The 54,755-nt window shown below is 68.7% G+C and carries 59 protein-coding genes and 1 pseudogene (2 of these 60 only partly in view); 31 read left to right on the forward strand and 29 right to left on the reverse strand.

All coding sequences use genetic code 11. The annotated features are described in order from the left end of the window. Positions 1-713, forward strand: the 3' portion of a protein-coding gene (locus tag ACS5Q7_RS08165; protein WP_478338827.1) for a MotA/TolQ/ExbB proton channel family protein. It extends 277 nt beyond the left edge of the window; the window shows 713 of its 990 coding nt (coding positions 278-990); its start codon lies beyond the left edge, outside the window; it ends in the stop codon at positions 711-713. After that, positions 713-1,726, forward strand: coding sequence for a peptidoglycan -binding protein (locus ACS5Q7_RS08170; RefSeq protein ID WP_478338828.1), 1,014 nt, complete (start codon positions 713-715; stop codon positions 1,724-1,726). Before ACS5Q7_RS08165 ends, ACS5Q7_RS08170 begins: the two co-directional genes overlap by 1 nt. 8 nt (positions 1,727-1,734) lie before the next feature. Here ACS5Q7_RS08170 and ACS5Q7_RS08175 read toward each other — a convergent pair whose 3' ends face one another. Continuing rightward, positions 1,735-3,594, reverse strand: coding sequence for an ABC transporter transmembrane domain-containing protein (locus ACS5Q7_RS08175; protein ID WP_478338829.1), 1,860 nt, complete (start codon positions 3,592-3,594; stop codon positions 1,735-1,737). A gap of 300 nt (positions 3,595-3,894) precedes the next feature. On the opposite strand from ACS5Q7_RS08175, the gene rpmE reads away from it, so the two are divergent. The 6 genes and pseudogenes from rpmE (at position 3,895) to ACS5Q7_RS08205 (ending at position 9,877) form a co-directional block, all read left to right on the forward strand. Continuing rightward, positions 3,895-4,134, forward strand: a complete 240-nt coding sequence (rpmE, locus tag ACS5Q7_RS08180; protein WP_478338968.1) for a 50S ribosomal protein L31 — start codon at positions 3,895-3,897, stop codon at positions 4,132-4,134. A 121-nt stretch (positions 4,135-4,255) separates the two neighbouring features. After that, a complete protein-coding gene (locus tag ACS5Q7_RS08185; RefSeq protein WP_478338830.1) occupies positions 4,256-4,471 on the forward strand; it encodes an AbrB/MazE/SpoVT family DNA-binding domain-containing protein in 216 nt (71 codons plus the stop codon). 36 nt (positions 4,472-4,507) lie between these two features. Beyond that, positions 4,508-4,603, forward strand: a pseudogene (locus ACS5Q7_RS08190) (type II toxin-antitoxin system death-on-curing family toxin); the annotation flags it as partial. Between the two features lie 86 nt (positions 4,604-4,689). Next, a complete protein-coding gene (locus ACS5Q7_RS08195) occupies positions 4,690-6,057 on the forward strand; it encodes an ABC1 kinase family protein (RefSeq protein WP_478338831.1) in 1,368 nt (455 codons plus the stop codon). Between the two features lie 261 nt (positions 6,058-6,318). Then, complete coding sequence (locus ACS5Q7_RS08200) at positions 6,319-8,280, forward strand: L,D-transpeptidase family protein (RefSeq protein ID WP_478338832.1); 1,962 nt, start codon at positions 6,319-6,321, stop codon at positions 8,278-8,280. A gap of 160 nt (positions 8,281-8,440) precedes the next feature. Then, the gene (locus tag ACS5Q7_RS08205; protein ID WP_478338833.1) at positions 8,441-9,877 is read left to right on the forward strand and encodes a peptidoglycan L,D-endopeptidase MepK; all 1,437 of its coding nucleotides are present in this window, start codon (positions 8,441-8,443) and stop codon (positions 9,875-9,877) included. 10 nt (positions 9,878-9,887) lie between these two features. Here ACS5Q7_RS08205 and ACS5Q7_RS08210 read toward each other — a convergent pair whose 3' ends face one another. Next, complete coding sequence (locus tag ACS5Q7_RS08210; RefSeq protein WP_478338834.1) at positions 9,888-10,403, reverse strand: hypothetical protein; 516 nt, start codon at positions 10,401-10,403, stop codon at positions 9,888-9,890. Between the two features lie 275 nt (positions 10,404-10,678). Between ACS5Q7_RS08210 and ACS5Q7_RS08215 the strand changes: the two genes are divergently transcribed. The 3 genes from ACS5Q7_RS08215 to ACS5Q7_RS08225 are packed head-to-tail and all read left to right on the forward strand — an operon-like array spanning position 10,679 to position 13,469. Then, positions 10,679-10,909, forward strand: a complete 231-nt coding sequence (locus tag ACS5Q7_RS08215; RefSeq protein ID WP_478338835.1) for a ferredoxin — start codon at positions 10,679-10,681, stop codon at positions 10,907-10,909. A 1-nt stretch (position 10,910) separates the two neighbouring features. Continuing rightward, complete coding sequence (locus ACS5Q7_RS08220; RefSeq protein ID WP_478338836.1) at positions 10,911-12,191, forward strand: NAD(P)/FAD-dependent oxidoreductase; 1,281 nt, start codon at positions 10,911-10,913, stop codon at positions 12,189-12,191. A gap of 24 nt (positions 12,192-12,215) precedes the next feature. Next, complete coding sequence (locus ACS5Q7_RS08225) at positions 12,216-13,469, forward strand: cytochrome P450 (protein WP_478338837.1); 1,254 nt, start codon at positions 12,216-12,218, stop codon at positions 13,467-13,469. 1 nt (position 13,470) lies between these two features. Here ACS5Q7_RS08225 and rcdA read toward each other — a convergent pair whose 3' ends face one another. Beyond that, positions 13,471-14,001 (reverse strand): protease adaptor protein RcdA, encoded by a 531-nt coding sequence (gene rcdA / locus ACS5Q7_RS08230; protein WP_478338838.1) that lies wholly within the window; start codon positions 13,999-14,001, stop codon positions 13,471-13,473. 517 nt (positions 14,002-14,518) lie between these two features. On the opposite strand from rcdA, the gene ACS5Q7_RS08235 reads away from it, so the two are divergent. Then, positions 14,519-15,757: a L,D-transpeptidase family protein gene (locus tag ACS5Q7_RS08235; RefSeq protein ID WP_478338969.1), complete on the forward strand. Its 1,239-nt coding sequence runs from the start codon at positions 14,519-14,521 to the stop codon at positions 15,755-15,757. A gap of 128 nt (positions 15,758-15,885) precedes the next feature. After that, positions 15,886-17,508, forward strand: coding sequence for a calcineurin-like phosphoesterase C-terminal domain-containing protein (locus ACS5Q7_RS08240; protein WP_478338839.1), 1,623 nt, complete (start codon positions 15,886-15,888; stop codon positions 17,506-17,508). Between the two features lie 6 nt (positions 17,509-17,514). Here ACS5Q7_RS08240 and ACS5Q7_RS08245 read toward each other — a convergent pair whose 3' ends face one another. Then, positions 17,515-18,093 carry a type 1 glutamine amidotransferase domain-containing protein gene (locus ACS5Q7_RS08245; protein ID WP_478338840.1) on the reverse strand — a complete coding sequence of 193 codons (579 nt, stop codon included), beginning with the start codon at positions 18,091-18,093 and terminating at the stop codon, positions 17,515-17,517. Between the two features lie 167 nt (positions 18,094-18,260). On the opposite strand from ACS5Q7_RS08245, the gene ACS5Q7_RS08250 reads away from it, so the two are divergent. Beyond that, the gene (locus ACS5Q7_RS08250) at positions 18,261-18,464 is read left to right on the forward strand and encodes a hypothetical protein (RefSeq protein ID WP_478338841.1); all 204 of its coding nucleotides are present in this window, start codon (positions 18,261-18,263) and stop codon (positions 18,462-18,464) included. A 14-nt stretch (positions 18,465-18,478) separates the two neighbouring features. On the opposite strand, the gene ACS5Q7_RS08255 is transcribed toward ACS5Q7_RS08250, so the two are convergent. Beyond that, positions 18,479-18,874, reverse strand: a complete 396-nt coding sequence (locus tag ACS5Q7_RS08255; protein ID WP_478338842.1) for a hypothetical protein — start codon at positions 18,872-18,874, stop codon at positions 18,479-18,481. A gap of 362 nt (positions 18,875-19,236) precedes the next feature. Here ACS5Q7_RS08255 and ACS5Q7_RS08260 point away from each other — a divergent pair, with 362 nt between their 5' ends. Beyond that, positions 19,237-19,446 carry a cold-shock protein gene (locus ACS5Q7_RS08260; RefSeq protein WP_243958359.1) on the forward strand — a complete coding sequence of 70 codons (210 nt, stop codon included), beginning with the start codon at positions 19,237-19,239 and terminating at the stop codon, positions 19,444-19,446. 151 nt (positions 19,447-19,597) lie between these two features. Then, on the forward strand, positions 19,598-19,825 hold the full coding sequence (locus ACS5Q7_RS08265; protein ID WP_478338843.1) for an AsnC family transcriptional regulator: 228 nt from the start codon (positions 19,598-19,600) through the stop codon (positions 19,823-19,825). A gap of 13 nt (positions 19,826-19,838) precedes the next feature. Here the strand turns inward: ACS5Q7_RS08265 and ACS5Q7_RS08270 are convergent, their stop codons facing one another. Further along, on the reverse strand, positions 19,839-20,654 hold the full coding sequence (locus ACS5Q7_RS08270; protein WP_478338844.1) for a 3'(2'),5'-bisphosphate nucleotidase CysQ: 816 nt from the start codon (positions 20,652-20,654) through the stop codon (positions 19,839-19,841). Between the two features lie 389 nt (positions 20,655-21,043). On the opposite strand from ACS5Q7_RS08270, the gene ACS5Q7_RS08275 reads away from it, so the two are divergent. After that, positions 21,044-21,520, forward strand: coding sequence for a DUF6101 family protein (locus tag ACS5Q7_RS08275; protein WP_478338845.1), 477 nt, complete (start codon positions 21,044-21,046; stop codon positions 21,518-21,520). Between the two features lie 12 nt (positions 21,521-21,532). Here the strand turns inward: ACS5Q7_RS08275 and ubiA are convergent, their stop codons facing one another. Next, entirely contained in the window at positions 21,533-22,498 is a 966-nt protein-coding gene (gene ubiA, locus ACS5Q7_RS08280; RefSeq protein WP_478338970.1) for a 4-hydroxybenzoate octaprenyltransferase, read from the reverse strand. After that, complete coding sequence (locus ACS5Q7_RS08285; protein WP_478338846.1) at positions 22,495-23,031, reverse strand: hypothetical protein; 537 nt, start codon at positions 23,029-23,031, stop codon at positions 22,495-22,497. Before ACS5Q7_RS08285 ends, ubiA begins: the two co-directional genes overlap by 4 nt. A gap of 244 nt (positions 23,032-23,275) precedes the next feature. Here ACS5Q7_RS08285 and ACS5Q7_RS08290 point away from each other — a divergent pair, with 244 nt between their 5' ends. From ACS5Q7_RS08290 to ACS5Q7_RS08310, 5 genes are all read left to right on the forward strand, one after another. Next, positions 23,276-24,028, forward strand: coding sequence for a 16S rRNA (uracil(1498)-N(3))-methyltransferase (locus ACS5Q7_RS08290; protein WP_478338847.1), 753 nt, complete (start codon positions 23,276-23,278; stop codon positions 24,026-24,028). Positions 24,029-24,308: 280 nt separating this feature from the next. Continuing rightward, positions 24,309-25,676, forward strand: a complete 1,368-nt coding sequence (locus ACS5Q7_RS08295; RefSeq protein ID WP_478338848.1) for a glutamate--cysteine ligase — start codon at positions 24,309-24,311, stop codon at positions 25,674-25,676. 102 nt (positions 25,677-25,778) lie between these two features. Beyond that, positions 25,779-26,201, forward strand: a complete 423-nt coding sequence (locus tag ACS5Q7_RS08300) for a hypothetical protein (RefSeq protein ID WP_478338849.1) — start codon at positions 25,779-25,781, stop codon at positions 26,199-26,201. A gap of 60 nt (positions 26,202-26,261) precedes the next feature. Beyond that, complete coding sequence (locus tag ACS5Q7_RS08305) at positions 26,262-26,513, forward strand: sulfurtransferase TusA family protein (RefSeq protein ID WP_478338850.1); 252 nt, start codon at positions 26,262-26,264, stop codon at positions 26,511-26,513. A gap of 43 nt (positions 26,514-26,556) precedes the next feature. Beyond that, positions 26,557-27,132, forward strand: coding sequence for an NUDIX domain-containing protein (locus tag ACS5Q7_RS08310; RefSeq protein ID WP_478338851.1), 576 nt, complete (start codon positions 26,557-26,559; stop codon positions 27,130-27,132). A gap of 40 nt (positions 27,133-27,172) precedes the next feature. On the opposite strand, the gene ACS5Q7_RS08315 is transcribed toward ACS5Q7_RS08310, so the two are convergent. The 4 genes from ACS5Q7_RS08315 to selD all read right to left on the reverse strand — a co-directional run bounded on the left by ACS5Q7_RS08315 (position 27,173) and on the right by selD (position 33,052). Next, entirely contained in the window at positions 27,173-28,648 is a 1,476-nt protein-coding gene (locus ACS5Q7_RS08315; protein ID WP_478338852.1) for a GumC family protein, read from the reverse strand. Positions 28,649-28,852: 204 nt separating this feature from the next. Then, positions 28,853-29,938, reverse strand: coding sequence for a glycosyltransferase (locus ACS5Q7_RS08320; protein ID WP_478338853.1), 1,086 nt, complete (start codon positions 29,936-29,938; stop codon positions 28,853-28,855). After that, complete coding sequence (locus ACS5Q7_RS08325) at positions 29,938-31,698, reverse strand: glycosyltransferase (protein WP_478338854.1); 1,761 nt, start codon at positions 31,696-31,698, stop codon at positions 29,938-29,940. The genes ACS5Q7_RS08320 and ACS5Q7_RS08325 overlap by 1 nt, the downstream gene beginning before the upstream one ends. A 307-nt stretch (positions 31,699-32,005) precedes the next feature. Beyond that, positions 32,006-33,052 (reverse strand): selenide, water dikinase SelD, encoded by a 1,047-nt coding sequence (gene selD / locus ACS5Q7_RS08330; protein ID WP_478338855.1) that lies wholly within the window; start codon positions 33,050-33,052, stop codon positions 32,006-32,008. Positions 33,053-33,168: 116 nt separating this feature from the next. Between selD and ACS5Q7_RS08335 the strand changes: the two genes are divergently transcribed. From ACS5Q7_RS08335 to ACS5Q7_RS08345, 3 genes are all read left to right on the forward strand, one after another. Further along, on the forward strand, positions 33,169-33,687 hold the full coding sequence (locus ACS5Q7_RS08335) for a metallophosphoesterase family protein (RefSeq protein WP_478338856.1): 519 nt from the start codon (positions 33,169-33,171) through the stop codon (positions 33,685-33,687). A gap of 112 nt (positions 33,688-33,799) precedes the next feature. After that, entirely contained in the window at positions 33,800-34,123 is a 324-nt protein-coding gene (locus tag ACS5Q7_RS08340; protein WP_478338857.1) for a hypothetical protein, read from the forward strand. Between the two features lie 110 nt (positions 34,124-34,233). Next, on the forward strand, positions 34,234-34,362 hold the full coding sequence (locus ACS5Q7_RS08345) for a hypothetical protein (RefSeq protein ID WP_478338858.1): 129 nt from the start codon (positions 34,234-34,236) through the stop codon (positions 34,360-34,362). Positions 34,363-34,401: 39 nt separating this feature from the next. Here ACS5Q7_RS08345 and ACS5Q7_RS08350 read toward each other — a convergent pair whose 3' ends face one another. Then, positions 34,402-34,653: a hypothetical protein gene (locus ACS5Q7_RS08350; protein ID WP_478338859.1), complete on the reverse strand. Its 252-nt coding sequence runs from the start codon at positions 34,651-34,653 to the stop codon at positions 34,402-34,404. A 409-nt stretch (positions 34,654-35,062) separates the two neighbouring features. Between ACS5Q7_RS08350 and flaF the strand changes: the two genes are divergently transcribed. Beyond that, positions 35,063-35,425: a flagellar biosynthesis regulator FlaF gene (flaF, locus tag ACS5Q7_RS08355; RefSeq protein ID WP_478338860.1), complete on the forward strand. Its 363-nt coding sequence runs from the start codon at positions 35,063-35,065 to the stop codon at positions 35,423-35,425. Between the two features lie 160 nt (positions 35,426-35,585). Here flaF and ACS5Q7_RS08360 read toward each other — a convergent pair whose 3' ends face one another. Further along, the gene (locus tag ACS5Q7_RS08360) at positions 35,586-35,999 is read right to left on the reverse strand and encodes a flagellar biosynthesis repressor FlbT (protein WP_478338861.1); all 414 of its coding nucleotides are present in this window, start codon (positions 35,997-35,999) and stop codon (positions 35,586-35,588) included. Between the two features lie 232 nt (positions 36,000-36,231). Between ACS5Q7_RS08360 and ACS5Q7_RS08365 the strand changes: the two genes are divergently transcribed. Then, a complete protein-coding gene (locus ACS5Q7_RS08365) occupies positions 36,232-37,416 on the forward strand; it encodes a flagellin N-terminal helical domain-containing protein (protein ID WP_478338862.1) in 1,185 nt (394 codons plus the stop codon). A 198-nt stretch (positions 37,417-37,614) separates the two neighbouring features. Then, complete coding sequence (locus ACS5Q7_RS08370) at positions 37,615-38,811, forward strand: flagellin N-terminal helical domain-containing protein (protein ID WP_478338863.1); 1,197 nt, start codon at positions 37,615-37,617, stop codon at positions 38,809-38,811. 5 nt (positions 38,812-38,816) lie between these two features. On the opposite strand, the gene senA is transcribed toward ACS5Q7_RS08370, so the two are convergent. Further along, entirely contained in the window at positions 38,817-40,106 is a 1,290-nt protein-coding gene (gene senA, locus ACS5Q7_RS08375) for a selenoneine synthase SenA (protein WP_478338864.1), read from the reverse strand. Positions 40,107-40,143: 37 nt separating this feature from the next. Between senA and senB the strand changes: the two genes are divergently transcribed. Next, positions 40,144-41,094 (forward strand): selenoneine biosynthesis selenosugar synthase SenB, encoded by a 951-nt coding sequence (gene senB, locus ACS5Q7_RS08380; protein WP_478338865.1) that lies wholly within the window; start codon positions 40,144-40,146, stop codon positions 41,092-41,094. A 2-nt stretch (positions 41,095-41,096) separates the two neighbouring features. Here senB and ACS5Q7_RS08385 read toward each other — a convergent pair whose 3' ends face one another. The 5 genes from ACS5Q7_RS08385 to ACS5Q7_RS08405 form a co-directional block, all read right to left on the reverse strand. Further along, positions 41,097-41,795, reverse strand: a complete 699-nt coding sequence (locus ACS5Q7_RS08385; protein ID WP_478338866.1) for a ribonuclease activity regulator RraA — start codon at positions 41,793-41,795, stop codon at positions 41,097-41,099. A gap of 34 nt (positions 41,796-41,829) precedes the next feature. After that, positions 41,830-42,081, reverse strand: a complete 252-nt coding sequence (gene moaD / locus ACS5Q7_RS08390) for a molybdopterin converting factor subunit 1 (RefSeq protein WP_478338867.1) — start codon at positions 42,079-42,081, stop codon at positions 41,830-41,832. A gap of 6 nt (positions 42,082-42,087) precedes the next feature. After that, positions 42,088-42,687 (reverse strand): CDP-diacylglycerol--glycerol-3-phosphate 3-phosphatidyltransferase, encoded by a 600-nt coding sequence (pgsA, locus tag ACS5Q7_RS08395; protein ID WP_478338868.1) that lies wholly within the window; start codon positions 42,685-42,687, stop codon positions 42,088-42,090. 64 nt (positions 42,688-42,751) lie between these two features. Beyond that, a complete protein-coding gene (gene uvrC, locus ACS5Q7_RS08400; RefSeq protein WP_478338869.1) occupies positions 42,752-44,818 on the reverse strand; it encodes an excinuclease ABC subunit UvrC in 2,067 nt (688 codons plus the stop codon). A gap of 49 nt (positions 44,819-44,867) precedes the next feature. Beyond that, positions 44,868-45,572 (reverse strand): protein phosphatase CheZ, encoded by a 705-nt coding sequence (locus ACS5Q7_RS08405; RefSeq protein WP_478338870.1) that lies wholly within the window; start codon positions 45,570-45,572, stop codon positions 44,868-44,870. A gap of 299 nt (positions 45,573-45,871) precedes the next feature. Between ACS5Q7_RS08405 and ACS5Q7_RS08410 the strand changes: the two genes are divergently transcribed. After that, the gene (locus ACS5Q7_RS08410) at positions 45,872-46,666 is read left to right on the forward strand and encodes a L,D-transpeptidase (RefSeq protein WP_478338871.1); all 795 of its coding nucleotides are present in this window, start codon (positions 45,872-45,874) and stop codon (positions 46,664-46,666) included. 64 nt (positions 46,667-46,730) lie between these two features. Here the strand turns inward: ACS5Q7_RS08410 and ACS5Q7_RS08415 are convergent, their stop codons facing one another. The 3 genes from ACS5Q7_RS08415 to pgeF form a co-directional block, all read right to left on the reverse strand. Beyond that, complete coding sequence (locus ACS5Q7_RS08415) at positions 46,731-47,513, reverse strand: DUF2076 domain-containing protein (protein WP_478338872.1); 783 nt, start codon at positions 47,511-47,513, stop codon at positions 46,731-46,733. Positions 47,514-47,714: 201 nt separating this feature from the next. Beyond that, complete coding sequence (locus tag ACS5Q7_RS08420) at positions 47,715-48,617, reverse strand: outer membrane protein (RefSeq protein WP_478338873.1); 903 nt, start codon at positions 48,615-48,617, stop codon at positions 47,715-47,717. Between the two features lie 239 nt (positions 48,618-48,856). Next, the gene (pgeF, locus tag ACS5Q7_RS08425) at positions 48,857-49,639 is read right to left on the reverse strand and encodes a peptidoglycan editing factor PgeF (protein ID WP_478338874.1); all 783 of its coding nucleotides are present in this window, start codon (positions 49,637-49,639) and stop codon (positions 48,857-48,859) included. Between the two features lie 135 nt (positions 49,640-49,774). On the opposite strand from pgeF, the gene ACS5Q7_RS08430 reads away from it, so the two are divergent. After that, positions 49,775-49,954, forward strand: a complete 180-nt coding sequence (locus ACS5Q7_RS08430) for a hypothetical protein (protein WP_478338875.1) — start codon at positions 49,775-49,777, stop codon at positions 49,952-49,954. A 45-nt stretch (positions 49,955-49,999) separates the two neighbouring features. Here the strand turns inward: ACS5Q7_RS08430 and ACS5Q7_RS08435 are convergent, their stop codons facing one another. The 6 genes from ACS5Q7_RS08435 to ACS5Q7_RS08460 form a co-directional block, all read right to left on the reverse strand. After that, positions 50,000-51,070 (reverse strand): class I SAM-dependent methyltransferase, encoded by a 1,071-nt coding sequence (locus ACS5Q7_RS08435; protein WP_478338876.1) that lies wholly within the window; start codon positions 51,068-51,070, stop codon positions 50,000-50,002. Further along, positions 51,067-51,969: a prolipoprotein diacylglyceryl transferase gene (lgt, locus tag ACS5Q7_RS08440; RefSeq protein WP_478338877.1), complete on the reverse strand. Its 903-nt coding sequence runs from the start codon at positions 51,967-51,969 to the stop codon at positions 51,067-51,069. The genes ACS5Q7_RS08435 and lgt overlap by 4 nt, the downstream gene beginning before the upstream one ends. Positions 51,970-52,013: 44 nt before the next feature. Next, a complete protein-coding gene (locus tag ACS5Q7_RS08445) occupies positions 52,014-52,883 on the reverse strand; it encodes a VOC family protein (RefSeq protein ID WP_478338878.1) in 870 nt (289 codons plus the stop codon). Further along, a complete protein-coding gene (locus ACS5Q7_RS08450) occupies positions 52,880-53,782 on the reverse strand; it encodes an SMP-30/gluconolactonase/LRE family protein (protein ID WP_478338879.1) in 903 nt (300 codons plus the stop codon). Before ACS5Q7_RS08450 ends, ACS5Q7_RS08445 begins: the two co-directional genes overlap by 4 nt. A 10-nt stretch (positions 53,783-53,792) precedes the next feature. After that, positions 53,793-54,242 (reverse strand): cupin domain-containing protein, encoded by a 450-nt coding sequence (locus tag ACS5Q7_RS08455; RefSeq protein ID WP_478338880.1) that lies wholly within the window; start codon positions 54,240-54,242, stop codon positions 53,793-53,795. 270 nt (positions 54,243-54,512) lie between these two features. Further along, on the reverse strand, positions 54,513-54,755 hold the 3' portion of the coding sequence (locus ACS5Q7_RS08460; RefSeq protein WP_478338881.1) for a replicative DNA helicase. Its footprint extends 1,245 nt past the window's final position; only the last 243 of its 1,488 coding nucleotides appear in the window; its start codon lies off the right edge, out of view — the gene reads right to left on this strand; the stop codon is at positions 54,513-54,515.

The following is a 54,755-nucleotide window of genomic DNA, read 5'->3' on the forward strand; positions in this document are numbered from 1 at the left end:
CCGCGCTTTTGCTCAAGCCGCTCTCCCGCGCCATCGCCGCCCGCACCGGCGGCAACCCCGTCCCCGGCACGGGAATGGTGCTCGATACCATCGCCGCCCGCCTCGACGAGGGCCGCGAGATGCTGCGCTACATCGCGGGCATCCTGATCCTGCTCGGCCTCCTCGGCACCTTCTGGGGCCTCATCGACACGCTGTCGGCGGTGGGCGGCGTCATCAAGGGCATGCGCGGCGGCGGTGATGCCGGCGTGATGTTCGATGAACTGAAATCGGGCCTCGCCGTGCCGCTCTCCGGCATCGGCCTCGCCTTCTCCGCGTCGCTGTTCGGTCTCGCCTCGTCCCTGATCACCGGCTTCCTGGAGTTGCAAGCGGGGCAGGCGCATGCACGTTTCCACAACGAATTGCAGGATTGGCTGATGGCCGTGGGCGTCGCCACCGAGCCGACCCTGATGGCGGCGGCCCCCGCGCCCGCCCGCACCGGACCCTCGACCCAGGAACTGAAGGACGCGGTCGATCACCTGGCGGCGATCATGGCCGAGAGCGGCGGCAACCGCGCGACGACGCTCGCCATGACGAACCTCGCCGAGGGCATCCAGGGTCTCGTCCAGCACATGCGGGCCGAGCAGCAGATGATCCGCGATTGGGTGGAGGCGCAGGCAAGCCGTGAGCGCGAACTGAAGCAGGTGCTCGATCGGCTGGGCCGGGAGCGCGTCTGATGGCGTCCACCGTCGCGCGGAACCGGCGCAGCCTGAACGTGTGGCCGGGCTACGTCGATGCCCTGGCGACCCTGCTGCTGTCGGTGGTGTTCCTGCTCACCGTCTTCGTGGTGGGCCAGTTCTTTCTGTCGCAGGAATTGACGGGGCGCGACGCGACGCTCGCACGCCTCAACCGGCAGCTCGCCGACCTCACCGACCTCCTGGCCCTCGAACGCTCGAAGAAGCAGGGCGACGAGGCCGAGTTGCGCGATCTGCGCTCGACGCTCGCCGCCGTCCAGGCCGAGCGCGATCAGGCGAAGACCCAGGCCGAAGCCGCGACGGTGAGCCAGGGCGCGGCCGGCACGCTCGACAAGCAACTGGAAACCGAGCGCGGCGCCACCAAGCGGGCGCTGACGCAGGTCGACCTCCTCAACGAGCAGATCGCCGCCATGCGGCGGCAACTCGCGGCGCTGGAGGATGCGCTCGCTGCCTCGGAAACCCGCGACCGGGAGAGCCAGGCGCGCATCGCCGAACTCGGCAGCCGCCTGAACGTCGCCCTTGCCCAGAAGGTTCAGGAGCTCGCCCGCTACCGCTCCGACTTCTTCGGCCGCCTGCGGCAGATCCTCGGAAGCCGCCCCGATATCCGCGTGGTGGGTGATCGCTTCGTGCTGCAATCCGAGGTGCTGTTCCCCGGTGGCTCGGCCACGCTGAAGCCCGAGGCGGGGCCGGAACTCGACCGGATCGCCACCGCCATCGCCGATCTCGCCAAGCAGATCCCGGCGGACCTGCCCTGGGTGTTGCGCGTGGATGGCCACACGGATGCGCGGCCCATCGCGACATCGCAATTCCCGTCGAATTGGGCGCTCTCGGCGTCGCGCGCCATCGCGGTGGTGCAGTACCTCGCCGGCAAGGGCATCCCGCCGCAACATCTGCTGGCCGGTGCCTTCGGCGAGTTCCAACCCCTCGACCAGGGGACGACGGACGAGGCCTATGCCCGCAACCGCCGGATCGAACTGAAGCTCACCGAGCGGTAGGCGGCGCGTTACTGCGCCGCCTCGGACGGGACGGTCCGGTTACGGCCCGATTCCATCCCCCGCGCCGTCTCGTCGAGGGCGTCGGTGAATTGCAGGCTCGCCAGCTGAGCGTAGAGCGCGCCGTAGGCGAGCAGGCTCTCGTGCGTTCCCGATTCCACGATCCGCCCGTCATCGATGACGAGGATGCGGTCGGCCGCGCGGATCGTCGCGAGGCGGTGGGCGATCACGATGGTCGTGCGCCCGCGCATCAGCGTGCCCAGCGCCGCCTGGACGGCCCGCTCCGATTCGGCATCCAGCGCCGAGGTCGCCTCGTCGAGGAGCAGGATCGGCGCGTCCTTCAGGATCGCGCGGGCGATGGCGACGCGCTGCCGCTGGCCGCCGGAAAGGGTCACGCCGCGCTCGCCCACCTGCGTGTCGTAGCCCTGCGGCAGGGCTTCGATGAAGGCGTGGGCGTTGGCGAGTTCCGCCGCGCGGCGCACGTCCGCGTCGGTGGCCTTGGCGCGGCCGTAGCGGATGTTCTCCGCCACGGTGCCCGAGAACACCACCGGGTCCTGCGGCACCAGGGCGATGCGGGCGCGCAGGGTCTCCGGATCGACCGCCGTGATGTCGAGCCCATCGACCCGAACCTGTCCGCCCTGCGGATCGTAGAAGCGCAGGAGCAGCTGCAGCACCGTCGACTTGCCGGCCCCGGACGGACCGACGAGGGCGATCCGCTCCCCCGGCGCCGCGACGAAGCTCAACCCGTCGAGGGCGAGGTGGCCCGGCCGCGTCGGGTAGGCGAAGCGCACCGCGTCGAACTCTACCGCGCCGCGCGCCGGATCCGGCAGCGGCAGGGCAGATACGGGGGCCTTCACCGCCGGTTCCGCGGCGAGGATTTCGGTGAGCCGCTCGGCGGCGCCCGCGGACATGGCGAGGTCGCCATACACCTCGGAGAGCTGGCCGAGCGCCCCGGCGCCGAACACCGCGTAGAGCACGAATTGCGAGAGCTGGCCGCCTGTCATCGTATGGGCCAGCACTCCTTGGGCGCCGTACCACATCACGCCGACGACGGAGGCCGAGATCAGGAAGATCGCAACGCCGGTCAGGATGGCCCGCGCGCGGATCGACGCCTGCGCCGCACCGTAGGCTTCCTCGGAGGCCGCTCGGAAGCGCGCCGCCGTCTCGGCCGAGCGCCCGAAGGCCTGCATGGTGCGCACGGCGCCGACGGCCTCCGCCGCATAGGCCGAGGCATCGGCCAGCCGGTCCTGCGCGGCGCGGGAGCGCCGCCGCACGCCACGCCCCGAGAAGATGAGCGGGAAGACGATCACCGGGATCGCCGCGAGCACCATCACCGACAGGCTCGGGCTCGTGATGACCATCATCGTGATGGCGCCGACGAACAGGAACAGGTTGCGCAACAGGATCGAGATCGACACGCCGAAGGCCGATTTGATCTGCGTCGCGTCGGCGGTGAGCCGCGAGACGATCTCGCCGGATTGCGCCTTGTCGAAGAAGGCGGGGTCGAGAATCGTCAGCCGGGCGAAGACCGCCGAGCGCAGGTCGGCCACCACCCGTTCGCCCAGCGTGACGACCGTGTAGACCCGCGCCGCGCTCGACAGGGCGAAGCACAGCACCACGCCGAGCAAGGCGAGGAAGTAGGCATTGATGACGCCGCTGCCGTCTTCCGTGAAGCCGTGATCGATCACCCGCCGCATGGCGATGGGCACGACGAGCGTGGACGCGGAGGCGCAGGCGAGCGCCACGAGGCCCAGCGCGATGCGGGCGCGGTAGCGCAGAGCGAACGGAATGAGCGGGCGCAGCGCCGTGATCGGCGCCTTCGGCCGCGCCGGACCGGCGGTGCCTTCGGCGGCTCTACCTTTGCGGGCCATCACGCCTCATCGTTCGCTCCCTGACGCTTGTTCCGGCAGGACGGCTGGGGTATACGCCGCGCCTTATCCGATTGCGTGTGTTCAATGGCCGCGGGCCGTCACCCGGTCGGCTTCCGACGCGCGGTTGCCATGAACTCCCCGTTCGACGCAACTGCGTAGACCCGTTTTAAAGTGGCATCCGGGTCGGGCGGCGCCCTTCGTGCCTCCCGCCGGCTGCGAGAACAATAGGGATCACGAGTCATGGCGAAGGCACCGGTGAACAAGGCCCCGGCGATTGCCCCGGGCAAGAGCGTCGAGAAGGTGAAGCGCTCTTCGGCGCCGACGGAGCACCCCGATTACCATTTCATCAAGGTGGTGATGACGGACGGCACCGAATACCAGACCCGCTCGACCTGGGGCGCGGCCGGCGACACCCTGAACCTCGACATCGACCCGCTGACCCACCCGGCCTGGACCGGCGGCGAGCAGAAGATGCTCGATCGCGGCGGCCGCGTCTCGCGCTTCACCTCGCGCTTCGGCAACCTCGGCGCGCGCCGCTAAGGCGCCTTCGACATACGATTGTTCTGCGAGCGGGCGGTCCTTCGGGGCCGCCCGTTTTCGTTGCTAGAACGGCTTTGACCAAACGTTGTACTCTGTGACAATGCGAATCACGGAGTGTGTCGTGAAGGCCGAGTTAAGAAAGATCGAAAGCTCGCTCGCTTTGATATTGCCGGACGAGCTCGTGAATCGCCTGAATGTATCGCATGGCGATCATGTGTACGTCGGCCTGAACGTCGATGGGTCGCTACAACTATCGCTTCACGATCCAGTTTCGAAAAACAGAGCGCAAGTTGCCTTGAAGGCAACAGGATTGCAAAGCGCTCCTGCCGCAGATTAGGCCACTCGTCAGTCTGATCCTTGTACGCCATCAGCGGCGGAGGTTGTTGCAGGAATTCATAGCCTCGCCGCGGGCGAAATCGACGAAGCGGGCCTCACGCGCTGGATCCGGGACAACTGGCCGAAAGACTAGCGCCCGCGTTACGGCGTCCCGGTGCCTTTCTGCGGGTGGGCGCGAGGCTTATCTCGTCGTCAAACGCAGACGAGATCCGCCAGCCGATGCCGAGTTCCTACAGAGACCGCGAAGCCAATCGCTTCACCGCCCGCGCCGGGCGCTACGCCAGCGTCGGCGCCAATGTCGGCGGCGTCGCCGCGCGCATGGCCATGTCGCGCCTGTTCGGGAAGGAAGGCTCCACCAACGCCGCCGCCCTCGCGGAGGCCCTGGGCGGCCTGAAGGGGCCGATCATGAAGGTGGCGCAGCTTCTCGCCACCGTGCCCGATCTGCTGCCGCCGGAATACGCGGCCGAGTTGCAGAAGCTCCAGGCCGATGCGCCCCCAATGGGCGCGGCCTTCGTGAAGCGCCGGATGCAGGCCGAACTCGGGCCGGATTGGTCCAACCGCTTCGGCAGCTTCGACCTGAAGCCCGCCGCCGCCGCGTCGCTGGGGCAGGTCCACCGCGCCACCACAAAGGATGGCCAGAAACTCGCCTGCAAGCTGCAATACCCGGATATGCAATCGGCCGTGGAAGCGGACCTCAAGCAACTCGAGGTCGCCTTCGCCCTGCATCGCCGGATGAATTCGTGGCTCGACACCCGCGAGATCGCCAAGGAGATCGGCGAGCGGGTGCGCGAGGAACTGGATTACGAGCGCGAGGCCAAGCACGCGACGCTCTACGGCGCCGTGCTCAAGGATATCGACGCCGTGCGTGTACCAGCGGTGTTCCCGGAGCTCTCGACTGGACGACTGCTCAGCCTCGGCTGGCTCGACGGCGAGAAGATCCTCGGCTTTACCGAGGGTTCGGTGGAGATCCGCAACCGCATCGCCCAGGCGATGTTCAAGGCGTGGTGGCACCCGTTCAGCCGCGCGGCGGTGATCCACGGCGATCCCCACCTCGGCAACTACACCATCTTCCGCGACGGCGACGAGCCGGCGGGCATCAACCTGCTCGATTATGGCTGCGTGCGCATCTTCCATCCGCGCTTCGTCGGCGGCGTGGTCGATCTGTATCGCGGTCTGCTCGAGAACGACGAGGCGCGCATCGTCCATGCCTACGAGGTCTGGGGCTTCCGCGATCTCGATCGCGAGAAGATCGAGATTCTCAATATCTGGGCGCGCTTCATCTATGGGCCGCTGCTGGAGGATCGGGTCCGCACCGTTGCCGACGGGGTGAAGCCCGGCGAATATGGGCGGCGACAGGCCTTCCAGGTTCATCAGGCGCTGAAGGAGCGCGGGCCCGTGACGGTGCCGCAGGAATTCGTCTTCATGGACCGGGCGGCGGTGGGCCTCGGCGCGGTGTTCCTGCACCTGCGGTCCGAGCTGAACTATCACCAGCTGTTCGAGGCCGAGATCGAGCATTTCTCGACCGAGGCGCTGATGGAGCGTCAGGGGAAGGCCCTGGACGCCGCCGGGCTCGCCCGTCCGGTCTGAGCCGCGACGGCGTGCGCAATCGCACGCCGCTGCCCGAACAGTATCTTCGCGCCGGCCGCAGACTTCACCGCTGTCGCCGACGCGGTGGCCCCGATCTTCGCCGCATTCCGGTAGCAAGTTTCATCGGATCCCGGCATGTGGCCGGACCCCGACAACCTCAAGCTGGATGCTTTTCGCGCGGGCGCCGTTGCTTAAAGCTTGGCTTAAGGGGATACAGCTACCCGTTGGGTTGCGGCAGTTCGGCCGCCGGTGGAGAATCCGATGCGCGTCCCGCGCTCCAACCCGGTCGCGCTGGCCGCCCTCCTCGCCGGGCTGATGGCCGCTGGGCCGGGCCGTGCCGCCTCGCCGGAGCCGAGCCCCACCTCGGTCGATGCGGCGGCCAAGCCCGCCGTGGCGGCCACCCCCGAGCCGAAGGCCGAGGAGGGCAAGGACGCGCCGGCCAATCCGGTCTCCGACTACAAGCCGCCGGAGCCCACCCCCGAGAGCATGCCCGCTCCGGCGCCCACGGCCGCCGCCCCCACCGCGCCGACCGAACCGCTTCCGGCCGCCGTTTTCGCGCGGCTGAACGAATCCGCCCCGCTCCTCGCCCGGCTGGGGGTGAAGGAACGCGCGGCGATCAAGACCTTCTACGACGCCCGCGCCGACAAGCCCGTCTGGATCGCGGACGGCGCCTGGACGCCGGCCGGCAAGGCCCTCGCCGCGCGTCTCGGCGCGGCCGACGAGGATGGGCTCGATCCGCGCGCCTATCCCGTCCCGACCCTGGGTGAAAAGCCCGACGACAAGGCCGTCGCGGAGGCCGACCTGCGCCTCTCGGCGGCGGCTGTCCTCTATGCGCGGGACGCGCGGGGCGGGCGGATCAACCCGTCCTCGATCTCGCGCCTGATCACGCCGACCCTCGACCTGCCGGCCGCCGACGCGGTGCTGACCAAGCTCTCCGAGGCCGGAACGCAGGCCGACAATGGACTCGCCGCCTTCAACCCGGCCACCGAGGGCTACCGCGCCCTCAAGGCGCAGCTCGCGAGCCTGCGCGGCCCGAAGGGGCCGGAGGCGAAGCCGCTCACCCTGCCGCCGGGGCCAACCCTGAGAACGGGAATGCGCGACCCGCGCGTGCCCGCCCTGCGGACCCATTTCGGCCTGGACAGCCGAGTAGGCGAGCCCGACCTCTACGATTCCACCGTCGCGGACGCGGTGGCGAAGTTCCAGCGCGAGCGTGGCCTGCCGGGGGACGGCGTGCTGAACAAGCGCACGCTCCTGGCCCTCGCCAATGCCGGCCGTCCGGCCAGGGGCGGGGACGAGGCCGAGCTTCTGGTGAACATGGAGCGGTGGCGTTGGCTGCCGCCGACCCTCGGGCCGGATTACGTTCTGGTGAACGTGCCGGAATTCCGCCTGCGCATCTTTCGCGACGGCAAGCTGCGCGACGAGACCCGCGTGATCGTCGGCAAGCCGGAATCGCCCACCCCGATCTTCTCGGGGATGATGGAATACGCCGTCGTCAATCCGTCCTGGTACGTGCCGCCCTCGATCCTGAAGACCATGGCGCCCAAGCTCGCGAGCTACGGCGGCAAGACCTGGGGCGGGTATGAGATCGTGCGCCGGGGCGGCCACATCTCCCTGCGGCAGCCGCCGGGGGAGAAGAATGCCCTCGGCTTCATCAAGTTCATGTTCCCGAACCAGCACGCGGTGTACCTGCACGACACGCCGAACCGCTCCCTGTTCTCGGCCTCGACGCGGGCCTTCAGCCATGGCTGCGTGCGCGTGGACGATCCGTTCCGCTTCGCCGACACCGTGCTGCCGGATTGGAGCGAGGAGCGCCTGAAGAAGCTCATCGGCAAGGGCGAGCGGACGCTCCGCCTGCCGCAGAAGCTGCCGGTCCACATCGCCTATTTCACCACCTGGGTGGACGAATTGGGCTCCCTGCGCCACGCGCCCGATCTTTACGGCTACGACGCGCCGATGCGCGCCGCCCTCGGCCTTCCGGGAGGCGGTGGCCCGGCCATCGCGAAGCTGCCGAAGGAGCCGGCGCGCAAGGTGGCCGAGAGCGTGTCCCGCCAAGCGCCGCCGACGCGCCACGTCTCGCACAGCCGCCCGCATCCGCGCCGCTACGCTCAGCCGGAGATGGATGCCTTCGACTCGCCCCGCGCCGGTCGCGGCGGGCGTCCGGACTACGGCGAGCCGGGTCTCTGGACCCCGGCCCCCGCGCCGGTCTCGCGCTCTTTCTGGTAGGCGAGGGCGGTTCTCCCCAGCGGGGCGTGCGGCCCCGCACGGCAGGGCACGATTTCGCCATTGTCCAGGCTTAGCCGTACGGCTGTGATGGCCGCGCGGACCCGCTTCAGGCACGGCCACGGATCGTCCCGCTCTGGGCGGGCTCCGGGAGGAGAGTGCCGTGCCGACCAGTCGCGTCTCCACCCGTGTCATCCGCCGATGGCTCGTCGCCGCGTCGAGTGTCGTCGCGGCGATGGTCGCCGGCACGGTGGAGACGGAGAACGCGGTCGCGAACGGCGATACCCGCACGCTGACGATCTACCACACGCACACGCAAGAGAGCCTGACCGTCACCTTCAAGCGGGACGGGCGCTATGATCGCGCGGCCCTCGACCAGTTGAACTGGCTGCTGCGCGATTGGCGCATCAACGAACCCACCAAGATGGACCCGCGCCTGTTCGACACGGTGTGGGAGGCCTACCGGCAGGTCGGCTCCAGCCAACCGATCAACATCGTCTCGGCCTATCGCTCGCCCGGCACCAACGCCATGCTCCGGCGGCGCTCGAAGTCCGTCGCCGAGTACAGCCAGCACATGCTCGGCAAGGCGATGGATTTCTACCTGCCCGACGTGCCGATCGACCGGATCCGCGAGGTCGGATTCCTGATGTCGCGCGGAGGCGTGGGCTGGTATCCGCGCGCCAACACACCCTTCATTCACATGGATGTCGGCTCGGTGCGGTCCTGGCCGCGCATGACGCATGACCAGCTGGCCCGCCTGTTCCCGGACGGGAAGACCGTCCACCTGCCCGCCGACGGCCACCCAATGGCCCGCTACGAGGAGGCGAAGGCCGAGATCCTGGCGCGCGGTGGCACGGTGGCCGGCATCACCACGCAGCTTGCCAGCGGCGAGGACGAGGACGGCCCGAGCCTGATGAGCTTCCTGGCCGGCCTGTTCGGCGGCGCGAAGCCGGAGCCGGTCGCACCGCCCGTGCCGGCGATCGCGTCGCGCCGCGGCAAGGCGGCTCCGGTCGTGGCCGTCGCCAGCGCCGATGCCGACGATACGAGCGCGGCAAAGGCGGTCCTGGCCTACGCGGCGCCTGCCGTCACGCCGAAAGCCGACGCGAAATCCATGCTGACCGCCGAGCGCACCGTGCCCGTGGCTGAGGCCGGGCTTCCCGCCGTCACGGCGCCGCTGCCGCCGCGCCGGCCGAGCGAGTCCGCCATCATCGCCGCCGCCGCGATCACCATGCCGCTGCCGCCGCCGCGCCCGGTGCAACTCGCCTCCCTCGATGGCGGCATGGCGGTGCGGTTGCGCGCCGCGATCCCCGCGGCACCCGCACCGACCCCGCACGCGACCCTCGTCGGGCCGGATGCGGATGCAAAGGCGCAGCTTCGTTCGCTGTTCGAGGCTGTCGCGATGGGGCCGGTGGCCGCTCCCGCCAAGCGCGATGTGCCTGTGCGCGTGGCGACCGCGAAGCCGCAGGCCGTCGCGCCGGCCCTGGCGGTGGAGGGACCCTCCCGCGTCACCACCCGCTTCGCGCGGGAGGTGCCCGATGGCGCTCTGCTCGGCGACCGCTTCACCGGCCCCTCGGCGGTGACGCTCCGCACCTCACAGTGAGGCTTGTGCCTCACTCCATCCCGTCTTCCTCGACGGGCCGGTAGAAGCGGATCACCCGCCCGTCCGGGTATTCGACGGTGCGCCTGCGCATCACGAGGTAGCCCGAACCCACGGCCGTGCTGAGCCGGTCGAGGCGCTGGTCCTCGTACGAGGGCGGAAAACCGGCCTCGCTGTAGGTGCGGTACATGGTCGGGCGGGACACCGGGCGCGGCGGCTCCATCGCGACGATCCGGGGGCCGCGCCGGTATGCGACGCGCGGCGGTTCTGCGTGCACGACGCGGACGTGACGGTGCCGCACGGCGACCCTGCGGGGGGCCTCGGCCTTTCGGTGCTTGACCCGCGCTTCCTTCCGTTCCGGCTGCGACGCGGCGGCTGGCGTCGCAGGCACGGCGGCCTGGGGCGCGGGCTTGGCCGCCTCCGGCTGTCGGGCCGGCGGATCGGTCCAGGTCGAGCCGCCGGCCGCGTGAGCGGCGAAACCGGTGCAGAGAAGAGCGGCGACGAGGCTGCTACGCACGCCGTGCGGCATGGGGACCTCCCGAAACGGTGCTGCCGCGAACGCGGTGCAGGATTGCCAATGACTATACAGCAACCACACGATTCGAGATATGGCGCGGCGCAATGAGCGACAAACTTCTACAACACAAAACGCTATCGAAGATGGAAATGAGTTAATTCAGCCGATTGGCGATTATTGCGCTGTTTCGGCGCACTCTCGGTGGCGGCACCGGGTGTTCGGGTTTTTTCGATGCGTTGCGAAGAGCTTCCACGGAACCCCGACCCGCGAGCGTGGTTTGCGAGCCGATGCCATCGGACACTTCCCGCAACGCGTCCCCTCTGCGGGTCAGCGTCGATCTCAATCTCTGCCAGGCCTATGCGCAGTGCTGCTACGCGGCGCCGCGACACTTCCGCATCGACGGGCGGGAAGCCCTGTTCTACGACCCGGCCCCCTCGGCGGCCGACCGGCTCGACATCGAGCGTGCCCGCCTGGCCTGTCCGGTCCAGGCGATCCGCGTCGAAGACAGCCAGTCCTGACATGACCGACCTCCCTCCGCCGGAACGCATCGTCGTGGTCGGGGCCGGGCTCGCGGGCCTGCGCGGGGCCGAAGCGTTGCGCGCGTCGGGCTATCGCGGCCAGCTCACCATCGTCGGCGACGAGCCGCACCAACCCTATGACCGGCCGCCCCTGTCGAAGCATGTCCTGCTCGGGCAGGTGGCGGCGGATGCGAGCCGGTTGCCCTCCGACCTTGGGGAGGACGTGACGTGGCGTCTCGGCGTCGGCGCCCGTTCGCTCGATAGGAACGCGCGCAGGATCCACCTCACGGACGGCGACAGCCTTCCGTACGACCGGCTACTCATCGCCACCGGCACGCGGGCTCGACCCTGGGTGCATGAGGACGAGGCTCGGCTCGACAACGTCTTCACCATCCGCACCCGCGATGATTCCGCCGCGCTGCGCGAGGTTCTGGCCGCGCGGCCGAAGCGCGTCGTCGTGATCGGCGCCGGCTTCATCGGCTGCGAGGTCGCCGCCGTCTGCCGCGAACTCGACCTGAATGTCAGCCTCGTCGATCCCGCCGCCACCACGCTCTCGCGGGCGCTCGGCACCACCGTGGGTGGGATGATCGGCGAGGTGCATCGCAAGGCGGGCGTCGAGATGCGCTTCGGCAGCAAGGTCGATCATCTCGAACACAAGGACGGCCGCGTCACCGGCGCGCGCCTCGCCGACGGCAAGCGTCTGAAGGCGGACGTGGTGGTCGTCGCCCTCGGGGCTGTGCGCAACATCGAATGGCTCGAGGGGTCCGGCCTGTCGGCCGATCCCGGCGGGCTCGATTGCGACGAGCACGGCTATGTCCTCGACGATCAGAGCCGCCCCGACCGCGCCATCACGGCGGCGGGCGATGTCGCGCGCTTTCCCCACCCGCTCTACGGCGGGCGGCGGGTCGCGCTGGAGCATTGGGGCCATGCGGTCGCACAGGCCGAATATGCCGGGCGGCTGCTCGCGGGGCTCGAACCCGCCGCACCCTACGCGGCGGTGCCGAACTTCTGGTCGACGCAGGGCGACATGGTGGTGAAGTCGGCGGGTCTCACGGACGGCGCCGACGCGGTCGCCATCGTCCAAGGCGACCCAGCCGAGCGCCGCTTCGTGGCCGTCTACGGGCGGGCCGGGCGCTGCATCGCGGCGCTCGCCGTCGACAGCGCCCGCTGGCTCCCGATCTATGCCGAGAAGGTCGCCACCGCCGCGCCCTTTCCCCCGACCGAGACGGCCACCGACCGTCCCCTGCGCGCGCTCGAGATCCAGGATCCGGGTTTCGCCTGACAGACCGGCAACGGAGCCGACAGAATGGCCGACGACACTCTCCTCAAGCAGGTGAAGGATTTCGCCAACAGGGCGAATCCGTACCCGATCTACGCCAAGCTGCGGCAGAACCCGGTCTCGCACCAGGATGATGGCTCGGCCGAGGGCACCTGGGTGGCCTCCACCCACGGCGCCATCGCGAGCCTTCTCGGCGATCCGAGGGTGAGTTCCGAGACCCTGCCGCCGGCCGACCGGCCGAAGACCGGCAATCCGGTCAAGGACTACCTGATCAAGCCGATACGGGACCGGATCACCGACCAGCACCGGCCCTTCATCTTCCGCGACCCGCCCGACCACGACGCTCTGCGCGCGGCGGTGATGCACCAGTTCACGCGCAAGCGGGTGCAGGGGATGCGCGCGCGCTCCGACCGGCTGGTCGAGGAGTTGCTGGACGCCAAGCGCGACGCGCACCGCTTCGACGCGGTGGACGACCTCGCCTATCCCCTGCCGGTGACGGTGATCTGCGAATTGTTCGGCGTGCCCCGCGAGGACGAGGCGCAATTCCATTCCTGGGCGACGCAGCTCGCGACAGCCCTGGAGCCCGACAGCCTCGCGGACGACGAGAACCGCGCGGAGAACAGCCGGACCTTCGACGCCATCGCCGATTACATGGCCGGTCTCATCAAGGACAAGCGCCGCCACCCGAAGGACGACATGCTCTCCGGGCTCGCCAACGAGGTGACGCCCGAAGGCGTGAAGATGGGCGATTACGACCTGATCGCCACCTCGGTGCTGATGCTGGTGGCCGGGCACGAGACCACGGTGAATCTCATCACCAACGGCCTCCTCACCCTGCTGCGCCACCCGGACGAGTTCGAGAAGCTGAAGGCCGACCCGTCGCGGGCGCCGCGCGTGATCGAGGAATTGCTGCGCTACGAGCCCCCGGTGCAATTCCGGACCCGCACGACGCTGAGCCCCATCGACATCGCCGGGGTCACGATCCCCGAGGGCGCGGACCTCGTGCTGCTGCTCGCCGCCGGCAACCGGGACGCGTCGGTGTTTCCCGATCCCGACAGGTTCGACCCGGATCGCGTCGGCACCCGCCATCTCGGCTTCGGCGGGTCGCTGCATTACTGCGTCGGCGCACCGCTCGCGCGGTTCGAGGCCGAATCGGCTCTGACCGCGCTGACGCGGCGGCTGAAGAGCCCGCGCCTCGTGGAGGACCCGCCGCCATACTGGTCCGGTGCGGCCCTGCGCGGGCCGCAACATTTGCATGTCGCCATCGAGGGGATGGCTTAGCTCAGCCCTCCCGCCGGCCGAACACGGCGTGGAGCAGCCCCTGCTGCGCGGCGACCGGGCTGGCCACCGGGCGGGGCGTCGGCCGGTCCTCGGTGATCAGCGCGTCGAGGTGCAGGATCCGCGAGTGCAGGCGCCGCGTGCGCAGGATCAGCTGCTGCAGGCGCATCGGCAGGAGCGCGAACGCCTCGGCCTTCGGCGGCTCCGTCACGCCGAGCTTCACCCGGTGTTTCTCTTCCGTCGCCTGGGCGGGGGTCATCTCGCCCTCGGCCACGGCGCGCTGAACGAGGAGCCACGAGGCGATCTGCATCAGAAGCGTCGTCAGCCGCATGCTCTCGGCGGCGTAGCTCAGGGTCGCGTCCCGGGAGACGAGGCGCGATTCGTCCCGCCCATCGCCGTCGAGATAGCCCGCCGTCTCCTCCACGAGAGCCATGCCATCGCGGAACAGGGCCTTGAACGCGTCCGAGTGAACGTAGCTGGCGCCGAACTCCACCCAGTCCCGGTTGTCCCGAAACGTGACGTCGTAACCGTTCATCCTGCCTCCTGTGCCGCAGAGCGGCCCCGTCTGTCCCAGGCCGGACCATCGCCCAGCGGATTCTGCGGTGGCGGGGCAATCCTAGCGCCTCGGGCGCGGCGTTGCGAAGTTGACCTCTGGTTAACCTTAAACCGCCAGAACCGCCGATCGCCGATTCCGCCGACAAATTTGAACGATCCCCGATCCGGCACGCATCTCTCCGGGGCGCCGCCCCTGTGGACTGTCTTCCGGGGGGAGAATTGGCGCAATCGACTGTGGCGCGCAGGCCGCAGGCGGCTTCAAGCGTCGCCTCACGTGCGGCGGCGCACGGCGATGCCACATTCCGGCCCCTTCGATAGGGAGTGTTAAACGCCATCACGACACGGTGCGGCCTATTCCTTCCGGGGCCGCCCGGGCCAAACGACATCCGGACCAGAGCCAGCGACACATGCGCAGACAGGCACATCACCGGTACACCAGCGTCCGCACCACGGCCGTGCTCGGCCTCGCGCTGAGCACGAGTTTCGTCGGCGCTGCGATGGCGGCTTCGGCGCGCGACCAGGCCGGCTACGCCCAGGCCGAATGGGCGCAGGATTACGCGGCCCCGGCCGCCATGCAGGTCCAGCGCGAGACGGTGCCGATCCTCTCGCCGCAGACCGTCGCGGCCACCGAGCAGATGGCCGAGAAGTACCGCGAGATCGTCTCGCGCGGCGGCTGGCGCCCGGTGAACGGCGCCGAGCGCCTGCGCATCGGCTCGAAGGGCCCGGCCGTGGCCGCCGTCCGCCAGCGCCTGATCGTCACCGGCGATCTCGACCCGGCCTCCGCCAACACCGGCGTGTACGATTCCTACGTCGCGGCCGGCGTGAAGCGCTTCCAGGCCCGCCATGGCCTGAGCCAGACCGGCGCGATGAGCGCGGCGACCGAGCAGGCCATGAACGTGCCCGCCGAGATCCGCCTGCGCCAGCTCGAGACCAACGTGCTGCGCCTGCGCTCCTACTCGGGCGACCTCGGCCGCCGCTTCGTCATCACCAACATCCCGGCGGCTCTGGTGCAGACCGTCGAGGACGGCCGCATCGTCACCCTGCACGCGGCCGGCGTCGGCAAGATCGACCGGCAATCGCCGATCATGAACACCAAGGCGACGCAGATCAATTTCAACCCGACCTGGACGGTCCCGGCTTCCATCGTGAAGAAGGACCTGATCCCGAAGATGCAGAAGGATCCGAACTACCTCACGGACAACCGGATCCGCATCCTGTCGAACGGCCAGGAGATCTCGCCGAAGGCGGTGAACTGGAACTCCGACGAGGGCACCCGCTACACCTACCGGCAGGATTCGGGCGCCGACTTCAACTCGATGGGCATCGTCCGCATCAACATCCCGAACCCCTACGGCGTGTTCATGCACGACACGAACACCAAGGGCGTGTTCGGCGACGATTTCCGCTTCATCTCCTCAGGCTGCGTGCGCGTTCAGAACGTGCGCGAGTACATCACGTGGCTCCTGAAGGACACGCCCGGCTGGGGCCGCGAGCAGGTCGAGCAGGCCATCGAAAGCGGCAAGCGCGTCGATGCCACCCTCACGCAGCCGGTGCCGGTCTACTGGACCTACATCACCGCCTGGGCGACCCCGGACGGCGTGGTGCAGTTCCGCGACGACATCTACAAGCGTGACGGCGTGAACGTGCCCTCGACGATCACCGCCCCGACCCCGGTGGCGAGCGCCGAGTCGACCATGCCGCAGACCTTCGAGCCGGGCGACGAAGACGCCAACTGAGTCCGATCCCACACCGTGATCCGAAGGCCCGCGCTTCCCGAGGCGCGGGCCTTTTTCGTAGGGCGCGCCGCTGTCATGCGCCGGTCGCTGAAATCTGTTGCATCGGCCGGGCTTGAATGGAGCCGCCCATGCCGCCGCTGACCCGCCGCGAGACCCTTGCGGGCGCCGCTGCCCTGACGATCGCAGCCGGAAGCGCCGCAGCCGCCGAGGCGAAGGACGCCACCGGCACGGTGTTCGGCCTCGACGGCAGCGCCCGCGCGCCGCTGCCGAACGTTCTCGTCTCCAACGGGCAGGAGGTGGTGCGCACCGATGCCCAAGGCCGCTACCGGCTGCCGATGCCGGGCGACGGCGCGGTCTTCGTCATCAAGCCGCCGGGCTACGTCCTGCCGCGCGATGGCGACAACGTCGTCCGCCACAGCTATCTCCACCAGCCCGAGGGCACGCCGAAGGAGATCGGCCTGCGCTACCGGGGCGTCGATCCGACCGGGCCGCTCCCCGCCGCCATCGACTTTACCCTGACGAAGCAGGACGAGCCGGAGGATTTCGACGTCCTGCTCTTCACCGATCCGCAGCCGGAGACGCGGCGCGAGCTGGATCACGTCCGCGACACGGCGGTCGCGCGGGCGATGTCGATCCCGGCGGCGTTCGGCATCACCACCGGCGACGTGCTGTTCGACGACCTGTCCCTCTACGGGCGGTCGAATTCCATCGTCGGGCGCATCGGCATTCCCTGGTACAATCTGCCGGGCAATCACGACCTCAACATGCAGGCGCCCGATGCCCGCTACAGCCGCGAGACGTGGAAGCGCGTGTTCGGCGCCCCGTCCTTCGCGTTCCAGCACGGGCGGGCGCTGTTCGTGCTGCTCGACAACGTGGTCTGGCTCGGGCCGCCGGTCCCGATCGGCGCCAACACCTATGAGGGGCGGATCGGCGAGCGAAACCTCGCCCTGCTGCGCAACCTCCTGGCGGAGGTGCCGGCGGACACGCTCATCGTGCTCGCGACTCATATCCCGCTGCACACGGACGCGCCGCCCGGCGGCAAGCAGAACGAGACCGCCGACCGCGCGGCGCTGCTCGACATCCTGCGCGGGCGCAAGGTCCTGGCGATCTGCGGCCACACCCACACGACGGAGCACCATTACCTCGCGGAGGGGCTGCATCATCACGTGATGACCGCCGTCTCGGGCTCGTGGTGGAGCGGGCCGGACACCCGCACCGGCATTCCCTCGGCCGACAGCCGCGACGGTACGCCGAACGGGTTTCACGTGCTCTCGGTGCGCGGCACCGACTACACGACGCGTTACGTCCCGGCGCAGGGCGAGCCGGACGGCGCCATGCGCATCGCCTTCGAGAGCCAGATCCGCGTGGGCGCGCCGGAGGTCGTGCGCGCGACGCGGCCGATGGAAGCCCTGCGGCCGCCGATCCTCCAGGACGCCCTCGCCGACAGCACCCTGGTGGTGAACGTCTTCGACGGCGGGCCGAAGACCGTGCTCTCCTACCGGATCGGCACCCAGGAGCCGCAGCCGATGGTGCGCACCCGCCGGCCGGACCCGTTCGTGACCGAACTCTTCGCACGCTACCCCGACACCAAGAAGTCCTGGGTCCAGGCGATTCCGTCGAGCCATATCTGGACGGCGCGGCTCCCGGCGGATCTGCCGCCGGGCGCGCACCGGATCACCATCGAAGGGAGCGACGAGTACGGCCGCCCCCTCCGATCCGCCGCCGTGCTCGAAGTCACGCGCGGCACATGAGGCGGATCAGGCGGCGAGCTGGCGCTGGCCGTGGTTGCCCTCGCCGATTTCCTCGATGATCTTCTTGCAGAAGGCATCGAGGTCGTCGGGCTTGCGGCTGGTGATGATGCCCTGATCGGTCACGACCTCCTTGTCGTGCCAGTTGCCGCCCGCGTTGATCACGTCGGTCTTGATCGACGGGAACGAGGTCAGGTCGCGGCCCTTCACCGCCCCGGCCTCGATCAGCAGCCACGGGCCATGGCAGATCGCGGCCACGACCTTTCCGCTCGTCAGGAAGCCCTTGATGATCTCCAGGGCCTTCGGCTCGAGGCGCAGCTTGTCGGGGTTGATCTGGCCGCCCGGCAGGACGAGGGCGTCGAAGCCGGAGGCGTCGAGGCTCTCGATGTCGGCATCGACCTTCACGTCCTTGCCCCAGTCGGTCTTGTCCCAACTACGGATGGTGCCCTCGCTCTGGCGCGACTTCGGCGCGGCGATGGTGACCTGAGCGCCGGCCTCGGAGAGTTTGGCCTGCGGCACGGTGAGTTCGGTCTCCTCGAAACCGTCCGTGGCGATGATGAGGATCTTGGCTTGCTTGATGTCGGTCATGGGGCATCTCCCAATCGTGGAGCTGCCCGCCCAACCGCCTGACCGCTTGCCTGTTCCCTCACCGATTGGGGCAGTTCGCCCCATTGGCGAGCGGGGATTCCGCCCGGAACAAGCCCGTGCCGGACCCGTTGGCCCCGTGAACCCGGACGCGTCAGGAGACACCGATCATGGCCAATCCAGGCATCCCCGATCCGACCCCCGGCGATCTGCCGCCGCCCCCGCCGACGCCCGAACAGGAGCCGGATATCGGCCCGACCGGCCCGCGCACGCCCTACCCGGTCAATGACCCCGGCATCGGCGAGCCCGGCGGACCCGGCTCCGAGCCGGACGTCTTCCCGGGGACACCGACCGATCCCGGCACGCGGATGTAGAAGGCGACGGGGCGTCAGTGCCCGCCATGCGAGGCGCGGACGTCCCGGGGAGCGTTGAGGATCTCGGAGAGGCTCGTCGCCACGTGACGGGCCTCTTCGTCCGTCAGGCGCAGCTGGAACGGGGGCAGGGCGCCCGCCTGGAACGCCACGACCGCCTGCCCGTCCTCGTCGGTGCCGACCTCGATCGCCGCCGAGGTCACGTCGAGCATCGCGATGTCGTCTCCCATCGGATCGGTGGATTCGGGGTCGTCGCCTTCGTCGGTTTCGTCGATGGCCGTCAGCAATTGGCCCACGGCGCGCATCAAGGCGCGGGCGGCGCGGGCGTCCATCACCACGGCCGTGGCTTGATCGTCCTTCTGGAAGGAAAGTTGGATGTTCGCGCCATCCAGCGAGACCGAGATGCCTGCCATATACCGCCCGGAAGCCATTTTGCTGCGCCCAGTGCGCCCGACGACGCCGGTGCGAAACTGGGCCATGTCTCAGCCGTAAGAGGCTGTTCCCTCTGTTCTATATGCACCGCCAGATCGGGAAATCACAGGGGCCGCCGGGGGCGCGGAGCCTGCGGCCTGCCCTTGCGACGATGGTGATGCCTTGTTGCCGCCGCAGGGTCAGCCTATCTACGTACCTGGGGGGCACTTCTGTCGAGACCGACGCTCACGCGAAAGGTTCAGCGTCTCGCGCCCCGCCGCTCTGGAAAACACCAGACAGACCGTCGTGCAACTCGTGGCCATGCGGCCGCGCGCACGATCTATGGACGAACGAGGTACACTACGTGAATACCGGCACTGTAAAGTGGTTCAACGAGACCAAGGGTTATGGTTTCATCCAGCCCGATGATGGCGGCAAGGACATCTTCGTCCACATTTCCGCAGTCGAGCGCGCCGGAATGCGCAACCTGGTCGAGGGCCAACGGATTTCTTACGAGATCCTGCAAGACAAGCGCAGCGGCAAGGACGCCGCCAGCAACCTTCAGGCCGCGTGATCCGAGGCCAGACTGACGGGGCACCCTGAACGGCCCCAATCGACAGCCGTCCCGGGCGCAGAGGCGTCCGGGACAGCGCAACACCCATAATGAGAAACGACGCCGGATGCGCAGGGACGCGCCGGTCCAGATAAGAAAAGCAGATACGAGAATGCAGTTCGAGTTCACGCGGCGCCGCAGCGTCCGCTCCCCCGTCACCGATGCGCCCACCTTCAAGGTCGGCCGCCTCGCCGATGCCGGCAAGACCGGCCGTGACATGAGCCACCTGATCGACCGCTCCTACAACTACCATTCCTCCCGCGAGCTGCACTGGCATCTCGCCGACCGTCTCGGCCTCGCGCCGACCGCGGTTTCGCTGCGGGAGATGATCGCCGCCTGACGGTGGGGGCGCCTCAGGCGCCCCAGGCCGCGATCACCGGATCGCGCAAGGCGTTGGGAAGGGCGACAAGTTCGCCGTGGACGGGATCGGCGCGGTTATAGACCGCGCCCTCGCCCCGCAGGCTGCACACGCTGCCGCCGGCCTCCCGCAAGACGAGATCGGCTGCCGCGAGATCCCAATCCCGCGCGTCCGACGAGATCATCCCCACATCGACCGAGCCTTCGGCCACCCGTACCAGCCGCAAGGCCAGGGACGGGATGCGGTCGATGCGCACGAAGTCGGAGTCCGCTCCGGCGCCCCGCGTCAGCCGATCGAGCATCGGCTTCGGACCGGTGATGCGCGCGGCGCGCAGGCTCTCGCGCGGGTCGACGACGATCTTCTGCTCATCGCGAAACGCGCCCTGGCCGCGCACCGCCTCGTAGGCGACGCCGAGCGCCGGCGCATGGACGAAGCCGATCACCGGCTCGCCCGCATGAAGCAGCGCCACCGCGATCGACCAGTCGGGATGTCCCGACAGGAACGCGCGGGTGCCGTCGATGGGGTCGACGATCCAGACTAGGTCCCGCCCAAGCCGGGCGGGATCGTCCGCCGTCTCCTCGGAGAGCCATGCCGCCTGCGGCACCATCTCGCTGAGGCGAATCTTCAGGAAGGTATCGACGGCGACGTCGGCCTCCGTGACCGGTGAGCCGCCCGACTTCGACCAGATCCGCGCCGTCGTCTGCTGCCCCTTGCGGAAGTACGGCTTGGCGATGGACGCCGCCTCGCGCATCACCGTGCGCAGTTCGGGCATCAGCTCTGCCACGCTCGCGTCGGTAAAGGGCTTCGACATTCTGGTCCTGCGTAGGACGTGCCGGCGACAGCGCGGATAAAGTCGCGCGGATGGCGACGGACGCCGAATTCTTCGATCGGGGAAAGATCAAGGACGATCCTTCTCTCCGTTCTAGACTTCATGCCCCACCGCCACAAGCGCGGCCATGCCGCCCCCAGCGCGGGGAGGTGGTCAGTATGATGAATCGATGTTGAAGCGTCGAAGCAAGAAAACATTGAGCATTCAAGGAAGCATTGAGCATTCTACCAGTGAAGTCCTCGTCCAGAATCGCTTAACTGAAGCTCTTAAGGCGTATCGAGGGGTGTCGATGCGATTTTGCTGCGCATAACGGACGGACCGGCTCGGTTCGCCACTTGCTCGAATCGCCCTGAGGCGCTGAGGCTCGAACGATGGATATGCGTGACCACAGCCACGACCCGATCCAGGCGATGCCCGCCTTCGCGGCCTCGCCTCTGCCGCTGATCGGTCGCGTGCCGTGCGCCCGTGCCGCATTCGGCGCGGCGCTCGCCTATGCCGAGGACGAGTCCGAGATCAGCGGCGAGGATTGCTTCCACCTCATCCTCGTGGATGCCGATGGCAAGACGCTCCAGCGCCTCGGCCCCTTCGCGGAAGAAGATGTCGTGGCCACTTGGCGCGACCTCTGCACGCGGGCGGGTCTGGTGCGCATGATCGTCCGCGAGGACGGGGTGCTGGTGCCGGTGTCGCAGCAGGTCGGCCGGGTGATGCTCGGCAAGATCCGCATCCGCCGTCGCCATGCCGGGCTCGGCGCCCGCCGCCCGCGCTTCCTCGCCCGCCGCAAGACCGGGCGCCTGCCGGCCCGGCCGCAGATCTTCCGCGGCGAGGCCGAGATCATCGCCCGCTCGTAAGAGGGAATCGGCCTAGGACAGGCCTCGGATCAGCGCGTCGGCCGTGAGCCCCGCGAAGAGGATCAGCCCCGCATCCCGGTTCGACCGGAACAGCCGGAGTGCCCCGGCTCCGTCCCGCTCCTGTAGACGCCCGACCTGCCACGCGAGATGCCCGGCAAACGCGGCGACGCCCAGGAAGCCGACCGGCCCCGCGCCCGCCCGCCACGCGGCCAGCGCCACGAAGATCGCAGCCAGCCCGTAGCACAGCCCCACCGCGCCCTTCAGCCGCCGGCCGAACAGCCGCGCCGACGAGCGGATGCCGGCGATCTCGTCGTCCTCGATGTCCTGCACCGCGTAGATCGTGTCGTAGCCGACGATCCACGCCACGGAGCCGGCATAGAGCAGCAGCGGCGTGGCATCGAGCCACGCGAACACGGCGGCCCAGCCCATCAGCGCGCCCCACCCGAAGGCGAAGCCGAGGATGAGCTGGGGCAGGGACATGATCCGCTTCATGAACGGATAGATCGCCACTGGCAGCAGCGAGCACAGCCCGACGATGATCGCCGTGCCGTTGAATTGCACCAGCACCGCGAATCCCACCAGTGCCTGCGCCAGCAGGAACAGGGCCGCTTGTCGGACGCGGATCTGGCCCGAGGGGAGGGGGCGCAGGCGTGTCCGCTCGACCTTCGCATCGAGGTCGCGGTCGGCGATGTCGTTGTAGGTCGAGCCGGCCCCGCGCATCGCGATGGCGCCGATCAGGAAGAGCACGCAATCGACCGGATCGGGGAAGGTCCAATCGGCGGCGATGGCCGCCAGCGCGGCCGACCACCAGCAGGGGAGCAGAAGGAGCCACCAGCCGATGGGCCGGTCGATCCGGGCGAGGCGCAGGTAGGGGCGCCACGCGAGGGGAGCGTGACGATCCACCCAATGCCCCGCGACCGCATCGGCGGGGCGCCCGTCTCGGAAGGTGGCCCCTTTGGCCGGAGGCGGCGTGCTCAGAGGGCGCCCTGCGGAAGCTTGAACGAGCCGCTGAGGCCCGGCCCGCCGAGGAGCCCGCCGCCACCGCCGTTCTGGGCCTGGGCGCGGGCCTGCGCTTCCATCTTCGCCGCCTGAGCGGCCACACCGCAGATCTGAGTGCGGATGCCCGTGACCTTGGTGTGATCGGCCTTGAAGCCCTCAGCGAACGATTCGGGGATCGAGCACCATTCCTTGTTGGCGGCGATCCACTTCAATCCCTCATTGCCGTTCGAGACGAGCCGGCCGAACAGGCTGCATGCCTCACCGGGGGTCATCTTCTTCTTCGAGGTCGAGGCGGCATTCGCCCGGCCGACGAGCGCCTTGCGCTCGGCCAGGGTCTTCTGGATGCCGCTGCAATCGGTCGCGACGGCCGGCGCCGGCGCCGGGGCAGCGGACGGGGCCGGTTGTGTCGACATCGGCATGGGCTGGGTCATGCTCTGGGCATGGGCCTGGCCGGAAACCAGGAAGCCGGCCATCAGCGACGCCGCTCCCAGCACGAAGCTCCTGTAGGTCATTTTCGAGACTCCCCTCGACTCGCAGCCTCGTCCCGCAAAGCGTTTCGAGATCGTTACCACCGCCTTCGCCATAGGAATGTGGCGTCAATCGAGCGGCAGGGTGCTTCTCCCATGAGGCGTAGGGGGAGACCTTGGGGAAGAATGCGAAATCATCCACCTGTCGCAAGCCCGCAACACCGGCCTGACGCCATGGCCGAGGCGCCCCTGCGTTGACTCCCGCGCGAGCCCGCGCGACCACCCGGCCATGCCGGCCTACGACTTCAAAGCACCCCGCCTGTTCGTGGAGAAGCCCCTCGCAACGGGCACCGTCCTGCCGCTCGAACGGGCGCAGGCGAATTACCTCATCAACGTGCTGCGGCGCGGGGAGGACGACCCCGTCCTGGTCTTCAATGGGCGCGATGGCGAGTGGCACGCCCGCCTCGTCGCCACGGGGCGCAAGGACGGGGACCTCCATTGCGTGGCGCAGACGCGCCCGCAGGGTCCCCCCGCCGACCTGCATTATCTCTTCGCGCCGCTGAAGAGCGCCCGGCTCGACTATCTGGCCCAGAAGGCGGTGGAGATGGGGGCGGGGCTCATCCGCCCGGTCATCACCCGCTTCACCCAGGGCGACCGCGTGAACGTCGACAGGCTTCGGGCCAACGCCATCGAGGCCGCCGAGCAATGCGGCATCCTGGCGATTCCCGAACTCGCCCCGCCGCTCAGGCTGAACGAGGCCCTGGCCGGACTGGACACAGGGCGGCTCCTCGTCTTCTGCGACGAGGATGCGCCCATCTCCGACCCTGTGGAGGCGTTGTCGAAGGCCGCTGATGCGGCGAAGCCGCCGCCGCTCGCCGTGCTGGTCGGGCCGGAGGGCGGCTTCTCGGACGAGGAACGAGCGGCGATCCGTGCCCGGCCCAACACCGTGGCGTTGTCCCTCGGGCCGCGCATCCTGCGGGCGGATACGGCGGCGGTGGCGGTTCTGGCGCTGGTCCAGGCGGTTCTGGGCGATTGCCGGTGAGCTTCGGAACGGCGTGTGCGGGCGCACATGCCGCGACGCTGGCGCAGGGATAGGCCCGTTGCCGCCCAAAGCCGCGCTTGGGATGCAGGTTTCGCCGCGTTGTCCCTCCGTCCGCTCTCGACTATGTGCGTGCAAGGACGCCGGCCGCGCGGAACATCCGTGCGGACGGCGGGAGCCCGTCCAAAGTCCCGTTCTCGGGACGGGGTTTTAACCGGGCGGGACGACCGGGCGACCGGCGCGCCGCCATCCGAACGGATCACGATTCCTGGGTGGGCAGCGCATGGCGCGCGACTCCGATGACACCACGCCGCTGACGACGCGCGCCGAACTGATCGAGTGGTTCGCCGCCGGCGAGAAACCGCGCGAGCGATTCGCCATCGGCACCGAGCACGAGAAGATACCCTTCTACACGGCCGACCACCGCCCCGTGCCCTACGACGGCGAGACGGGGATCGGCGCGCTGCTCGTCGGGCTCGGCCGCGACACCGGCTGGGAGCCGATCACGGACCGGGGCGCCGTCATCGGGCTCGCCGCCAGCGAGGGCGGGGCGATCTCCATCGAGCCCGGCGGTCAGTTCGAACTCTCCGGCGCGGCCCTGCCGGACGTGCACGCCACGGCGGCGGAACTCGCCACCCATCTCGATGCGGTGAAGCGGGTCGCCGAACCCCTGGGCATCGGCTTTCTCACCCTCGGCATGAGCCCGAAATGGCGACGGGACGAAACGCCCGTCATGCCGAAGAGCCGCTACAAGATCATGGCCGGCTATATGCCGAAGGTCGGCAGCCTCGGCCTCGACATGATGCTGCGCACGGCCACCGTGCAGGTGAATCTCGATTTCAGTTCCGAGGCCGACATGGCGCGCAAGATGCGCGCCTCCCTCGCGCTCCAGCCGGTGGCGACGGCGCTGTTCGCCAACTCGCCCTTCACCGACGGGCGGCCGAACGGCTTCCTCTCCCGCCGCTCCGAGATCTGGCGCGACACGGATGCCGACCGCACCGGAATGCTGCCCTTCGCCTTCGAGCAGGGCTTCGGCTACGAGGCCTATGCCGACTGGCTCCTCGACATGCCGATGTATTTCGTGAAGCGCGGCGACACCTATCACGACGTGTCCGGCGCCTCGTTCCGCGACCTGATGGAGGGCCGCCTGCCGCATCTGCCGGGCGAGCGCGCCACGGTTTCGGATTGGGCGAACCACGCCTCCACCGCCTTCCCGGAGGTGCGCCTGAAACGCTTCCTCGAAATGCGCGGCGCCGATGTGGGCGATGCGGGCATGATCGCCGCGCAGGCCGCGTTCTGGACCGGCCTCCTCTACGACGAAGGCGCCCTCGACGCCGCCCTCGACCTCGTGAAGGGCTGGACCGCCTCGCAGCGGGAAGCGGCCCGGGCCACCGCGCCCCGCCTCGGGCTCGCGACCCCGGTCGGCACCCGGACCCTCGGGGAGGTCGCCGCCGAGGCCTTGGCCATCGCCCGCGCCGGCCTCAAGGCCCGCGCCAGGCGCGATGCCGGTGGCAACGACGAGACAGGCTATCTCCAGCCTTTGGAGATGATCGTCGCTGCCGGACGCACGCGCGCACAAGATCTCCTGGACGCTTACGAATCCCGCTGGGAATCGTCAGTCGATCCGTCCTTTATGGAGTGCGTTTTCTAATCCAGATCACGAGCCTCGCGCCTCCCCGCGTCATTTCAGGTGGAACGACTTGGCGGTGAACGCTGTTCTGGGTGCGGACACGTTCAACTGAAGGATCCAGCCATGTCCCGCATCGCTACCTTCGCCGTCGGCTCCGTCACGTCGCTGGCGCTGGTCGCCGGCTCGCTTACCGCTGCCGAGGCGGCCCCGCTCCCGGCTCAGACCGCCGTCAAGGTCGCCGGCGAGAATGCCACTGTCGATCACGTGCGCTACCGCGGTTACGGCTACGGCTACGGCCGTGGCTACCGTCGCGGCTATGGCGGTCGCGCCGCCGGCGCCCTCGCGGCCGGCGCCGCCCTCGGCCTGATCGGCGGCGCCATCGCCGCCAGCGCCGCCCCGCGCTACGGCTATGGCTACGATTACGGCTACGCCCCGGCCTATGGCTACGGCTACGCCCCCGTCCGCTCCTACGGCTATGCGCCCGCCTACGGCTACGCTCCGGCCTATGGCTACGGCGGCGGCTATGGCGGCTACTACGGCTGGTAAGCCATCCGGCGGTTGAGTAGGACTCCCCGCTCCGGTTCGCTCCGGGGCGGGGAGTTTCGTTTGAGCGGACCCGAAGAGACGATCCTCGACCTCGCCGGGCTGAAATGCCCCCTGCCGGTCCTGCGCACCCGCAAGGCGCTGCAAACCCTCCCGGCCGGTGCGACGCTGGTGGTGCTCTGCACCGACCCGATGGCGGCGATCGACATCCCGAACCTCGTCCGTGAGGAGGGCTGGCAACTCGCCGGCGCCGAGCGGGACGGCGCCGAATTGCGCTTCACCATCACCGCCTTCGCGATACCGCCGCATTCTTGATCGATCCGCTTGCTCCTCGACGGACACGGAGCGGACAGACAGAATGCCAGCACACATCGGCGGCGTGCGCGTCGTCCACGACGGTTGGGCGCGGTTTCTCGTGGCGGAAGTGATCCAGTCCGACGGGACGCGCATCAGCCGCGAGGTCGAGGATCACGGCAGGGCCGTCTCCGTGCTTCCCTACGATCCCGAACGACGGGTCGCGACCCTGGTCTCGCAGTTGCGGGCACCGTTGCTTTGCGCGGGCGGTCCCGAGAGCATCATGGAAAGCCCCGCCGGCCTACTCGAGGACGAGGCGCCCGACGAAGCGGCGAGGCGGGAAGCGAGTGAGGAAACCGGGCTGCGCCTCGGTGCGCTCGATCTCGTGGCGAGCGCATGGTCGATGCCGGGCATCTCAACGGAGCGGATCGACCTGTTCCTGGCGGCCTATTCCGAGGCGGACCGGATCGGTCCCGGGGGCGGCCTCGCCGACGAAAGCGAGGCGGTCACGGTGCATGAGATTCCGCTCGCCGAGCTCTCCGCCATGGTGTCGCGGGGAGCGCTCAGCGACATGAAGACCCTGGTGCTGCTCTTCGCGCTGCAGATCCGCAGGCCGGATCTGTTCGAGCCTCGCCCGTAACGGAAGGACCGGGGCGCGGGACGCCCCGGTTTCGTCGCTGTCAGGCGTCGGCGGCCCGGAAGCTGCGGCCGACCGGCTGACCCGCCTGGCGCAGGGAGCGGCGGCGGTCGGCATCGGCGCCGAGGAGGAGGGCGATGCCCGCACCCATGGCGAGGCCGAGCAGCAGCGCCACCGGCAGCACGATTTTCGGCGAGGGCGGGAAGGTCCGCTGCAGGGCCGGCGTCGCCACCGAGATGATGCGCACGTTGGTGGTGTTCAGCCGCTCCTGCTCGCTCGCCTCGCGGGAGCGGCGGAGATAGGCCTCGTACACGCCCTTGCGGGCTTCGAGCGTCCGCTCCAGCTCGCGCAGGCCGACATAGGCCCGGTCGCTGACCGTGGTTTCGGTCTTCACCCGGTCGAGGTTGGAGCGGATCGCGGCCTCGCTGGCGGCGGCGCGGTCGTAATCCTTCTGGAGCGTGTCGATGATGCGCTCCTTCTCCCGCTGGATCAGGCGCTGCAGATCGCGCTGCTGGGCGTATTGCTCGGCCATGGCCGGGTGGCGCTCGCCGAGGCGGGTCGCGAGTTCGGCCGTGTTACGGGACAGGGTGGCGTATTGCTGCCGCAGGGCCTGCATCTCGAGCGATTGCAGCATCTCCGGCAGGGCGGTGCTCGGGTCAGAGGTGCGCATCTTCCGCGCCTGTTCCAGGCGGGACTTCGACTCGGCGGTCTTGATCGAGGAACCGACGAGCTGCTGGTTCAGGTCACCAAGCTGCTGATCGGTGAGGAGGCGACCGCTCGACGCGACGAGACGGTGCTCCTCGCGATAGCGCACCACCTGCCGCTCGGCGTCCTCGACATCGCGCTTCAGGTTGGCGAGGCGCGAGGCCAGCGCATCGGAGGCGCGCTTGGCCGAATCCATTCGGGCGGCGGTTTCCTCGGCGAAGTAGGCGTCGCCGATGGCGTTGGCGATCTTCGCGGCCTTGGCCGGATCACGCGACTGCACCGCCACGTCGATGACGAAGGTGCGTTCCGGGCGGCGGACGACGACGTTCCGCTGCAGCGTATCGAGGGCGATGTTCACCGGATCGCGGCTCACATCCGGCGGAAGCGTGCCCATGACGCTGCGCAGCCAATAGATGAACGGGTTGCTCGCCTCGGGGCGGACGAATTCCTCATCCTGGTCGAGATGCAGTTTCTCGACGACCCGGCGCAGCACGTTGTCCGACTGGATGACGCGCACCTGGCTCTCGGCGATGGAGACGCCGCTATCCGCCTGGGGGGCGCGGGCGTTCACGTCGTTCTCGACGACACGCAGGTCGGTCGGATCGACCAGCACCTGGATGTTCGACGTGTAGCTCGGCGGGATCAGGCCGAGCACCACCACGGCGGCGGCGACCATGATGAGGCCGCCGAGGATGATGAAGGCCGAACCGCGCCACAGCCGCCGTGCGATGGTGCGCGCATCCGTGCGCGCGCCCATCTCCGGCAGCACCATACGCACCGGCTCACCGCTGATGCGTGTCGAGAAGTCGAACATACGCCTCGCTCCTTGACTGTCCGTCCTGTCGCAGGTCTGTCTTGATCAGGAACACCGCGTCCCATTTCTAGACAGTTGAACGACCAAAACGACTTACTCAAGACCGATGTCGCAAGCGGCATACCGCGCCGTATACGGCAAAGGCCAGTCTTACCCCCACCCGCTCCTCTGCCAAGCGCCGTGACGTCGCTGGCAGGCGGGCGTTCATGGGATCATGGAATCCGGGGCGTCGTAGGCGTGGGGATCGCCGTCGAGGAGCGCCAGGAACCGGCTCGCGTCCCGCGCGGCCAAGTCGTTCCAGCGTCCGACATTGTCCCGGGCCGCCTGGGCGCCCTCGTGGAATGCGCGCGTGTCGATCCAGGCGGCGATGGCGCGCGCGCTGCGCTCCGCATCGTCCGGCCGGATCAGCAGACCCGACGTGCCCAGCACTTCGCGGAAGACGGGGGCGTCGGGGGCGATCACGGGGATGCCGCCGTGCTGCACTTCGAGCAGCGGCAGGCCGAGACCTTCGGCCTTCGACGTCGAGAGCAGGGCGTGGCAGGTCTCGGCCAGCGCCAGGAGGTCGGAATCCGGCAGATAGCCGTGCAGGTGCAGGTAGGCCGGCGGCGCATCGAGGAAGGCGTGCTTCCCCCAGCCGGGGCGGCCGACGATGTGCAGTTCGGCCGGGATGCCGATGCTGTTCAAGGCCTCCACCACGGCCAGCGAGGCGGGGTAGTTCTTGCGCGGCTCGACCGTGCCGATGGCCAGGAGCCGCAGCGGATCGCTCGGTCGGCGTGGGCCCGGGCCGACGCGCCTGGCTAGGCTGAACACGTCGCGCACCGGAGGCCGGAGCAGGAACACGCCGGCCTTCGGCGAGCAGTATCGGCGCAGATCCTCGCCCGTGGTGCGGCTGTTCACGAACAGGTTGCGGCCCCATCGCATGGCGAGGGCAAAGGCGGGGCTGAGATAGAGCCGGCTGCGCAGGCTCAGATCCTCGGGGCGGCTGAGGAGGAACGTGTCGTGGATGTAGAGCAGGCAGCGCGCGGCGGCCGGCGCGCAGAGCGGCGCCGGCGGGAAGCCGGGGAAGAGGAACAGCGCCTGCGGGTCGCGCAGGGCGCGGAGCGGGAGGCCGATCTGCTGAGCGGCGATCATCCCCGGAATCGATCGGCTCGTCACCGAATGCAGATCGTGCGGCGCCAGGGCATCGGCCGAGAACAGGTCCATCGTGACGCGTTCGATGCCGGTGACGCGCCCACGCAGATGCGTCCGGTCGATGTAGATCCGCTGCCGCCGCGTGAGGGAGCCGTGCATCACACCGCCCTCCGTCGCAGGGCGCTGGCCAGGTAGAGGCAGCGGCGCACGAACAGCGGCATCCGCCGGCCCAGCACGGCCTGCTTCGTCCGCCGCAGCCGCCTGACAATCGGCGAGGACGGAGCCTGCACCGTGCCCTCGGCGCCGCGGGCGCGCTCGGCGGCGAAGGGGAAATGGCCGAACATCGCCGGACTGAACGCCATCCGCGCCGGCCCCTCCGCGATCAGCCCGCGCTCACGCAGCACCGCATCGAGCGACAGCGCGGCGGCGGCCGGACTGAAACGGCTTTCGAGGGCGATCCGCGCGAAGGCGCCGAGCGCCCGTCGCGCGGCGCCGTCCGAGACGAGTTCGGCGAGCGCCTGCGCCAGAGCGCCGGGACGCATGTCCACGAGCCAGCCGGAAACCCCGTCGATCACCGAGGTGGTGAGGCCCGACGTGCGGTAGGCCAGCGTCGGCACGCCGCACAGGCCGGCCTCGATCGGCGTCTGGCCCAGAGTCTCGTGCCGGCTCGCGGTGACGTGGAGGTCGCAGGCGCCGTACCATGCGGCCAATTCGTCCTCGCTGGCGATCAGGCCCGGCGCGAACAGGTTCGCGATGCCGAACTTGCCCGGATCGTCCAGGCGGCCGATGGCGACGATTCCGACGCCCGGCCGCGCCACCGCGCGCAGGGCGTCGCGCAAATCGGTGAAGCCCTTGTCCGGCCCGTCGACGATCACCGAGGAAACGAGGATCAGCACGTCGTCCTCGGGCAGGCCGAGGCGACGCCGAAGGGAAGGCTTGTCGCCGGGGCGGAAGATCCCGGTGGGAAAGGCGAGGCTGACTGGCCGCGTCACCGCCGTGGCGGGCGCCAGCGCATCGCTGCGCGCCTGCGTCCAGCCGGAATTGGCGAGCAGCACCGGGCCGTCCGGGGCGGCGAGCACGGCGCGCTTGCGGGCATGCATACCGGCGATGCGCCGGGGCGCGAGCGGCGGATATTCGTCCGGGGTCGGGCAGGTGGCATCGCAACCGGTATCGGCGCGGGTGCAGTCGCGCGGATGGCAGCATCGGCCCGTGAGGGCGAAGAGGTCGTGCAGGACCAAGGCGGTCGGGATCTGGCTCGCGAGACGTCCCACCACGTCGAGGCTGCGGGTCGCCCCATGGACGTTGCCGACGAGCACGAAGTCGGGCCGAGCGCTCGCGATGCGCGCCTCGGCCTCGGGGAAGCGGTCGGTCCATTCGGCGGCCGCTGGCCGCGTGCTGAGGACTTCTTCCGTCACCCGGTGGTGCGCGAGGGCCAGCGCCTCGGACAGGCGGCGATGGGCGACGCCGGCCCCGCCGACCGTGCCGGTACCCGTCACCGAAACGATGGAGAGGGTCTTGCCGATCTCAGGCGCCTGTCCTCGCCGGAGGAGAACGGGGCGGCCGATCCGCCGCTTGGCGTCGCGCGGAAGGGCGCTCCACGCGAATGGGGCGCGCGGCGCCCAGAGGATCCCGTCCGCGTCATCGAGCGAGGCATCAGGGTTGGGGATGTCGAGGCCGAGCACCCGGTCGGCATAAAGCACGCGCAGCCCCGCCACCGCCGAGGCACCGCTGAGCGACATGTCGAGGGCGAGCGCCGTCAGCGCTCCGGGCGCCAGCATGTCGCCGTCGCGCAGGATGATCGTCGCCACGTGCGAATTCGACAGCGCATCCGGCGTGAACGTCTCGATGCGATGCTCCGGATAGTCCTGGTGCGCGAGGGAGGCCAGCAATTCGGCCGAGGCTTCCTTCGGGATCAGCACCCGGATCGGCGGCCACGGCTGCCCATCCGGCAGAAACGCCGGGCGGCCGGGGCCATCCGGGGCGACGCCGAAGGGCCAGCCCGTGACGCCGCATGCCGGAGGCGAAACTGTGTTGGATCCCGACAAATCCGGTTTGCCATTCGCTCGCAACGGCCGAGCAGGGGGTGAACCACAGCAAGGCCGGTGCCGATCTTCGCCGCGCCGGATCGTAATGGCCAGCGGCCGAGCGATCATAGTAAAGCGCGGATTTCGAACCCTATATATCACTCAGTCGTGAAGATATTCTGTCCGGCCGTGAATTCGGACCTCACGTCGCAACACGGATTCGGGCCGTGCCGTGCTCCATCCGGCCGATGATCGCAGCGGCCGGGCAGCCCGCCGCGCGGATGCGCTCGAGGATCGCAGATGCGCTGTCGGCGCTGCACGAGACGAGCAGGCCGCCCGAAGTCTGCGGGTCCGTGAGGAGGTGGCGGCGCCAATCCGGCAGATCGTCGGGCAGATCGACGTTGCCGCCGAAGGCCGTCCAGTTCCGGTGCGAGGCGCCGGTGACGTAGCCCTCCCGTGCGAAGTCTTCCGCCAGCGGCAGGAGGGGCAGCCTGTCCGCGTCGAGAACCAGGGTGAGCCCCGCGCCACGGGCCAGTTCGAGGCCGTGGCCGAGGATGCCGAAGCCGGTCACGTCGGTGAGCGCGTGCACCGCCGGGTCGGCGGCGAGGTCCGTGCCCACCCGGTTGAGGAGGGTCGTCGTCGCGATGAAGTCGCGGTAGCCGGCCTCCGGCAGGCTCTCGCGCTTGATGGCGGCGGAATAGACGCCAACTCCGAGGGGCTTGGTGAGGATCAGCACGTCGCTGGCCTGCGCATCGGCGTTGCGCCGCACGGCCTCGCGGCGGCAGGTGCCGATCACGGCGAGCCCATAGATCGGCTCCGGCGTGTCGATGGAATGGCCGCCCGCCACGGGAATGCCGGCCTCGCCGCATTTCTCCGCGCCTCCGCGCAGGATTTTGGCGACGACCTCCGGCGCGATCTTGCCCACCGGCATCCCGAGGATCGCCAGCGCGAAGATCGGGCGTCCCCCCATGGCGTAGACGTCCGAAATGGCGTTCGTCGCGGCGATGCGCCCGAAATCGGCGGGGTCATCGACCATCGGCGTGAAGAAGTCCGTGGTGGCGATGATGCAGGTGCCATCCTCCTGCTCCCAGACGGCGGCGTCGTCGGCGGTTTCGTTGCCGACGAGGAGTTGTTCGAACCGGCCGGCGGCGGGCTGGTCCGCGAGGAGCGTGCGCAGGACCTCCGGGTCGAGCTTGCAGCCGCAGCCTCCCCCGTGGGCGAGGCTCGTGAGGCGCGGGCTGTCGGTCATCGGCGAGGCTCCATCGCGGATCGGTTGCCTCCTCGGGAGGCTTGGACGTAGCGGCAAGGTAGTGCGGCCGGGGCGTCAGGGATACCGTGCCGCGCGCCGCCACGGGGGAGGCTCGTGTGAGGATCCATTTCACCGCCGATACGCATTTCGGCGATCCCCGCGCATTGCGCTTCGACCACAGGCCGTTCCCCGATCTTGATGCACATGACGAGGGATTGATCGCCGCCTGGAACGAGGCGGTCGCGCCGGGCGATACGGTCTGGCACCTCGGCGACTTCGCCCTCGGGCCGCCGCCGCATCGGATCGCGGAGATCCTCGGCCGGCTCAACGGCGACAAGCACCTCATCGCCGGCAACAACGATGGCCCGGCGACGCTCGCTGCGTCGGGCTGGGCCTCGGTGCGAAGCTATGCGGAAATCGCGGTCGAGGGGCGCGCCCTGGTCCTGTGCCATTACGCCTTCAGGACGTGGAACGGCATCGGGCGCGGAGCCCTGAACCTCCACGGCCATAGCCATGGCAAGCTCTCGCCGATGCCGAAGCAATACGATGTCGGCGTCGATCCCATGGGTTTCGCCCCAGTCGACCTCGCGGCCATCCTTTCCTCCCGCCGCCGCAAAGCGCGGCCGTCGACGTGAGGAACCGTTCCGGCAGCTTCGCAGTTGAAGCCGGCAGAACACGAACGCAGCTTAGATCTGCGGAAGCATTCGTCACTTGGTTAATCGTTTACGTTCAGCAACAGTCGAAGCCATGCAAAACCTGCGAACCCGTCTTTCAGCCTGCCTCTTCGGCGTGATCGCCGGTTCCGTCGTTGCGACCTCGGCTCTGGCGGTTCCCGCCTGCATCGAGGCGCGAAAAAAGGTCGATGAAGCCGCAGCCCTGCGCTTCCAGGTCCGCCAGGACATGCGGCTCGGCGACCACGATCGGGTCTGCGACACCCTCGATGAGATCGGCGATCGCTACAACGATGCCCGTGACGCCTTCGACGATTGTGGCGAAGGCGTGATCGCCATTGATTTGCGGGGAGAACTGCGGCAGCTGCGCATCGCAAAGAAGATTAACCGCTGCGATTGATGATAGGCAGCATTCGCTGAATTCGTGCGCCCGCGCACAGCGGGACAGACCATTCTCCAACAATCAGATGCAACGGACGGCTTGAGCGCCGCCGGGGAGCTTGTTCGACCATGTCCAACGCCACGAGCCACACCGATGTCGCCGTCGCGAACGGTCCGTCCTTCGTCGCCGCCCTGTGCGGTTTCGTCAGCTCGATGGTCGCTGCCTCGGCCCTCGTTCTGCTCCTCGTCGCGCTCTGAGCACGACACGGCCCCCGGTCGTCCGGGGGCATCGGCGCCTCACGGGGTGACCGACCAGAACCGCTGCCGGTTGAACAGGATGTCCTGAACCGTCTGGCCCGAAGCGGCCGTGCCCGCATCCGGGCGGCATTGCAGCTCCGGTGGCCGACCGGACGCAGCCGCCGGGGTAATCGGCAACGGCGCTGCGACCAGACCGAGCTTCGCCTGGAATTCGGGCTGGCGCGCTGCGGTGATCGTCAGGATACCGGCGATCAGAGCACCGGCAACGGCGCCAAGGGTAAAGTTCAACATACGCGCTACGACCCGTCGGGTCTCGATCTGCGGCCTGTCCAACTTCTCGCGCGATATGTCGGCTGCAAGATGGCAGAGGACACCGATCTCGCCAATTCGACCCAGGACCGAGCATGGGGCGGGAAGCTTGAGAGTTCGTGAATGATCTCAGGGACATGACGGGTACTGCGCCCGGCATTCGGCGGTTGCACGCTGGCGGTGCATTCGGCCTTGGCGTCAGCGATCTGTGATTGGTGTGAGCGTTTTTCAGTACCATCCCACGGGGAGGCACCGTGAATCTCAGTTTGCGGCCACCCGCTGCTAACCGAGTTCAGACTTCGGGATTGGGACTCACCGGCTCTTAACTGGTCTTGCGCGAGAACGCGGTTCGCCCGCCTGAACCACAGCGCCGCGCAAACCAGGGAATGCGATGAGCTACGCTGCCAATGCCTACGCCAAGACCTCGCGCAGCGTCCTGACCGCCCGAGAGGCGGAGTCGGCGGTGCTGACGAAGGCCGCACAACGCTTGCAGATGGTCCGCGACGACTGGGCCAACCAGTCCGGCGAGTTGGTGGCCGCGCTGAACTTCAATCAGAAGGTCTGGACGATCCTCGCGACCTCCGTGACGGACCCGGCCAACGAGCTTCCCGCCGATGTGAAGCAGGGCGTCACGAAGCTCGCGGTGTTCGTCTTCCGGCACATGGTCGACACCATGGTCGATCCGGCCCCGGAGAAGCTGACGCCGGTCATCACGATCAACCTCAACCTCGCGGCCGGGCTCGCCGGGCGCTGAGGCGCCGACCGAGAGGCTGTCATATCCTCGGGGGAACTCGGCTCGTGCCGTGTCCCCCGTTTTTGCGAGTGCAGCGAAGCCATCCAGGGGCGCGCCGCATCCGGTCAGGTCCCGCACTCTGAGATTGCTTCGCTTTCGCGTGCAACGGCGAGGACGGCCCTCAGGACGCGTCGGCGGGCGCTTCCTTCTCCGCCAGAAGGCTGCGCAGCTGGTCCTCGTAGGCGAGAAGATCCTTGCCCCGCTTCAGGGCGCGATACAGGTCGCCGCCCTGCACCTGTTCGTAGATCGCGGCGATGTAGGGCCGCGTGCTCGGCGCCGCTTCCATCAGGTCGTTCGCCTGCAACACGAAGCTGTTCTCCGCGAGCGTGGGATCGTCGGCGAGATACATCAGCGTCAGGGCGAAATAGATCCGCTTGCACGGGGTATCGGCTTCCGATTCTGTGATGATGTCGCTCTCGCGCAGGAATTTCGTGTTGGTCTCGATGACGAAAGTCGACCGGCGTGGCCCGTTGCGGATCGCGGCGTTGCCGATGATCAGCCGCTCGTCCGGCTTCAGCTCGATTTTCAACGGCATGGTGGAGCCTCCTTCGCAGGCCCCTTGTGGTAGTCCGACCACGTTAACGATGCGCTAACCGTGCACGCGATCGGCGCCGAGGCGGAGTTTTTACTTGTCATTAACCGAGATTGACTGAACAGCCGCTCGGAACAAAAGCAGACAAACTTTTTAAGACAGTCGAAAGTCGGCGGGGCCGAATGTCCGCTCGCCTCCAAAAAGGAGGTGCACTACCCAGAATGGAAACTACGTCATGTCCGGCATCACCCTCACCGCCGCCACCCGCCAGAACCTGCTCTCCCTGCAGGACACCGCGTCGCTGACGGCCACGACCCAGAACCGCCTCGCCACCGGCAAGAAGGTCTCCTCGGCCCTCGACAACCCGGTGACGTTCTTCACCTCGCAGTCCCTCGACCAGCGGTCGGGCGATCTGTCGAGCCTGCTCGACGGCATTTCCAACGGCGTGCAGGCGATCCAGGCGGCCAACCAGGGCATCACCTCGATCCAGAAGCTGGTGGACCAGGCCAAGTCGGTCGCCAACCAGGCGCTCTCGACCCAGATCACCACCACCGGCACCGCTTCCACGGCCTTCACGACTCCGACCGCCGCCACCACGATCAACCTGTTCGTGAACGGCACCTCGACCTCCGCGACGATCCCGGCCAACGCCACGATCGACCAGGCGGTCACGGCGCTCAACACCGCAGTCGGCGCGGGCAGCTTCTCGAAGGACTCCACCGGCACCAAGCTCGTTCTGAACGCGAGCTCGGACGTCGAGTTCTCCGCCGCCACGGACCAGACCAACCTCGGGTTCGCGACCGGCTCCGGCAGCACGACGGCTTATGGTGCCACCAGCGCCGTCGCGCAGAGCTCGGATCTCACCGTCTCCGGCGTTTCGGCCCGCTCCAGCCTGGCTTCGCAGTACAACAGCTTGCTGACCCAGATCGATCAGCTCGCCAGTGACTCGAGCTACAACGGAACGAACCTGATCGGCGGCAAGGGCACGAACAACAACCTGACGATCAACTTCAATCCGAAGGGTAACTCGAACCTCGTGGTCACGGCGACCGACGAGACCTCGAGCGGCCTCAGCCTGAGCGCGATCACCAGCAAATCGCTTGGTGGCACGGTCGGCCAGGGCAACTTCCTGCTCAACAACGACATCAACAGCACGCTGAACAAGCTGACCACGGCTTCCACCCAGCTGCGGACAGACTCCTCGACCTTCGGCTCGAACCTCACGGTCGTGCAGAACCGTCAAGACTTCACCAAGAACCTCATCAACGTGCTCGACACGGGCTCCGCGAACCTGACGAACGCCGACCTCAACGAGGAAGCGGCCAACTCCCAGGCCCTCTCGACCCGCCAGTCGCTCGGCATCTCGGCCCTCTCGCTGGCGAACACCGCCCAGCAGGGCATCCTCCAGCTCCTGCGCTAAGCCTAGCGCCGGAACCGGAACCGACGACGAAACGGCCGGCGCATTGCGCCGGCCGTTTCCATTTGTGATGTATGTCCCTGGAAGGAACGATCAGCATTGATCTTCGCGAAGACGTTTTAACGTTCCGGAAAGCATGTTTGTGATTTGATCTGGATAACGCGTGGATAGCTCGCGCTTCCATCGATCGGGGTCACGTCTATGTCGTCCGAAATCACGCTCACCGCCGCAACCCGTCAGAACCTTCTCTCGCTGCAGGACACCGCCGCCCTCCAGGCGACCACGCAGAACCGCCTCTCCACCGGCAAGAAGGTCTCTTCGGCCCTCGACAATCCGGTGACGTTCTTCACCTCGCAGTCCCTCGACCAGCGGTCCGGCGACCTGTCGAGCCTGCTCGACGGCATTTCGAACGGCATCCAGACGATCCAGGCCGCCAACCAGGGCATCACCTCGATCCAGAAGCTGGTGGATCAGGCGAAGTCCGTGGCGAACCAAGCCCTGGCGACGCAGATCACCACCACCGGGACGGCGTCGACCGCCTATTCCGTCGTGAACACGACGGCCACCTCGACGATCAACCTGTTCGTGAACGGCTCCTCCACCTCGGTGACGCTGCCGACCGCCGCCTCGATCGACCAGACGATCACCGCCCTGAACGGCGTGGTCGGGGCCGGCAGCTTCTCCAAGGATACGACCGGCACCAAGATCGTGATCAACGCCAGCGCGGACGTCGAGTTCGGCAGCACGACGGATCAGTCCAAGCTCGGCTTCGCGACCGGCAGCGGCACGCCCGTCACCTACGGCGGCACCACCGCCGCGGCCCAAAGCTCGGACCTCGTGGTCAACGGCGTCACCGCCCGTTCGGCGCTGGCGAACCAGTACAACAGCCTGCTCACGCAGATCGACCAGCTCGCCACCGACGCAAGCTACAACGGCGTCAACCTGATCGCCGGCAAGGGCACGAACAACAACCTGACGATCAACTTCAACCCGAAGGGCAATTCCAGCCTGATCGTCCAATCCTTGGACGAGACGTCGAACGGCCTCGGTCTTCAGGCGATCACCGGCACCTCCTCGGGCACCACGGTCAGCGGCCAGGGCAACTTCCTGTTGAACAACGACATCAACTCGACGCTGACCGGCCTCACCAAGGCCTCCAACCAGCTGCGGTCTGACTCCTCGACCTTCGGCTCGAACCTCTCGGTCGTGCAGAACCGCCAGGACTTCACGAAGAACCTGATCAACGTGCTCGATACGGGCTCGTCGAACCTGACGAACGCCGACCTCAACGAGGAAGCGGCGAATTCGCAGGCCCTCTCGACCCGGCAGTCGCTCGGCATCTCCGCCCTGTCGCTGGCCAACACCGCCCAGCAGGGCATCCTGCAGCTGCTGCGCTAAGCGTCCTACAGGGCGACGGTCCGGAAGCCGGCGAACACGTCCCGCCGCTCCGGGCCGAAGAAATTGCGGTACATCCCCGTCACCATGCGGGCGCGGGTGGCCCAGGCCCCGCCCCGCAACACCTTCCGGGTGCCGAAGGACGGTTCGGAATACTCGCGATACGCGTCCGGCGCGAAGCCGGGGAAGGGGAGGAAGGCACTCTCCGTCCATTCCCACACATTGCCGATCATCTGCCGACAGCCCCACGGGCTGTCGCCTTCCGGGTGGCCGGCGACATCGACGGTGCCGAGCCGCAGGCCGTCGAGATTCGCCAGGATGCGATCCGGGGCGGCTTCACCCCAGGGATAGGTGCGTTTCGTCGCCGCGAGACTTCCATCCGGAGCGCGCGCCGCGATCGCCGCCGCTTCCCATTCCGCCTCGGTCGGCAGGCGGCGCTCGGCCCAGCGGCACCACGCCCGCGCCTCGTGCCAGTTCACGTGGATCACCGGCCGGTGCGGCTTCAGCGGCGCGAAGTTGTCGAACTCCTGAACTTCCCATCCCTCCGCGCCCCGGCGCCAGTAGACCGGATGCGCCGCCTCCGACCGGGCGAGCCACGCCCGCCCGTCCTCGTCCCAGAAGCGTGTCTCGCGATAGCCGCCATCCTCGACGAAGGCTGCGAATTCGGTGTTGGTCACGGGCGCGCGGGCGATGCGGAACGGGGCGATCTCGATTGGATGCGCCCATTTTTCGTTGTCGAAGACGAAGCGGCTCGCGTCTCGCTCCGCGCCGAGCCGCAGGATGCCGCCGCCGACCTCGACGTCGCCCGGCAGGGGGCCGGCCTCCTCGGGGGAGGGGGCTCCGATGGCGGGGCGAGGCTGGCCGAGCGTCTGGCGGGTGTAGGTGAAGGCCTCGGCGTGCATATCCTCGTGAAGACCGACCAGCCGATAGAGGTAGGCCTCCTCCGGCGTGGGGTCCCGCCCGGCGAGGCGCGTGCCCAGCGCGTCCTGGACTTGCTCCATATACGCGAGCGTGTCGCTGAGGCTGGGCAGAGGCAGGTCCCAGCGCGTTGCATGGGGGACGGCAGCCGAATCATAGAGAGAATCGGCATCGGCCCGCAGGGGTGATCGCCCGTCGAGCCCGCGCAGGACGAAGTGCTCATGGAACCACGCCAGATGGCCGATCTCCCACAGGAGCGGGTTCACGATCGACAGGCGCGGTCCCATCAGCGCCTCGTCGTCGAGACCATCGAGCAGGGCGAGGGTCCGAGCGCGGGCGTCGCGCAGGGGGGCCATCAGATCGGTGTCCCGTGCGGTCATTCCTGCTCCCCCATCTTCGGCTCGGTCCCGACCTGACATGCGCATCGCCATCGCGACACCCCAAGCCGCCACGCGCCGAACGGGAAACCGTGCCACGGCGACGCGGTGGGCCGGCTTCCTGAGGGAACTCGGTCACGAGGTTGCGATCAACCCCGCGCCCGAGGGCAAGTTCGATGCGTTGATCGCGCTTCATGCGTGGCGTAGCGCCGATGCCGTGGCGCGATACCACGCGGATCACCCAGGCAAGCCGGTCGTGGTCGTTCTGACCGGGACCGATCTCTACCACTTCCTCGACGCCGACCCCGCGCCGACCCTGCGCTCCCTCGATCTCGCGGACCGGCTCGTCGGCCTGCATGACAAGGTCGCGGAAGCGCTGCCGGAGCGCTTTCGCGCGAAGCTGCGGGTGATCCACCAATCGGCGCGTGGCCGAGCCGAGCGGACGATGCCCATCCCGGACGCGTTCGAAGTGCTCGTCGTCGGGCATCTGCGGACGGAGAAGGATCCGTTCCGCGCCGCCCTGGCCTCGCGGCGTCTGCCGCCGGACTCGCGAATCCGAATCGTGCATCTCGGCGGGGCGCATGATCCCGCCTGGGCCGCGACCGCCAGAGACGAGATGCGGGACAATCCGCGCTATGTCTGGCTCGGTGATCTCCCGGCGGCGCGCGTGCGGCGGCTGATGGCCCGCGCCCGGCTGATGGTGCTGTCCTCGATCATGGAGGGCGGGGCGAACGTCATCTCGGAAGCCCTGGTTTCCGGCCTGCCGGTCCTGGCGTCGCGGATCGACGGCTCGGTCGGCCTGCTCGGCGAGGATTACCCGGGCTACTACCCGACAAGCGACACCGCCGCGCTCGCCCAGCTGCTCCACCGGGCCGAGGCCGAGCCTGGTTTCCTGGCCGCCCTCGAGTCCGCCTGCGCGGCGCGGGCGCCATTGTTCACGCCGGAGCGGGAGAAGGCCCGGCTCGGCGAACTCCTCGCCGAGCTTGCGTAGCGCTACTTTTTCGACGCCTCGTAGCGCGCCTTGTTCTCGGCGTTCGGCGGGTAGAGGCCGGGCAGGGCCGCGCCCCGGTTGACCTCGTCCATGATCCAGCCCTCGAAGCGCTCCTGCTCCGGGGCGAGTTCGAGCACCGTCTCGATCAGGGCGGCGGGGATCAGCACGGCGCCGTCCGCGTCGGCCACGATGATGTCGTCGGGGAACACCGCGACGCCGCCGCAGGCGATGGGCTGCTGCCAGGCCACGAAGGTGAGGCCCGCCACCGAGGGTGGCGCCGCACCGCCCTGGCACCACACCGGCAGGCCGGTGCCGAGGACGCCCGCGAGGTCGCGGACCACCCCGTCCGTCACGAGGGCGGCGACGCCCTTCTTCGCCATGCGGGCGCAGAGGATGTCGCCGAAGATGCCCGCATCGGTCACGCCCATGGCATCGACCACGGCGATGCAGCCCTCCGGCATCGCCTCGATTGCGGCGCGGGTCGAGGTGGGCGACGACCAAGATTCCGGTGTCGCGAGGTCTTCGCGCGCGGGCACGAAGCGGAGGGTGAAGGCCCGGCCGACGAGACGCGGCTGGTCCGGCCGCAGGGGCCGCGTACCGCGCAGCCAGACGTTGCGCAGGCCCTTCTTCAGCAGAATGGTGGTGATGGTGGCGGTGGTCACGCCCGCCAGTGTCTCGATGATCCGCGCGTCGTTCGACATTCGCGATGTCTCTCTCGTTGCGGCGGGCTAGCCCTCAGCCGCCGGTCATCGGGGGGAAAAAGGCGATCTCGCCGGCGCCGGCGATGGGCGTGTCGGGCTTGGCGTGCACGCGGTCGATGGCTGCGCGTACGATTCCCGGGTTCTCGAAGGCGTAGGCGTATTCCTCGCCCCGGCCCGCGAGCCAGCGGGCGAGGTCCGATACGGTGACAACCTCCGGCGGGGGCGTGAGGGTTTCCTCGGCCTTGCCGACGCGCTCGCGCACCCAGGCGAAATAAACGAGCTTCATGCCGGCCTAGCGCGGATCGTTGATGACGTGGCGGATGCCGGCCCGCATGTAATCCCATCCGGTCCAGATGGTGAGGGCGGCGGCGAGCCAGAGCAGGGCGAGGCCGATGGCCTGTGTGCCGGGCAGGATGATCTCTCCCGCCGGGCCGGCGACGAGGAAGCCCAGCGCGATCAACTGCACGGTGGTCTTCCATTTGGCGATCCGGCTCACCGGCACGCCGACCTTCAGCTCGGCGAGATATTCGCGCAGACCCGAGACCAGAACTTCCCGGCACAGGATGACGATGGCCGCCCAGACCGATGACCCCGTGATCGTGTGGTCGGCCGCGAGCATCAGCAGGCAGGCGGAGACGAGGAGCTTGTCGGCAATGGGGTCGAGCATCCGCCCGAGGGCCGAACTCTGCTGGTAGGTCCGCGCCACGTAGCCGTCGAGATAGTCGGTCACGGCGGCGGCGACGAACACCACGAACGCCACGGAGCGGGCGGTGATCGAGTCCGGGTAGAACAGCAGCGCGACCATCACCGGCACGGCGACGAGCCGCCCGTAGGTCAGGCAGTTCGCCAGATTCCAGGCCTGGGACCGTCGACGGGGCAGGACGGCGTTCATCGGAGGCGTGAAATCAGAGCGCGGCAATCCCGTCAACGGCTCGGCCCCATTCTCGTGGCCCGGCTCAGGCGCCGGCATGGAAGAAGTCGTAGACGGCGCGTGCCGTCGCTGCGTTGACGCCGGGAGTCTTGGCCAGATCCTCGTAGGCCGCACGCTCGATCGCCTTCACCGTTCCGAAATGGTGGAGCAGCGCGCGCTTTCGAGAGGGACCGACGCCGGCAATCTCGTCAAGCGGGTTCTTCGTGAACTCACGTTTGCGTTTGGCACGGTGGGTGCCGATGGCGAAGCGGTGCGCCTCGTCGCGCAGGCGCTGGACGAAATACAGCGTCGGGTCGCGGGGCGGCAGCTTGAACGGCGGCTTTCCCGGCACGAAGAACGTCTCGCGGCCGGCATCGCGATCCCGCCCCTTGGCGATGCCGACAAGGGGTACGTCCTCGACGCCGATCGCGGCGATGGCCGCGCGGGCCGCCTCCAACTGGCCCTTGCCGCCGTCGATCAGCACGAGGTCGGGCCAGGCGGGGAAGGCGTCGGCATCCATGGCATCGGCCTCCGGCACCGGCTCGGGAGCGCCGCCCTCCGCAGCGGCGGCAGCCGCCTCCGGCGCGTTGCGCGGCGCTTCCTTGACGAGGCGCTTGAACCGCCGCTGAAGCACTTCACGCATCATCCCGAAATCGTCGCCCGGCGTCAGCTCCTCCGACTTGATGTTGAAGGTGCGGTAATACTGCTTCATGAACCCGGTCGGCCCGGCGACGATCATCCCGCCGACCGCGTTCGTGCCCATGATGTGCGAGTTGTCGTAGACCTCGACGCGCCGCGGCACCCTGTCGAGGCCCAGCGCCTGCCCCAGCGCCGTCAGCAGCTTGCCCTGCGAGGCCGTATCCGCGAGACGGCGGGCCAGCGCCTCCTTCGCGTTACGCTGGGCGTAGTCCACGAGGTTCTTGCGCTCGCCGCGCAGGGGCCGGTGTATCTCCACGCGGTACTCGACCCGGCTCGACAGGGCGGCACCCACCAGTTCCGCATCCTCGACGACGTGGCTGGTCAGCACCACCCTGGGGGCGGGCTTGTCGTCGTAGAACTGGCTGATGAACGAGCCCAGCACCTCGTCCGCCGTCATGGAGCGGTCGGCCTTCGGGAAGTAGGCGCGGTTGCCCCAGTTCTGGAAGTTTCGGAAGAAGAACACCTCGATGCAGAACTGGCCGCCCTGCTCATCCAGGGCGAACACGTCGGCCTCCTCCACGCCCTGCGTGTTCACCCCCTGCACGCCCTGGATGGCCGAGAGGGCGGCGATGCGGTCGCGGAAGCGGGCGGCGCGCTCGAATTCCATCGCTTCCGAGGCATCCTGCATCTCGGCGCGCATCCGGTCCTTCACGGCATTCGACTTGCCGGCGAGGAAGGCGCGGGCGGAATCCGCCATCGCGGCGTAATCCTCCTTGCCGATCTCCCCGGTGCACGGGCCGGAGCAGCGCTTGATTTGGAAGAGAAGGCAGGGCCGCGAGCGGTTTTCATAATAACTGTCGGTGCAGGTGCGCAGCAGGAACGCCCGCTGCAGGGCGTTCACCGTGCGGTTCACCGCCCAGACGCTGGCGAAGGGGCCGTAGTAATTGCCCTTCCGCCGCCGTGCGCCGCGATGTTTGACGATCTGCGGCGCCGGTCCATCCTCGGTGACGAGGATGTAGGGGAACGACTTGTCGTCCCGCATCAACACGTTGAAGCGCGGCTTCAGCTGCTTGATGAGATTGGCTTCGAGGAGCAGGGCCTCGGTCTCGGTGGCGGTGGTGACGAACTCCATCGCCGCCGTCTGCGAGATCATCCGCGCGATGCGGTTGGAATGCGCTTGGCCCCTCGCATAGGAGCCCACCCGCGCCTTCAGGTTCTTGGCCTTGCCGACGTAGAGGACGTCGCCCTTGTGGTCGAACATCCGGTACACGCCGGGAGAGGCGGGCAGCGTGTTCCAGAACCGGCGGATGACCTCCGTGCCGGCTTCCACCGCCCCCGGCTCGAAATCGAAGTCGATTTCGGCGGAGGGCTCGGCCGTCAGCGTGGCGTCCGACTCGTCGGCATCCTCGATTTCGGCGGCGCGGCCATCGTCGAAGGTGTCGGGGGGCAGGTCGTTGAGGGCTCTGCGGCTCATTCAACGAATGTAGGCGCTTTCTCTCGCCTCCGCATCGCGGAGTTGAGGATCAATCGAACAGCGCGTCGATGTCCGACTGATCGACGTGGCCCGGATCGTCGGGCAGCTTCGGCCCGTTGAGCAGCCCGCGCTCCTCGTCCTCCACCTGCGGTGTGGTGGCGGACACGAGGTCGCGGAAGCTGTCGAGGGCCGACCACGCGGCGATGACGCGGTCGAGGTGTTCCTCGATGAACTTCATGACCTGGACGATCTTGCTGATGCGCTGGCCCGTCAGGTCCTGGAAGTTGCAGGCCTCGTAGGCGTGGACGACCCGGTCGAGGATCGCGTCCACATGCGGGCGGGCATCGGGCGTCAGTTGCAGGGAGCGCAGCACGGCCGCATGGCTCTCCACGTCCTCGACCACGCCCAGCAGCGTCGAAGTGGCGCGCTCGGTCGATTCGACCACGGCGTCCAGCTCGTCCGCCGCCCGGCGCATGCCCTTGCCATGCGTCTCGGAGCGATGCAGCGCGGCGAGATCGGACTTGGTGCGGACGATCGCGTCCTTCATGGAATCGAGCTCGCCGCGCATGGCGAGGGCGTCGTTCAATTCCTTGCGGCAGGCTTCCACCGTCTCGCTGGCGCTCGACTGCATGATCCGGCGCAGATCGCCGATCGCCGAGAGGATCTCGTCCGAGCGTCCGGGCTGGGTCAGTTCAATAGGGGCCTGGATTTCGAGGCCCAGGCTCTGCTCGATACGGTAGCGTTTGGTCTTCATCGGTCGGCTGACGGCCTGCGCTTGCTCGATAGGCTTAGGTTTGTCCGAAAACCATTAGCGGACCGTGACCGAGCGACTATCCTTTTGCGATCCGATCGGCCCTGTGGCCGGTCCACGGATGCGCGCCGGCCGAAATCCCGTCACGACCATGCAATTGACGGTTGATTCACGCTGAATTCTGCCATTCGTGGAAGGAGATGGATTGGTGAGTCGTTCACCAAGAACATCAACCGCATTGCGCCGATTGGGAGCCGATCCTCCGCGCCACAGGACGAGACGTCCGCTGCGGAGTTGCTGCGATGACCAGTGAGAGGGTGGTGTCGGTTGCCGGTTTAATGCTGGCGGCCCTTTTGTGCGGGCCGGCCTCGGCCCAGCAGGCCCGTTATGCCGAAGCCGCGCCGACGGGCGGCTATGGCGGCGGGTTGATCGAGTATCTGGTGACTGGCCGCGCCGACAGCCCGGTCCGAGGCAACTGGCCGCGTCCGAACGCAGCGGTGCAGCGGCAGGCGGCGATCATCGCGGGGGACCGTGTTCCGCCCTACGGCGAGTCGTCCTTCGCGCCCTACGCGGCGCCGACCGCTTCCGCCGCGCCGCCCGTGGCGAATCCTGCCTATGCGTCCACGCCCGATTACCGGGTGAGCCAGGAGATGGACCCGCAATACCTCCGTCAGGAAGTCGCCTTCGACGGCAGCCAGCGTCCGGGTACGATCGTCGTCGATACGGCGTCGAAGCACCTGTTTCTCGTTCAGCCGGGCCACAAGGCGATCCGCTATGGAATCGGTGTCGGCCGGCCGGGCTTCTCGTGGAGCGGTTTGAAGACGGTGAGCCGCAAGGCGGAATGGCCGGATTGGATCCCGCCCGCCGAGATGCTGGCGCGCCGGCCCGACCTGCCGCGCCACATGGCCGGCGGCCCGGCCAATCCCCTCGGCGCGCGGGCGCTCTACCTCGGTTCGTCGCTCTATCGCATCCACGGGACGAACGAGCCGAACACGATCGGCCGCAACGTCTCCTCGGGCTGCATCCGTATGATGAACGAGGATGTGATCGACCTCTACGAGCGCGTGCCCGTCGGAACGCGGGTCGAGGTGCTGTAGCCAACGAGAAGGGCCCGGCTGGGAAACAGCCGGGCCCTCGTCATCTCAAGTCGTGGCGGTTGGATCAGGTCCAGTCGCTGTCGTCGCCGCCGCCCAGGTCGCCGCCGAAATCGCCGCCCTGGTCGCTCCAGCCGGCATCCTGGAAGCCGGCATTGTCGCTGCCGCCGCCGAGGGCCGAGCCGAGGTCGTCGTTGCCGCCGGCTCCGGCGCCGTCCCCGTAGTAATTGTTCACGACCGTCTCACCGCCGCCGCCGAGCCCCGCCGATGCGGCGCTGCCGAGGGCGGAATGGCCACCCGCGAAGGCGTTCGACAGGGCGCTGCCGAGGAGCATGCCGCCCGCCGCGCCGGCCGCCATGGGCAGCGCGGTGGCGAGGAAGCCGCCGCCACGGGCCGGAGCCTGCTGGCCCGCCCACGGTCCGCCCTGCTGCGGGTAGCCGCCCTGCTGCGGATAGCCTTGCTGGGGATAACCACCCTGCTGCGGGGCGTAGCCCGGCTGCTGCTGGTTGCCCCAGGGCTGACCGGCGGGACGCTGCTGCGGATAGCCCTGTTGCGGCTCCTGCGGACGCGCGCTGCCGCTGCCGCCGAAGATGCTCGACAGGAAGCCACCGCCGCCGCCCGAGGATTGCGACGCGGACGACTGGCTCTTCGCCTCTTCCAGCTGCTGGTTGAGGCTCTTGATCGCCTCTTCCTGCACGTAGATCAGCTGAGCCATCGCGTAGGGCGCGTAGGGCTGCGCACGAAGCTTCTCGGCGATGAACCGCTCGGCATCGGCGTCACGCGGCTGGCTCTCGGCCTGCTGCAGACGCTGGAAGATGCCGGAGATGATATCGCGTTCCTCGCTGTTCATCGGAACCTCCTCGGATCGAGCGCACGACCGGCGGCGCACCGCTCGGCTCGGGCAGGACATGGGATCGCGGTGACGCTTTGTCAGGGGCGCATTGCAAAATTGTCATGCCGCCGAGAGCCGGCCGTAAGACGCGAAAAAGCCCGGCCGAGGGGCCGGGCTTCGCGAGGGGGCCGCAGCTGTGAGGCTGCGGCGGTATTCGGCTTAGTACGAGCCGAACTTGTAGTTCACGCCGGCGCGGACGACGGCGAACTCGGTGGAGGCGCGGGTGTTGGCCGGGCCGGAGATCAGCGTCACGCCCGGGGAGGTCGTGGTGATGGTCTGGCCGAAGTTGTTCGTGGCGAAGGCGCCGGCCGCGTTGCGGCTGCGGTCCAGGTTCACGTACAGGCCTTCGACCTTCAGCGTGACGGCCGAGGAGCGGAAGAAGTTCAGGAACGAGTCGGTCGGGAGAGCGTACTCGACACCGCCGCCGACAGCGTAGCCGGTCTGGAAGTCGTCGGAGCGCACGCCGGTGCCGAACTGACGGCCGCCGCCGGAGCCGTAGGCGAAGCCGCCGGTGCCGTACACGAGGGTGCGGTCGAAGGCGTAGCCGAGGCGACCGCGGACGGTGCCGAAGTAGTCGAGGCCCGACAGGCCGTTCGGGTTGTAGACGAGGGTGCCCGGGATGATGGCCGAGCCGGCCGGAGCGGCGGCCGAGAAGCGGTTCCGCTGGGCGCCGAAGTCGGCGTACTGGGCGTCAGCTTCGATACCGACGACCACACCCGAACCCGGGGTGAACTGGTAGTTGTAGCCGATCTGGCCACCGCCAACGAAGCCTTCGTTGTTGTTGCGGTTGGAGAAGGCGAGGACGCCGGTGGTCGGGACGTTGCCGGCGGCGAAGATCGCGTTGCCGGGGGAGACGCCGACGACGGTCGGGGCGCGGCTGGACGAGGCGTCGAAGCCGTAGCCGGCGTTGAAACCGGCGTAGAAGCCCGTCCAGGTGAAGACCGGAACCGGGGTGAAGACCGGCGGCGGAGCAGCGCGGCGCGGCAGATCGGCGGCCGAGGCGGCGGCAGTCAGGCCGGCGAGCCCGACGAGAGCGGTGGTGGCGCGAAGGAAGAGTTTCATCGTTATGGTCCTCACTGGTGGTCCGGCTGAGCCGGTCCGAACTGGTCGATCCAGCGGTTCCGAGGTTGCTTGTCGCTCGACGATGCCACCTGCTGCTTATGCAGCCCCTTTGTGTGGCCCGCCTTTATCCTCGTTACCTTGACGCTTTAAACGCGCCCGAATGGTCAAGGTTCGATTGCTGCCACGCTTTTTTTGCGGCGATGTCCCCGACAGATTGTCGCACCCCCTTTTCGGCCCGTTCAGTGGGTCAGTGCGATGGCCGAGATGAGGCGGCCATAGTCGGGCTCGCCGCGATGGGTGGTGCGGCGGAAGCTGTAGAAGCGATCCGGCTCGGCATAGGTGCAGCGGTTGAGGGCGGTCGCCTCGCCGATCCCGGCCTCCGCCAGCCTCGCGAGGATGAACCCCGGCAGGTCGAACTGCGCATGGTCGGGCCGTTCGCCCGGCGCGAGAAACCCTTCCATGCCGGGGGCTTGCGCCCTGAAGCGGGTGATGAAATCCGGCCCGACTTCGTAGTTCGCCTGGCTGATCGTCGGGCCGAGGACAGCGACGATGGAGGAACGTTCCGCTCCGAGCCGTTCCATCGCGGCGATCGTGGCGCCGATCACCCCCGTCAGGGCGCCCTTCCACCCGGCATGGGCGGCGCCGATCACCCGGTTGTCGGGATCGGCGAAGAGGATGGGACCGCAATCGGCGGTGGCGATGCCGAGCGCCAGACCCGGCACCCGCGTCACCATTGCGTCGGCCTTCGGGCGCTCATCGATGGGGAAGGGCGCCTCCACCGTGACGACTTCCGCCGAATGGACCTGGTACAGGCTCACGAGCCGGTCGGCGGGCAGGCCGAGGGCGGCGCACATCCGGCTGCGGTTCTCGGCGACGGCCTCAGGACTGTCGCCGGAGCCGAGGCCGCCGTTCAGGGAGGCATAGAGGCCGTCCGAAACGCCGCCGAGCCGGGTGAAAAAGGCGTGGCGGATCGCCGGATGCGAGGACAATTCCGGCGCCTCGATGAATTGGCCTGCGCTCATAGCCCCGCCCTCACATCAACTCTGCTGCCCCGATAGCCCAAGGCGATCCGCAAGGCGATGTGATACCGATGTTGCAGTGCCGCATTATATGGGCACGGCTGGCTACGGCCGGCGGCACTTCGATGGAGGACCGCCATGCGGCAGACGGACGAGACCGAGCGTCAGAAGCATTCGGCGCCGCACAAGATACCGGGCGCCCTGACGCCCCCGGTGCCTTGCTACGAACTCCCGGAGCCCAAGCCCGAGGCTTCGGACGACGAAGGCTCCAAGGCTTCGAAGGACACCACCTCCGGTTTCAGCTCCTTCGAAAGCTGAACCCCAGGCACGCAAGCGCCTCCCGCGAGCAAGGCGGGGGGCGCCTCAACCCGGCGAGAGGCCGGGCAGTGGGCCGATATCCGGCGCCGACATCGCCATCACCTTGAACAATCGGCCCATGCCCTCGGGGCTGTCATCCGTCAGCCGCGCGACCGCGGCGTCGATGGCCTCCGCCTGGGCATCGTCCGCGCGCAGACGCAGCTTCGCGGCGCGCTCGCGCAGTCCCAGGGCCATGAGGAACGCGCCCTGGTCGATGGGGCCGTGAACGGCCGCGCGGGCCTCCCGGGCTGCGCGCGCGAGGGCCGCGAAATCGACATGGCAGGTCAGGTCCGCCTCGCCCGGCGCGGCGAGGGGATCGGCGAAGGCGTGGCCCGAAAGGGCCTGCAGCGTGTCGCCGAAGCCGGGGCGGACATGCCCGTAATCGAAGGCAAGCAGCACGCCGCCCCGCGCGCAGACCCGCTCGGCAAGACTGCGCACGAGATCGAGGGCCGGACCGGGCACCGAGACCACGGCGCCGGTCGGGGCGTTCGCGGCGATGCCCGGCGTCGGCTCCGGCGCGAGACCGAAGGCGAGGCCGCCCTCGGATCCGAGCCCCACCAGACGCTCGTGCCAGCCATCGGGCGCGCGGACGAACTGGCGCACCGGCAGGCAATCGAAGAACTCGTTGGCGATGAGGATCGCCGGCCCGTCCGGCAGCGTGTCGGGGGAAGCGTGCCACGTCGCGCCGGCCCCCGCGAGCCGGCTCTCCTGCGCCTGCCGCAGCACGGGGCTCGTCTCCACGAGATGGGGGGCGATGCGCACCCCCGGCGCGGCGGCACCCAGAGCCCGCAGGGCGTCGGCCATCAGCGTGCCCCGGCCGGGGCCGAGTTCGGCGATGAGGAGCAGGTCCGGCGCGCCCATGGCCTGGTGGACATAGGCCGCCCAGGCGCCGACCAGCTCGCCGAACATCTGCGTGATCTCGGGGGCGGTGGTGAAGTCGCCCCGCGCCCCGAGGGGATCGCGCGTGCGGTAATAGCCGTGGATCGGGTGGCCGAGGCACAGGGCCATGTAACGGTCGATGCCGATCGGCCCCGTCTCGCGGATGATGGCCGCGATCTCGCGCCCCAGCGGCGTCACGCCTCGGCGCGCGCGGCCGGCGCCTCCTCACCCGTCGCGGCGGCGGCCGTCCGCTTCGGCCGGGTGCGGCCCGTGGCGGCGAGGACGATGTAGGTCAGCCCCACCAGCATCATCGGGATGCAAAGGAGCATCCCCATGGTCACACCGCCGCCCATCGGGCCGAGGCCGTCGCCGAACAGGAAACCCAATTGTGCGTCGGGCTCGCGGAAGAACTCGCACGCCGTCCGCGCCACGGCGTAGCCCAGCACGAAGATGCCGCCGAGAAGCCCCGGCTTGCGGAAGCCGAAGCGCCGCGCGCAGATCGCCATGACGATGAAGAGCAGCAGGCCCTCGGTCGCCGCCTCGTAGAGCTGGCTCGGGTGGCGCGGCAGCGGCCCGCCGGTCGGGAAGACGATCGCGTAGGGGAAATCGGGGGCGATCCGGCCCCACAATTCGCCGTTCACGAAATTGGCGATGCGGCCGAAGAACAGGCCGATGGGCACCACCACCGCGCCGATGTCGAGCAAGGTGTAGCCGTTGAGCCCCCGCGAGCGCGCGAACAGCAGGAAGGCGAGGATCGCGCCGAGAAAGCCGCCATGGAAGGACATGCCGCCGTTGCGGATGGCCAGGATCTCCCACGGGTTGGCCATGTACATCGGCAGATTGTAGAAAAGCACGTAACCGATGCGTCCGCCGAGGACGACGCCGAGCGCCACCCACACGACGAGATCGTCGATGTCCGTGGGGACAGGGCGCTTCACCACGCCCCACAGCCGGTCGGCCATCACGAGGCGGCGCGCGTAGTACCACCCACCGATCAGGCCGGCGATGTAGGCGAGGGCGTACCACTTGATGGTGATCGGCCCGATCGCGATGGCGACGGGATCGATCGCCGGAAAAGGCAGGGCGAGGAGCGGCATGGGCGGGATCTCCGCGGCGGGAGTGGCGCCGCAGGCCCGCGCCGTCAACCCCGGCGCAGGATGAGGAACCCGTGTCCGTCCGGCCCCGTGCCGTCGCAGGCGCTGCCGTCCGAGGAGAGCCGCGCGCTGCGTAACGATCCCGCGAGGGCGGCCGGATCGTTGGCCGAGACCACGAACCGCGTGCTCGCCCGGTCGGACGGCCCATAAGCTTGCACCGACCGGCTCCGCAACGGGGTGCGGTAATGCAGAAGCTCCACATGCGGGGCGGGCACGGGCGGCGATAAGGCGATCACGTCCACGACGGGATCGGGCAGGCCGTCGAGCCGCGCCTGCTCCGGCCCCTGGTTTAGGCCCCGCTCCGAGACCGTCAGGCCGAGGCCTTCGAGGCAAGCGATGGCGGCGTCGCGGTCGGTGACGGTGATGGCCGAATGGTCGATGCCGAGGAACAGGCCGGGGGCACCGGCCCAGCGCGCGGCGGGCTTGCCTTCGGGGAAGTGGATGAGTTCGAGGGGGTGCCCGTCCGGGTCGCGGAACTTGTAGGCGACGACGCCCCCAGTGGAGGGCGGCAGCACCTGCGGGCCTCCCTGGCTGATCGGCTCGGCCACGAGCCCGCGTGTCGCCGCCGCCATGTCGCGGACGACGATCGCGAGGTGCTGGAAGACCGGATCGGTCGCATCCGCCCCGGCGGGGTAGGGGGCGCCCGGCGGATCGGCCTGCACGAAGGCGACGTGCTGTTCGCCGAGGCGCATCCGCAGCCGCCGGCCCGACAGGCCGAGCACTTCCGCTTCCGCCGACGGCACCGGCTCCGGCGGGGCTTCGGATTCGAAGCCGAGATGGTCGCGGTAGAAGCGCTCCGTCCGGTCGAGGTCGGCGACGGTGCGGTCGAAGCGCAGGATTGCGCGGATGCCGCTCACGGCCGGCTCGCCCCGCGCACGTTCGTGTAGATCGCATAGACCGTGTGCGAGGCGCACAGGAACAGGCGGCTGCGGTTGCGCCCGCCGAAGGTGAAGTTCGCCACGGTGGAGGGCACGAGGATCTTGCCCAGCAACTCGCCGCCGGGATCGAGGCAATGTACCCCGTCGCCGGCGCTCGACCAGAGATTGCCGTCCTCGTCGCAGCGAATGCCGTCCGCGTTGCCGGGGTCGATGGTGCAGAACACCCGTCCACCGGAAAGCCGCCCGTCGTCGCCGACATCGAAGACGCGGATGTGCTGCACCGGCTCGGCCGCGAACTGAAGACCGGTCTCCACGATGTAGAGGCGCGTCTCGTCGGGCGAGAAGCACAGGCCGTTCGGCCCCTGGAAATCGCCGGCCACCACCCTGAGTGAGCCGTCGCGCGGGTCGAAACGGTAGACGTTGGCCGGAAGCTCCGCCTCCTGCTTGCCGCCCTCGTAATCGGTCTGGATCCCGTAATGCGGGTCGCTGAACCAGATCGTCCCGTCCGACTTCACGACGATGTCGTTCGGGGAATTGAGGCGCTTGCCCTCGTAGCGCTCGACCAGCGACGTGATGCTGCCGTCGAGCTCGGTCCGGTGGATACGCCGGCCTCGATGGGCGCAAGAGAGCAGCCGCCCCTCGCGGTCGCGGGTGTGGCCGTTTTCGAAGTCGCTGTCCCGGCGGAAGACGCTGAGGCCGCCGCCCTCGCTCCAGCGCATCACCCGGTTGTTGGGCAGGTCGGAGAACAGGAACTCGTCCCGGTCTCCGAACCAGACCGGCCCCTCCGTCCAGCGGAAGCCGTCGGCGAGCTTTTCCAGTTCCGCGTTCGGCAGCACGCAGCGCTTGAAGCGCGGCCGGATCAGTTCGTACCCATCCATGGCGCGGCGCTCACTTGAAGCGGCCGGGCTGGTTGACCGTCGGCGTCACCTCGAGCCCGGTGACGATCATCGCGCAGGGCTCATCGCCCACCGTGCCGGAGAGATGGCCCTTCTTGCCGTCGCGCTCCTTGGTGTTCTGGTCCTCGCCCATCATCAGTTCGCCCGGTCCCATCTCGACACGGGTGCCGTCCATGGTCTCCACGAACCAGCGGCCGGAGAGGATGGCGATCCATTGCGGGCGGGGATTCTCATGCCACTCGCCGACCCAGCCGACCGGCAGGACGGTGAAGGTGACGCCGGCTTCAGTCTTCTCCTGCTTGTCGTTCCACTGCGGCGCGGTCTGCGGATCGACGCCCTCGAACTTGAACTGCGTCAGCTCGCACTTCGTCTGCCGGCTGATCCCGTCCGCGTCTGTGTAGACGTGCCAGTAGGCCATCGTCGGAGGGGTCGGCTCGCTCATCGTCGCTCCTTGCGCCACTTCGTGCGGACGTGCGGGCAACGTGGCTCGCGGCGGCGGGTTGCCACCCGCCATCGCAGCCGAGTGATGCATGAGGGGAAGGGATGCGCCCCCCGCCGCCACGGCAAGGGCTTGGCGGCGGTTCAAATTCTCAGCCAAGGAAACACTCCGTCATTGCGAGCGGCGCGAAGCAATCCGGTAGAGCGACGTTCGGGACTGTCCCGCTGCCCTGGATTGCCTCGCTCCGCTCGCAATGACGGATGAGGTGGACAGTTACATCCGGTCGGGCAGGCGGTCGTCCTGCGCGAGGTTCGAGAAGCGGGTGATGTTCGCGTCGAACTGCAGTTCCACGGTGCCGGTCGGGCCGTGGCGCTGCTTGCCGATGATCACCTCGGCCTTGCCGTGGACACGCTGCATCTCGGCTTCCCAGGCGAAGAACTCCTCCGTGCCCTCGCGCGGCTTCTTGTTGCCGACGTAATATTCCTCGCGGAACACGAACATCACCACGTCGGCGTC

This window comes from Methylobacterium sp. Gmos3, assembly GCF_056430985.1.

Bases quoted from the DNA above. Each gene is read 5' to 3' on its own strand.
- ACS5Q7_RS08170 (WP_478338828.1), top strand. From the start codon at position 713: ATGGCGTCCACCGTCGCGCGGAACCGGCGCAGCCTGAACGTGTGGCCG.
- ACS5Q7_RS08175 (WP_478338829.1), bottom strand. From the start codon at position 3,594: ATGGCCCGCAAAGGTAGAGCCGCCGAAGGCACCGCCGGTCCGGCGCGG.
- ACS5Q7_RS08195 (WP_478338831.1), top strand. From the start codon at position 4,690: ATGCCGAGTTCCTACAGAGACCGCGAAGCCAATCGCTTCACCGCCCGC.
- ACS5Q7_RS08200 (WP_478338832.1), top strand. From the start codon at position 6,319: ATGCGCGTCCCGCGCTCCAACCCGGTCGCGCTGGCCGCCCTCCTCGCC.
- ACS5Q7_RS08210 (WP_478338834.1), bottom strand. From the start codon at position 10,403: ATGCCGCACGGCGTGCGTAGCAGCCTCGTCGCCGCTCTTCTCTGCACC.
- ACS5Q7_RS08215 (WP_478338835.1), top strand. From the start codon at position 10,679: ATGCCATCGGACACTTCCCGCAACGCGTCCCCTCTGCGGGTCAGCGTC.
- ACS5Q7_RS08220 (WP_478338836.1), top strand. From the start codon at position 10,911: ATGACCGACCTCCCTCCGCCGGAACGCATCGTCGTGGTCGGGGCCGGG.
- ACS5Q7_RS08225 (WP_478338837.1), top strand. From the start codon at position 12,216: ATGGCCGACGACACTCTCCTCAAGCAGGTGAAGGATTTCGCCAACAGG.
- rcdA (WP_478338838.1), bottom strand. From the start codon at position 14,001: ATGAACGGTTACGACGTCACGTTTCGGGACAACCGGGACTGGGTGGAG.
- ACS5Q7_RS08235 (WP_478338969.1), top strand. From the start codon at position 14,519: ATGGCGGCTTCGGCGCGCGACCAGGCCGGCTACGCCCAGGCCGAATGG.
- ACS5Q7_RS08240 (WP_478338839.1), top strand. From the start codon at position 15,886: ATGCCGCCGCTGACCCGCCGCGAGACCCTTGCGGGCGCCGCTGCCCTG.
- ACS5Q7_RS08245 (WP_478338840.1), bottom strand. From the start codon at position 18,093: ATGACCGACATCAAGCAAGCCAAGATCCTCATCATCGCCACGGACGGT.
- ACS5Q7_RS08250 (WP_478338841.1), top strand. From the start codon at position 18,261: ATGGCCAATCCAGGCATCCCCGATCCGACCCCCGGCGATCTGCCGCCG.
- ACS5Q7_RS08255 (WP_478338842.1), bottom strand. From the start codon at position 18,874: ATGGCAGGCATCTCGGTCTCGCTGGATGGCGCGAACATCCAACTTTCC.
- ACS5Q7_RS08265 (WP_478338843.1), top strand. From the start codon at position 19,598: ATGCAGTTCGAGTTCACGCGGCGCCGCAGCGTCCGCTCCCCCGTCACC.
- ACS5Q7_RS08270 (WP_478338844.1), bottom strand. From the start codon at position 20,654: ATGTCGAAGCCCTTTACCGACGCGAGCGTGGCAGAGCTGATGCCCGAA.
- ACS5Q7_RS08275 (WP_478338845.1), top strand. From the start codon at position 21,044: ATGGATATGCGTGACCACAGCCACGACCCGATCCAGGCGATGCCCGCC.
- ACS5Q7_RS08285 (WP_478338846.1), bottom strand. From the start codon at position 23,031: ATGACCTACAGGAGCTTCGTGCTGGGAGCGGCGTCGCTGATGGCCGGC.
- ACS5Q7_RS08290 (WP_478338847.1), top strand. From the start codon at position 23,276: ATGCCGGCCTACGACTTCAAAGCACCCCGCCTGTTCGTGGAGAAGCCC.
- ACS5Q7_RS08295 (WP_478338848.1), top strand. From the start codon at position 24,309: ATGGCGCGCGACTCCGATGACACCACGCCGCTGACGACGCGCGCCGAA.
- ACS5Q7_RS08300 (WP_478338849.1), top strand. From the start codon at position 25,779: ATGTCCCGCATCGCTACCTTCGCCGTCGGCTCCGTCACGTCGCTGGCG.
- ACS5Q7_RS08310 (WP_478338851.1), top strand. From the start codon at position 26,557: ATGCCAGCACACATCGGCGGCGTGCGCGTCGTCCACGACGGTTGGGCG.
- ACS5Q7_RS08315 (WP_478338852.1), bottom strand. From the start codon at position 28,648: ATGTTCGACTTCTCGACACGCATCAGCGGTGAGCCGGTGCGTATGGTG.
- ACS5Q7_RS08320 (WP_478338853.1), bottom strand. From the start codon at position 29,938: ATGCACGGCTCCCTCACGCGGCGGCAGCGGATCTACATCGACCGGACG.
- selD (WP_478338855.1), bottom strand. From the start codon at position 33,052: ATGACCGACAGCCCGCGCCTCACGAGCCTCGCCCACGGGGGAGGCTGC.
- ACS5Q7_RS08340 (WP_478338857.1), top strand. From the start codon at position 33,800: ATGCAAAACCTGCGAACCCGTCTTTCAGCCTGCCTCTTCGGCGTGATC.
- ACS5Q7_RS08345 (WP_478338858.1), top strand. From the start codon at position 34,234: ATGTCCAACGCCACGAGCCACACCGATGTCGCCGTCGCGAACGGTCCG.
- ACS5Q7_RS08350 (WP_478338859.1), bottom strand. From the start codon at position 34,653: ATGTTGAACTTTACCCTTGGCGCCGTTGCCGGTGCTCTGATCGCCGGT.
- flaF (WP_478338860.1), top strand. From the start codon at position 35,063: ATGAGCTACGCTGCCAATGCCTACGCCAAGACCTCGCGCAGCGTCCTG.
- ACS5Q7_RS08360 (WP_478338861.1), bottom strand. From the start codon at position 35,999: ATGCCGTTGAAAATCGAGCTGAAGCCGGACGAGCGGCTGATCATCGGC.
- ACS5Q7_RS08365 (WP_478338862.1), top strand. From the start codon at position 36,232: ATGTCCGGCATCACCCTCACCGCCGCCACCCGCCAGAACCTGCTCTCC.
- ACS5Q7_RS08370 (WP_478338863.1), top strand. From the start codon at position 37,615: ATGTCGTCCGAAATCACGCTCACCGCCGCAACCCGTCAGAACCTTCTC.
- senA (WP_478338864.1), bottom strand. From the start codon at position 40,106: ATGACCGCACGGGACACCGATCTGATGGCCCCCCTGCGCGACGCCCGC.
- senB (WP_478338865.1), top strand. From the start codon at position 40,144: ATGCGCATCGCCATCGCGACACCCCAAGCCGCCACGCGCCGAACGGGA.
- ACS5Q7_RS08385 (WP_478338866.1), bottom strand. From the start codon at position 41,795: ATGTCGAACGACGCGCGGATCATCGAGACACTGGCGGGCGTGACCACC.
- moaD (WP_478338867.1), bottom strand. From the start codon at position 42,081: ATGAAGCTCGTTTATTTCGCCTGGGTGCGCGAGCGCGTCGGCAAGGCC.
- pgsA (WP_478338868.1), bottom strand. From the start codon at position 42,687: ATGAACGCCGTCCTGCCCCGTCGACGGTCCCAGGCCTGGAATCTGGCG.
- uvrC (WP_478338869.1), bottom strand. From the start codon at position 44,818: ATGAGCCGCAGAGCCCTCAACGACCTGCCCCCCGACACCTTCGACGAT.
- ACS5Q7_RS08405 (WP_478338870.1), bottom strand. From the start codon at position 45,572: ATGAAGACCAAACGCTACCGTATCGAGCAGAGCCTGGGCCTCGAAATC.
- ACS5Q7_RS08410 (WP_478338871.1), top strand. From the start codon at position 45,872: ATGACCAGTGAGAGGGTGGTGTCGGTTGCCGGTTTAATGCTGGCGGCC.
- ACS5Q7_RS08415 (WP_478338872.1), bottom strand. From the start codon at position 47,513: ATGAACAGCGAGGAACGCGATATCATCTCCGGCATCTTCCAGCGTCTG.
- ACS5Q7_RS08420 (WP_478338873.1), bottom strand. From the start codon at position 48,617: ATGAAACTCTTCCTTCGCGCCACCACCGCTCTCGTCGGGCTCGCCGGC.
- pgeF (WP_478338874.1), bottom strand. From the start codon at position 49,639: ATGAGCGCAGGCCAATTCATCGAGGCGCCGGAATTGTCCTCGCATCCG.
- ACS5Q7_RS08430 (WP_478338875.1), top strand. From the start codon at position 49,775: ATGCGGCAGACGGACGAGACCGAGCGTCAGAAGCATTCGGCGCCGCAC.
- lgt (WP_478338877.1), bottom strand. From the start codon at position 51,969: ATGCCGCTCCTCGCCCTGCCTTTTCCGGCGATCGATCCCGTCGCCATC.
- ACS5Q7_RS08450 (WP_478338879.1), bottom strand. From the start codon at position 53,782: ATGGATGGGTACGAACTGATCCGGCCGCGCTTCAAGCGCTGCGTGCTG.
- ACS5Q7_RS08455 (WP_478338880.1), bottom strand. From the start codon at position 54,242: ATGAGCGAGCCGACCCCTCCGACGATGGCCTACTGGCACGTCTACACA.